57 protein-coding genes (1 of these 57 cut by a window edge) are annotated in these 54,356 nt (G+C 70.1%); 23 read left to right on the plus strand and 34 right to left on the minus strand.

Features of this window, described 5'->3' with window-relative positions:
• The 3 genes in view from ABD736_RS13720 to ABD736_RS13730 are tightly spaced (at most 37 nt apart) and all read left to right on the plus strand, a layout consistent with a single transcriptional unit that may run on beyond the window.
• Positions 1 to 679, plus strand: partial view of an ATP-binding cassette domain-containing protein gene (locus ABD736_RS13720; RefSeq protein WP_344792427.1) — the 3' portion only. The gene continues 269 nt to the left of window position 1, outside the view; the window shows 679 of its 948 coding nt (coding positions 270–948); its start codon lies beyond the left edge, outside the window; the stop codon is at positions 677 to 679.
• Complete coding sequence (locus tag ABD736_RS13725; protein WP_344792428.1) at positions 676 to 1,476, plus strand: ABC transporter permease; 801 nt, start codon at positions 676 to 678, stop codon at positions 1,474 to 1,476. Before ABD736_RS13720 ends, ABD736_RS13725 begins: the two co-directional genes overlap by 4 nt.
• A 37-nt stretch (positions 1,477 to 1,513) precedes the next feature.
• Entirely contained in the window at positions 1,514 to 2,452 is a 939-nt protein-coding gene (locus ABD736_RS13730; RefSeq protein ID WP_344792429.1) for a TetR/AcrR family transcriptional regulator C-terminal domain-containing protein, read from the plus strand.
• 93 nt (positions 2,453 to 2,545) lie between these two features.
• Here the strand turns inward: ABD736_RS13730 and prmC are convergent, their stop codons facing one another.
• Positions 2,546 to 3,424: a peptide chain release factor N(5)-glutamine methyltransferase gene (gene prmC / locus ABD736_RS13735; protein ID WP_344792430.1), complete on the minus strand. Its 879-nt coding sequence runs from the start codon at positions 3,422 to 3,424 to the stop codon at positions 2,546 to 2,548.
• Positions 3,425 to 3,450: 26 nt separating this feature from the next.
• On the opposite strand from prmC, the gene cysK reads away from it, so the two are divergent.
• Both cysK and cysE read left to right on the plus strand, forming a co-directional pair.
• Complete coding sequence (gene cysK / locus ABD736_RS13740; protein ID WP_344792431.1) at positions 3,451 to 4,395, plus strand: cysteine synthase A; 945 nt, start codon at positions 3,451 to 3,453, stop codon at positions 4,393 to 4,395.
• Complete coding sequence (gene cysE, locus ABD736_RS13745; protein ID WP_344792432.1) at positions 4,396 to 4,932, plus strand: serine O-acetyltransferase; 537 nt, start codon at positions 4,396 to 4,398, stop codon at positions 4,930 to 4,932.
• Between the two features lie 135 nt (positions 4,933 to 5,067).
• Here the strand turns inward: cysE and ABD736_RS13750 are convergent, their stop codons facing one another.
• Complete coding sequence (locus ABD736_RS13750; RefSeq protein WP_344792433.1) at positions 5,068 to 6,186, minus strand: Gfo/Idh/MocA family protein; 1,119 nt, start codon at positions 6,184 to 6,186, stop codon at positions 5,068 to 5,070.
• Positions 6,183 to 6,995 carry a sugar phosphate isomerase/epimerase family protein gene (locus tag ABD736_RS13755; RefSeq protein WP_344792435.1) on the minus strand — a complete coding sequence of 271 codons (813 nt, stop codon included), beginning with the start codon at positions 6,993 to 6,995 and terminating at the stop codon, positions 6,183 to 6,185. Before ABD736_RS13755 ends, ABD736_RS13750 begins: the two co-directional genes overlap by 4 nt.
• A 70-nt stretch (positions 6,996 to 7,065) precedes the next feature.
• On the opposite strand from ABD736_RS13755, the gene ABD736_RS13760 reads away from it, so the two are divergent.
• The gene (locus ABD736_RS13760; RefSeq protein ID WP_344792436.1) at positions 7,066 to 7,689 is read left to right on the plus strand and encodes a TetR/AcrR family transcriptional regulator; all 624 of its coding nucleotides are present in this window, start codon (positions 7,066 to 7,068) and stop codon (positions 7,687 to 7,689) included.
• 82 nt (positions 7,690 to 7,771) lie between these two features.
• Here the strand turns inward: ABD736_RS13760 and prfA are convergent, their stop codons facing one another.
• The 8 genes from prfA to argS form a co-directional block, all read right to left on the minus strand.
• Complete coding sequence (gene prfA, locus ABD736_RS13765) at positions 7,772 to 8,854, minus strand: peptide chain release factor 1 (RefSeq protein ID WP_344792437.1); 1,083 nt, start codon at positions 8,852 to 8,854, stop codon at positions 7,772 to 7,774.
• A complete protein-coding gene (gene rho, locus ABD736_RS13770; RefSeq protein ID WP_344792439.1) occupies positions 8,854 to 10,953 on the minus strand; it encodes a transcription termination factor Rho in 2,100 nt (699 codons plus the stop codon). The genes prfA and rho overlap by 1 nt, the downstream gene beginning before the upstream one ends.
• A 315-nt stretch (positions 10,954 to 11,268) precedes the next feature.
• Positions 11,269 to 12,231: a homoserine kinase gene (thrB, locus tag ABD736_RS13775; RefSeq protein WP_344792950.1), complete on the minus strand. Its 963-nt coding sequence runs from the start codon at positions 12,229 to 12,231 to the stop codon at positions 11,269 to 11,271.
• A gap of 41 nt (positions 12,232 to 12,272) precedes the next feature.
• Positions 12,273 to 13,367, minus strand: a complete 1,095-nt coding sequence (gene thrC / locus ABD736_RS13780; protein ID WP_344792440.1) for a threonine synthase — start codon at positions 13,365 to 13,367, stop codon at positions 12,273 to 12,275.
• A gap of 5 nt (positions 13,368 to 13,372) precedes the next feature.
• Positions 13,373 to 14,719, minus strand: coding sequence for a homoserine dehydrogenase (locus ABD736_RS13785; RefSeq protein ID WP_344792441.1), 1,347 nt, complete (start codon positions 14,717 to 14,719; stop codon positions 13,373 to 13,375).
• Complete coding sequence (gene lysA / locus ABD736_RS13790) at positions 14,716 to 16,116, minus strand: diaminopimelate decarboxylase (protein WP_344792442.1); 1,401 nt, start codon at positions 16,114 to 16,116, stop codon at positions 14,716 to 14,718. Before lysA ends, ABD736_RS13785 begins: the two co-directional genes overlap by 4 nt.
• Before the next feature lie 183 nt (positions 16,117 to 16,299).
• Positions 16,300 to 17,055 carry an LmeA family phospholipid-binding protein gene (locus tag ABD736_RS13795; protein WP_344792443.1) on the minus strand — a complete coding sequence of 252 codons (756 nt, stop codon included), beginning with the start codon at positions 17,053 to 17,055 and terminating at the stop codon, positions 16,300 to 16,302.
• 16 nt (positions 17,056 to 17,071) lie between these two features.
• Positions 17,072 to 18,742 (minus strand): arginine--tRNA ligase, encoded by a 1,671-nt coding sequence (argS, locus tag ABD736_RS13800; RefSeq protein ID WP_344792444.1) that lies wholly within the window; start codon positions 18,740 to 18,742, stop codon positions 17,072 to 17,074.
• A 124-nt stretch (positions 18,743 to 18,866) separates the two neighbouring features.
• Here argS and ABD736_RS13805 point away from each other — a divergent pair, with 124 nt between their 5' ends.
• On the plus strand, positions 18,867 to 19,499 hold the full coding sequence (locus ABD736_RS13805) for a hypothetical protein (RefSeq protein WP_344792445.1): 633 nt from the start codon (positions 18,867 to 18,869) through the stop codon (positions 19,497 to 19,499).
• A gap of 66 nt (positions 19,500 to 19,565) precedes the next feature.
• On the opposite strand, the gene ABD736_RS13810 is transcribed toward ABD736_RS13805, so the two are convergent.
• A complete protein-coding gene (locus ABD736_RS13810) occupies positions 19,566 to 20,387 on the minus strand; it encodes an SDR family NAD(P)-dependent oxidoreductase (protein WP_344792446.1) in 822 nt (273 codons plus the stop codon).
• A gap of 93 nt (positions 20,388 to 20,480) precedes the next feature.
• Here ABD736_RS13810 and ABD736_RS13815 point away from each other — a divergent pair, with 93 nt between their 5' ends.
• Complete coding sequence (locus ABD736_RS13815; RefSeq protein WP_344792447.1) at positions 20,481 to 21,170, plus strand: PadR family transcriptional regulator; 690 nt, start codon at positions 20,481 to 20,483, stop codon at positions 21,168 to 21,170.
• Positions 21,171 to 21,273: 103 nt separating this feature from the next.
• Here ABD736_RS13815 and ABD736_RS13820 read toward each other — a convergent pair whose 3' ends face one another.
• Together ABD736_RS13820 and ABD736_RS13825 are read right to left on the minus strand one after the other, a co-directional pair.
• Positions 21,274 to 21,570, minus strand: a complete 297-nt coding sequence (locus ABD736_RS13820) for a hypothetical protein (protein WP_344792448.1) — start codon at positions 21,568 to 21,570, stop codon at positions 21,274 to 21,276.
• Between the two features lie 68 nt (positions 21,571 to 21,638).
• A complete protein-coding gene (locus tag ABD736_RS13825) occupies positions 21,639 to 24,593 on the minus strand; it encodes a helix-turn-helix transcriptional regulator (protein WP_344792449.1) in 2,955 nt (984 codons plus the stop codon).
• Positions 24,594 to 24,733: 140 nt separating this feature from the next.
• Between ABD736_RS13825 and ABD736_RS13830 the strand changes: the two genes are divergently transcribed.
• A complete protein-coding gene (locus tag ABD736_RS13830) occupies positions 24,734 to 25,813 on the plus strand; it encodes a phosphotransferase family protein (protein ID WP_344792451.1) in 1,080 nt (359 codons plus the stop codon).
• Positions 25,810 to 26,649: a T3SS effector HopA1 family protein gene (locus ABD736_RS13835; RefSeq protein ID WP_344792452.1), complete on the plus strand. Its 840-nt coding sequence runs from the start codon at positions 25,810 to 25,812 to the stop codon at positions 26,647 to 26,649. Before ABD736_RS13830 ends, ABD736_RS13835 begins: the two co-directional genes overlap by 4 nt.
• 215 nt (positions 26,650 to 26,864) lie before the next feature.
• On the opposite strand, the gene ABD736_RS13840 is transcribed toward ABD736_RS13835, so the two are convergent.
• Complete coding sequence (locus tag ABD736_RS13840) at positions 26,865 to 27,497, minus strand: DedA family protein (protein WP_344792453.1); 633 nt, start codon at positions 27,495 to 27,497, stop codon at positions 26,865 to 26,867.
• A 147-nt stretch (positions 27,498 to 27,644) separates the two neighbouring features.
• On the opposite strand from ABD736_RS13840, the gene ABD736_RS13845 reads away from it, so the two are divergent.
• The 4 genes from ABD736_RS13845 (at position 27,645) to ABD736_RS13860 (ending at position 30,941) form a co-directional block, all read left to right on the plus strand.
• Positions 27,645 to 29,060: a sensor histidine kinase gene (locus ABD736_RS13845; RefSeq protein ID WP_344792454.1), complete on the plus strand. Its 1,416-nt coding sequence runs from the start codon at positions 27,645 to 27,647 to the stop codon at positions 29,058 to 29,060.
• A complete protein-coding gene (locus ABD736_RS13850; RefSeq protein ID WP_425555031.1) occupies positions 29,057 to 29,746 on the plus strand; it encodes a response regulator in 690 nt (229 codons plus the stop codon). The genes ABD736_RS13845 and ABD736_RS13850 overlap by 4 nt, the downstream gene beginning before the upstream one ends.
• A gap of 111 nt (positions 29,747 to 29,857) precedes the next feature.
• Positions 29,858 to 30,166 carry a hypothetical protein gene (locus ABD736_RS13855; RefSeq protein ID WP_344792455.1) on the plus strand — a complete coding sequence of 103 codons (309 nt, stop codon included), beginning with the start codon at positions 29,858 to 29,860 and terminating at the stop codon, positions 30,164 to 30,166.
• An 88-nt stretch (positions 30,167 to 30,254) separates the two neighbouring features.
• Positions 30,255 to 30,941, plus strand: a complete 687-nt coding sequence (locus tag ABD736_RS13860) for a TMEM175 family protein (RefSeq protein WP_344792456.1) — start codon at positions 30,255 to 30,257, stop codon at positions 30,939 to 30,941.
• A gap of 9 nt (positions 30,942 to 30,950) precedes the next feature.
• Here the strand turns inward: ABD736_RS13860 and ABD736_RS13865 are convergent, their stop codons facing one another.
• The 8 genes from ABD736_RS13865 to ABD736_RS13900 all read right to left on the minus strand — a co-directional run bounded on the left by ABD736_RS13865 (position 30,951) and on the right by ABD736_RS13900 (position 37,082).
• Positions 30,951 to 31,181, minus strand: a complete 231-nt coding sequence (locus ABD736_RS13865; RefSeq protein WP_344792457.1) for a hypothetical protein — start codon at positions 31,179 to 31,181, stop codon at positions 30,951 to 30,953.
• A 39-nt stretch (positions 31,182 to 31,220) separates the two neighbouring features.
• Positions 31,221 to 33,062, minus strand: coding sequence for a thiamine pyrophosphate-requiring protein (locus ABD736_RS13870; RefSeq protein WP_344792458.1), 1,842 nt, complete (start codon positions 33,060 to 33,062; stop codon positions 31,221 to 31,223).
• Between the two features lie 62 nt (positions 33,063 to 33,124).
• Positions 33,125 to 34,033 carry a Rieske (2Fe-2S) protein gene (locus ABD736_RS13875; protein ID WP_344792459.1) on the minus strand — a complete coding sequence of 303 codons (909 nt, stop codon included), beginning with the start codon at positions 34,031 to 34,033 and terminating at the stop codon, positions 33,125 to 33,127.
• 63 nt (positions 34,034 to 34,096) lie between these two features.
• Complete coding sequence (locus ABD736_RS13880) at positions 34,097 to 34,528, minus strand: iron chaperone (protein ID WP_344792460.1); 432 nt, start codon at positions 34,526 to 34,528, stop codon at positions 34,097 to 34,099.
• 105 nt (positions 34,529 to 34,633) lie between these two features.
• Positions 34,634 to 34,984, minus strand: coding sequence for a PRC-barrel domain containing protein (locus tag ABD736_RS13885; RefSeq protein WP_344792461.1), 351 nt, complete (start codon positions 34,982 to 34,984; stop codon positions 34,634 to 34,636).
• Complete coding sequence (locus ABD736_RS13890; RefSeq protein ID WP_344792463.1) at positions 34,971 to 35,378, minus strand: hypothetical protein; 408 nt, start codon at positions 35,376 to 35,378, stop codon at positions 34,971 to 34,973. Before ABD736_RS13890 ends, ABD736_RS13885 begins: the two co-directional genes overlap by 14 nt.
• Before the next feature lies 1 nt (position 35,379).
• Positions 35,380 to 36,606 (minus strand): NRAMP family divalent metal transporter, encoded by a 1,227-nt coding sequence (locus ABD736_RS13895; protein WP_344792464.1) that lies wholly within the window; start codon positions 36,604 to 36,606, stop codon positions 35,380 to 35,382.
• Positions 36,603 to 37,082, minus strand: coding sequence for a hypothetical protein (locus ABD736_RS13900; protein ID WP_344792465.1), 480 nt, complete (start codon positions 37,080 to 37,082; stop codon positions 36,603 to 36,605). Before ABD736_RS13900 ends, ABD736_RS13895 begins: the two co-directional genes overlap by 4 nt.
• A 31-nt stretch (positions 37,083 to 37,113) precedes the next feature.
• On the opposite strand from ABD736_RS13900, the gene ABD736_RS13905 reads away from it, so the two are divergent.
• Positions 37,114 to 38,067 carry a DNA topoisomerase IB gene (locus tag ABD736_RS13905; protein ID WP_344792466.1) on the plus strand — a complete coding sequence of 318 codons (954 nt, stop codon included), beginning with the start codon at positions 37,114 to 37,116 and terminating at the stop codon, positions 38,065 to 38,067.
• A 62-nt stretch (positions 38,068 to 38,129) separates the two neighbouring features.
• On the plus strand, positions 38,130 to 38,516 hold the full coding sequence (locus ABD736_RS13910; RefSeq protein ID WP_344792467.1) for a ChaB family protein: 387 nt from the start codon (positions 38,130 to 38,132) through the stop codon (positions 38,514 to 38,516).
• Positions 38,517 to 38,701: 185 nt separating this feature from the next.
• On the opposite strand, the gene ABD736_RS13915 is transcribed toward ABD736_RS13910, so the two are convergent.
• From ABD736_RS13915 to ABD736_RS13925, 3 genes are all read right to left on the minus strand, one after another.
• The gene (locus ABD736_RS13915) at positions 38,702 to 39,259 is read right to left on the minus strand and encodes a cysteine hydrolase family protein (protein WP_344792468.1); all 558 of its coding nucleotides are present in this window, start codon (positions 39,257 to 39,259) and stop codon (positions 38,702 to 38,704) included.
• A gap of 65 nt (positions 39,260 to 39,324) precedes the next feature.
• Positions 39,325 to 40,725, minus strand: coding sequence for an MFS transporter (locus tag ABD736_RS13920; protein ID WP_344792469.1), 1,401 nt, complete (start codon positions 40,723 to 40,725; stop codon positions 39,325 to 39,327).
• Positions 40,726 to 40,804: 79 nt separating this feature from the next.
• On the minus strand, positions 40,805 to 41,236 hold the full coding sequence (locus ABD736_RS13925) for a MarR family winged helix-turn-helix transcriptional regulator (protein ID WP_344792470.1): 432 nt from the start codon (positions 41,234 to 41,236) through the stop codon (positions 40,805 to 40,807).
• 102 nt (positions 41,237 to 41,338) lie between these two features.
• On the opposite strand from ABD736_RS13925, the gene ABD736_RS13930 reads away from it, so the two are divergent.
• Positions 41,339 to 41,803 carry a phage tail protein gene (locus ABD736_RS13930; protein WP_344792471.1) on the plus strand — a complete coding sequence of 155 codons (465 nt, stop codon included), beginning with the start codon at positions 41,339 to 41,341 and terminating at the stop codon, positions 41,801 to 41,803.
• Positions 41,804 to 41,886: 83 nt separating this feature from the next.
• Here the strand turns inward: ABD736_RS13930 and ABD736_RS13935 are convergent, their stop codons facing one another.
• Entirely contained in the window at positions 41,887 to 42,783 is an 897-nt protein-coding gene (locus ABD736_RS13935; protein ID WP_344792472.1) for an SDR family oxidoreductase, read from the minus strand.
• A 134-nt stretch (positions 42,784 to 42,917) separates the two neighbouring features.
• On the opposite strand from ABD736_RS13935, the gene ABD736_RS13940 reads away from it, so the two are divergent.
• The 3 genes from ABD736_RS13940 to ABD736_RS13950 all read left to right on the plus strand — a co-directional run bounded on the left by ABD736_RS13940 (position 42,918) and on the right by ABD736_RS13950 (position 45,488).
• Positions 42,918 to 43,739, plus strand: a complete 822-nt coding sequence (locus tag ABD736_RS13940) for a sigma-70 family RNA polymerase sigma factor (RefSeq protein WP_344792473.1) — start codon at positions 42,918 to 42,920, stop codon at positions 43,737 to 43,739.
• Between the two features lie 70 nt (positions 43,740 to 43,809).
• Positions 43,810 to 45,234 carry an aldehyde dehydrogenase family protein gene (locus tag ABD736_RS13945; protein ID WP_344792474.1) on the plus strand — a complete coding sequence of 475 codons (1,425 nt, stop codon included), beginning with the start codon at positions 43,810 to 43,812 and terminating at the stop codon, positions 45,232 to 45,234.
• A 44-nt stretch (positions 45,235 to 45,278) separates the two neighbouring features.
• Positions 45,279 to 45,488: a DUF2795 domain-containing protein gene (locus ABD736_RS13950; RefSeq protein WP_344792475.1), complete on the plus strand. Its 210-nt coding sequence runs from the start codon at positions 45,279 to 45,281 to the stop codon at positions 45,486 to 45,488.
• A gap of 39 nt (positions 45,489 to 45,527) precedes the next feature.
• Here the strand turns inward: ABD736_RS13950 and ABD736_RS13955 are convergent, their stop codons facing one another.
• The gene (locus tag ABD736_RS13955) at positions 45,528 to 46,238 is read right to left on the minus strand and encodes a GAF and ANTAR domain-containing protein (protein WP_344792476.1); all 711 of its coding nucleotides are present in this window, start codon (positions 46,236 to 46,238) and stop codon (positions 45,528 to 45,530) included.
• A 45-nt stretch (positions 46,239 to 46,283) separates the two neighbouring features.
• Positions 46,284 to 46,622 (minus strand): DUF7882 family protein, encoded by a 339-nt coding sequence (locus ABD736_RS13960; RefSeq protein WP_344792477.1) that lies wholly within the window; start codon positions 46,620 to 46,622, stop codon positions 46,284 to 46,286.
• A 151-nt stretch (positions 46,623 to 46,773) separates the two neighbouring features.
• On the opposite strand from ABD736_RS13960, the gene ABD736_RS13965 reads away from it, so the two are divergent.
• Both ABD736_RS13965 and ABD736_RS13970 read left to right on the plus strand, forming a co-directional pair.
• Entirely contained in the window at positions 46,774 to 47,913 is a 1,140-nt protein-coding gene (locus ABD736_RS13965; RefSeq protein WP_344792478.1) for a glutathione-independent formaldehyde dehydrogenase, read from the plus strand.
• A gap of 64 nt (positions 47,914 to 47,977) precedes the next feature.
• A complete protein-coding gene (locus tag ABD736_RS13970; protein WP_344792479.1) occupies positions 47,978 to 49,552 on the plus strand; it encodes an alpha-amylase family glycosyl hydrolase in 1,575 nt (524 codons plus the stop codon).
• On the opposite strand, the gene ABD736_RS13975 is transcribed toward ABD736_RS13970, so the two are convergent.
• The gene (locus tag ABD736_RS13975; protein ID WP_344792480.1) at positions 49,553 to 50,608 is read right to left on the minus strand and encodes an SDR family oxidoreductase; all 1,056 of its coding nucleotides are present in this window, start codon (positions 50,606 to 50,608) and stop codon (positions 49,553 to 49,555) included.
• Positions 50,605 to 51,045, minus strand: coding sequence for an SRPBCC family protein (locus tag ABD736_RS13980; RefSeq protein WP_344792481.1), 441 nt, complete (start codon positions 51,043 to 51,045; stop codon positions 50,605 to 50,607). Before ABD736_RS13980 ends, ABD736_RS13975 begins: the two co-directional genes overlap by 4 nt.
• Before the next feature lie 51 nt (positions 51,046 to 51,096).
• Between ABD736_RS13980 and ABD736_RS13985 the strand changes: the two genes are divergently transcribed.
• Positions 51,097 to 51,630 carry a YciE/YciF ferroxidase family protein gene (locus ABD736_RS13985; protein ID WP_344792482.1) on the plus strand — a complete coding sequence of 178 codons (534 nt, stop codon included), beginning with the start codon at positions 51,097 to 51,099 and terminating at the stop codon, positions 51,628 to 51,630.
• A 138-nt stretch (positions 51,631 to 51,768) separates the two neighbouring features.
• On the opposite strand, the gene ABD736_RS13990 is transcribed toward ABD736_RS13985, so the two are convergent.
• The 3 genes from ABD736_RS13990 to ABD736_RS14000 form a co-directional block, all read right to left on the minus strand.
• Positions 51,769 to 52,026 (minus strand): hypothetical protein, encoded by a 258-nt coding sequence (locus ABD736_RS13990; protein WP_344792483.1) that lies wholly within the window; start codon positions 52,024 to 52,026, stop codon positions 51,769 to 51,771.
• A gap of 50 nt (positions 52,027 to 52,076) precedes the next feature.
• Entirely contained in the window at positions 52,077 to 53,594 is a 1,518-nt protein-coding gene (locus tag ABD736_RS13995; protein ID WP_344792484.1) for a SulP family inorganic anion transporter, read from the minus strand.
• Positions 53,595 to 53,686: 92 nt separating this feature from the next.
• Positions 53,687 to 54,199 (minus strand): YesL family protein, encoded by a 513-nt coding sequence (locus ABD736_RS14000; RefSeq protein WP_344792485.1) that lies wholly within the window; start codon positions 54,197 to 54,199, stop codon positions 53,687 to 53,689.
• Positions 54,200 to 54,356 lie beyond the last annotated feature (157 nt).

Consider the following 54,356-nt stretch of genomic DNA (forward strand, 5'->3'; position numbering starts at 1 on the left):
CGGTTTCCTCACCGGTCGCGAGAACCTCGCGCTGATGGCCGGCATCGCCGGCTTGCGCGGGCGCGCCGCACGGGCTCGCGTCACGCAGCTGCTCACCGATTTCGAGCTGACGGATGCCGCGAGCCGCCGCGTCTCGACGTACTCCGGTGGCATGCGCCGACGGCTCGATCTCGCCATCAGCCTGCTGCCCCGACCGGAGGTGCTCGTGCTCGACGAGCCCACCACCGGCCTCGACCCGCGCAGCCGCACCCAGGTGTGGCAGGCGGTGCGCGACCTCGTGGCAGGCGGCACGACGGTGCTGCTGACGACGCAGTACCTCGACGAGGCCGATGCCCTCGCCGACGACGTCGTCGTGCTCGACCAGGGCGGCGTCATCGCGCACGGCTCCCCCGCCGCGCTGAAGCGCCGCGTCGACACCGACCGCGTGGTGGTCTCGTTCGCAGATCGGGCGTCGCTGGCTCTCGGGCAGGCTGCCTCGCCGCAGGCATCCGTCGACCCTGACTCACTCACGCTCGCGATCGCCACGGCGGACGCCGCGGCCACCCTGCGCACGCTGTTCGACGGCGCCCCTGGCGCGAACGTCGCCGACGTGCGCATCGAGCGCCCGACGCTCGACGACGTGTTCCTCACCCTCACCGGGCGCCGCTCGGAGACTTCAGAACAGGAGGCGGCGGCATGACCGCGCTCACCACGACCCTCGCGCCGGCACGCGCTGCGTCCGGCATCCGCCCACTGGGCGACACCACGCGCCTCATCGGGCGCGAGCTGCGGCGCACCCTGCGCAGCTTCGACAGCCTGTTCTCGAGCCTGCTGCTGCCGACGGTGATCATGCTCGTCTTCGTCGAGATCTTCGGCGGCGCCGTGGACCGCGACGGGCACTACGTGAACTACGTGGTTCCCGGCGTGCTGATCCTGTGCGTGGGAATGGGCGCGTCGTTCACGGCGATCAGCGTCGCGCAGGACATGACCTCCGGCGTCATCGACCGCTACAAGACGCTGCCCATGTTCGAGCCGGCCGTGCTGCTCGGCCACGTCGTCGCCGGAGTGCTGCGCAACCTCGTCGCGTGCATTCCGGTGGTGCTGGTCGCTGTCGCGCTGGGCTGGCGGCCCGCGGCGGACGCCGGCGGCTGGGTGCTCGCCTGGGCCTACCTCGCGCTCGCGGCGCTCTCGTTCACCTGGATCACCTGCTTCGCCGGCCTCGTGCTCTCCGTCGATGCGGCGCAGTCGGTGAACTTCGTGTTCCTGTTCGTGCCGTACATGTCGAGCGGGTTCGTGCCGGTCGACACCATGCCGCACTGGCTGCGCGGCTTCGCCGAGCATCAGCCATTCACACCGATCATCGAGACGGTGCGCGGCCTGTTCGCCGGCAGCGCGGACGGCGCCACCGTGGCGGCGGCGCTGGCGTGGCTGATCTCGCTGGGGGTCGCCGCGGTCGTGGCATCCGTCATCGTCTATCGCCGGCGCACGCTTGCCTGATCTCGTTCCCGAGTGGGTGCTTCCTAGACTGGCCGACATGGCCGACCAGTCAGAGCCCGCGCTGCCCCACGCCATCGCTCTGGCGTGGGGCGTCGCGGCCAACCCGCAGCGCGGACCCAAGCGCGAGCTGTCGATCGAGCGCATCGTCGAGACTGCGGTCGGCATCGCCGACGCGGAAGGCCTTGGGGCAGTTTCGATGGCGCGGGTGGCGCAGGAGCTCGGCTACACAACCATGTCGCTGTACCGCTATGTCACCGCGAAGGACGACCTGCTGAAGCTCATGCAGGATTCGGTGTCGGGCATCGAACTGCCTGCGGCGGGCGGCGAGGACTGGCGCGCCGAGCTGCGCCGGTGGACCCTTGCGACGATGACGCAGCTGGCGAAGCATCCGTGGATCACCGAGCTGCCGATCACCGGCATTCCCATGATGCCCGGCGAGCTCCGAACGCTCGAGGATGCACTCGCGGCCCTTGCTCGCACTCCGCTGAGCGGACTCGAGAAGATGGCGGCGATCCTCGTGCTGGCCAATCACGCGCGCGTCGCGGTCGCCATCCAGCACCAGCTGAGTTCCGCAGGCGTCTCGCCTGAGGAGGCGACGGGCGCGGCATATGAGACCGTGCTGCGCGAGCTGCTCGACCCGGCGGAGTTCCCCGAGCTGCGGAAGGTGCTGGATTCCGGCCAGCTCACCGACCAGGAGTTCGACGACGCCGCCTTCGGGCTCGAGAGGATTCTCGACGGCCTCTCGGCATACGTCGCGGCGAAGGGTTCAGGGGCCGAAGCGCCCGCGCCGCCGAAGCCCGACTCAGATCTGGAGCATTACGCGAAAGATCCCAAGGTGAAAGAGGCGGCGCAGCGCCGCCGCGAAGCCGAGAAGGCGCTGCGCGAGGCGCAGAAGCGCGAACTCGAAGCGCTCAAGAACGCGCGTGAGCGGGCGAAGGCCGCGGCAGAGCGCGAGGCGGCGCGGCGGCGCGACTGACGCGGGCGCGCGTCAGCAACGCACGATTTGGCACGCAGCGGGGGCCTTTTCGGGTGACGGATCGTGCATTGTGTGCCGAAACGTGCGCGCGGCTCAGGGGCGCAGCGCCGTCGTGGCGCGGTCGCGACCGGTGAGGTCCGGGTGGGTGGATGCCGCGCGCCAGCCGTCCGCGGCGAGGATGCCGCGGATCTCCTCGCCTTGCAGCTCTCCGTGCTCGATGACCAGCAGGGCACCGGGGTGCGCGAGCCGCAGCGCGGTGTGCGACAGCGCGCGCACGAGGTCGAGGCCGTCGGGTCCGCCGTAGAGCGCCATCGCGGGGTCGAACAGCCGCACCTCGGGGTCGCGCGGGACCGCATCGGCCGGGACATAGGGCGGGTTCGAGATCACGACGTCGACCGTGCCGTCGAGCTCGGCGAGCAGTGCAGGGTCGACGAGATCACCCTCGACGAGCGTCGCGTTGGCGGCGCCGGATGCCTCGAAGTTGCGCCGGGTCCACGGGAGCGCGTCGGCCGATTTCTCGACGCCGAACACCCGGGCGTGCGGCACCTCGACGGCGAGCGACAGGGCGATCGCACCGCTGCCGGAGCCCAGGTCGACGGCGATCGGCTCGGGTCTCGCGGCCTGCCGCAGTGCATCGATCGCGAACTGCACGACGTGCTCGGTCTCGGGCCGTGGCACGAAGACGCCGGGGCCGACGGCGAGCTCGAGCGACCGGAAGGCGGCGGTGCCGGTGATGTGCTGCAGGGGCTCGCGCGCGGCGCGCCTCGAGGCGAGCTCACGCACCTTCTCGACGACGGATGCGTCGGCCGAGGCATCCGTCAACGCCATCGCCTGCACGCGCCCACGCGACGCATCCGTCACAAACCCGATCAGCAAAGCGGCGTCGACGGCGGGAGTGGGCACTCCTGCGTCGGAAAGCTGCTGCGTGACCTCGCTGAGCAAGCCTCGGATCGTAACGGGCGTCGTGTTCATAACCTCAGCAACAATAGGCTTTCGCTATGGCCGAGATTCTTCCTGACATCACCAAGGCGGTGGGCGGAACGCCCCTCGTCACGCTGAACCGCGTCACCGACGACGCGGGCGCCACCGTGCTCGCGAAGCTCGAGTTCTTCAACCCCGCGTCCAGCGTCAAGGACCGCATCGCGGTCGCCATCATCGACGCAGCCGAGGCCGATGGCGTCCTCACCGAGGGCGGCACGATCGTCGAGGCGACGAGCGGCAACACGGGCATCGGCCTCGCGATGGCTGCGGCCGCGCGCGGCTACAAGGCGATCATCGTCATGCCGGACACTATGAGCCTCGAGCGCCGCGCCATTCTGCGCGCGTTCGGCGCCGAGCTCGTGCTCACCCCGGGCGCAGACGGCATCAAGGCCTCGATCGCCAAGGTGCAGGAGATCGTGGCGAACACAGAGGGCGCCATCTGGGCGCGCCAGTTCGAGAACCAGGCGAACCCGACCATCCACTACACGACCACTGGCCCCGAGATCTGGGAAGCGACCGGCGGCAAGGTCGACGTCTTCGTCTCGGGCATCGGCACCGGCGGCACCATCACCGGCGCCGGCCGCTACCTCAAAGAGCAGAACCCCGAGGTCAAGGTCGTCGCCGTCGAGCCGGCCGAGACCGAGGTGCTGCGCGGCGGCGCCCACGGGCCCCACAAGATCCAGGGCATCGGCGCCGGCTTCATTCCCGAGGTGCTCGACACCGAGATCTACGACGAGGTCTTCCCCGTGCCGAGCGACGACGCCATCGCGACCGCGCGCCGCCTCGCCGCCGAGGAGGGCGTGTTCGCGGGCATCTCGTCGGGCGCCGCAGTGTTCGCGGCGGTGCAGCTCGCGAAGCGCCCCGAGAACGCCGGAAAGACGATCGTCGCCGTCGTTCCCGACACCGGTGAGCGCTACTTCTCGACGGCGCTCTACAAGCACCTCGCCGAGGCCGACGCGTAGGTGCCTGCCCACCCCCTGCGCGCCCTGCGCGAGGACATCGCCGCGGTCAAGCGCCGCGACCCGGCCGCCCGTTCGGCGGTCGAGATCGTCCTCGCGTACTCCGGCATGCACGCGATCTGGGCGTACCGCATCGCGCACCGGTGGTGGCGCTCCCCCGGTCTGAGCCTGGCCGCGCGGCTGCTCTCGCAGGCCGCGCGGTCGGCAACCGGCGTCGAGATCCACCCCGGTGCGACGATCGGCCGCCGCCTCGTCATCGACCACGGCATGGGCGTCGTGATCGGCGAGACTGCGGTCGTCGGTGACGACGTGCTGATCTACCACGGCGTCACCCTCGGCGGGAACCGTCGCGGGCACAGCTCGAAGCGTCACCCGACGGTCGGCGACGACGTCGTGATCGGCGCCGGTGCAAAGCTCATCGGCGACATCTCGATCGGCTCGCACAGCCAGATCGGCGCGAACGCCGTCGTGACGCACGACTTCCCCGAACATTCGGTGCTCACGGGAATCCCTGCAACGAACCGCAACGCGCACGTCTAGCGCGTTCAGCCACACGCAGTGCCACCTTCATGCGGCGACACTAGATGCCGTTACCCCCTCGCGCGGCGACACTAGATGCCGTTTCGAGGCGCCGATTCCGACGTCTATTGTCGCCGCGCGAAGGCGTGGGGGCGGTTACTGCGCGACGCTCGGGTCCCACTCCTCGGGAAGCGGCGCGATCGGCGCCACGCGTGAGGTGATCTCGACCGCCGAGCCGCTGGCCGCGGCATCCCGGATCCCCAGCAGCACGTCGAGAACGTGCGACGCCAGGGCTCCGGACGCGCGCTCGGGAACTCCCGCGCGAATCGCCCGCAGCAGCTCGACGATGCCCGTGCCGCGGCCGAACGCGGCGCCGGTCGCCGGAATCACGGTCGGCTCGCTCTGCCCATACCGCCAGAGAGTGCTGTCGCCGTCGAAGTTGTTCGGGTCGGGCAGGCTGATCGTGCCCTCTGTGCCGTTGATCTCGACGAAGCCGGCCCGCGGCAGCGCGTGCTGGAACGAGAACGTCGACTGTGCAGAGGCGCCGCTGGCGAACTCGATCAGCGCCGCGTGATGCGTGGGCACCTCGACCGGGAAGGTCTGGCCCGCGCGCGGCCCGCTTCCGATCGTGCGGCTGTCACGCGACTTCGACGACACCGCCTGCACGCGCGAGGCGGACCCGAAGGCGTGCACGAGCGTCGTGACGTAGTACGGCCCCATGTCGAACAGCGGCCCGGCGCCCGTCGCGAACAGGAAGTCGGGGTTGGGATGCCACGACTCGGGCCCCGGCACGTGGAACATCGTGGTCGCCGTCAGCGGCTCGCCGATGTCGCCGCGGGCGATCGCACGCAGTGCGGTCTGGATGCCTGCCCCGAGCACCGTGTCGGGGGCGCACGCCACGCGCAGGCCGGCCTTCTCAGCCGCGGCGAGCAGCTCCGCCGCCGAGTCGTGGTCGAGCGCGACGGGCTTCTCGCTCCACACGTGCTTGCCCGCCGCGATGATGCGGTGGCCGACCTCGGTGTGCGCCGCCGGGATCGTGAGGTTCACGACCAGCTCGATGTCGTCGCGCGCGAGCAGGTCGTCGACCGTGCCGAAGGCGGGCACGCCGTACTCTTCGGCCTGCGCCTGCGCACGCTCCAGGTCGATGTCGGCGACCATGCGCACCTCGACCTCTTCGAACGTCGTGAGGTTCTTCAGGTACTGGGTCGAGATGTTGCCCGCGCCGATGATGCCGATTCCGGTGCGGCCCGCCGCACCGCCGGTCGCCCCGCTCACGCGGCGGCCTCGCTGTCGTTCTCGGCGAGCCACGCGAACGACTCGGCGATGCCGGCGAACACGTCGCCCTTGTAGGCGTCGAACTCCACGACGCGCAGCGCGGCGGGCGCAGCAGCGAGGATCGCCTTGACATCGACGTCACCCTGGCCGGCGGGGGTCTGGTTCTCGAACGCGGCCTTGAGCGCCTCGGGCACGATCAGAGCGCTCTCGCTGCTCGGCAGCACGTCGCGAATGGCCTCGTCGATGCGGCCGTCCTTCACGTGGATCGCGCGCACACGCTCCCCCAGCGAGCGCAGCACGGCCGGGGCATCCGCACCGCCCACGGTCGCCCAGAACGTGTCGACCTCGAGCACGACGCCCGGCTCGAGCTGCTCGGCGAACAGCTCGAAGACCGGACGCCCGTCGAGCTTGTTCGTGAACTCCCACTGGTGGTTGTGATAGCCGAACTCGAGGCCGCGAGCGGCGGCCTGCTGGGCCAGTTCGTTGACGCGCTCGGCGAGGCCCTTGACCTGGTCGGCGGTCTGCCAGCGCTCGGTCGGGATGAACGGGTCGATCACCGTGTGGATGCCGAGCTCGGCCGCCGCGTCGAAGATGACCGCAGGGTCCTCCGCGTCGATCACGGGCGCGTGCCCGGAGGGCGCCTCGACGCCGGCTGCGGTGAGCGCGCGCTTCAGGTCGGCGGTGCGCAGGTGGAAGGCATACGGCTCGGCCTTCGTGAAGCCGATCTCGGCGAGCCGCGCGATCGCGTCGTCGACGTTCGCATCGACGGCGTCGCGCACGGAGTAGAGCTGGACGGAGGGGGACGACATAGGGCACTCCTTTGTTGCAGACGTCTGACCACGACGATGCTATAACGAAACCCGTACAGTGGAAGATATTGTGACCGAGACGGGGGCGAGTGTGACAGGCGAACCGGATGCTTCAGGCCGCGGCCCCTATGCCAAGGGGGTCGCCCGCCGCCGCCAGATCATCGAGAGCGCGATCGCCGAGTTCGCTGAACGCGGCGTCGACGGCACCTCGCTGCGCACTCTCGGCGAGGCGATCGGCGTCTCGCACGCCACCCTGCGGCACTACTTCGCCTCACGAGACGAGCTGCTCGTCGAGGTCTACCGCGCGCACGAGGAGCGCGACCCGGCCGACAGCCCGAGCGATCGCGGCGCGGTAGAGGTCATGACCGCCAGTGCGGACATCAACCGGGCGATTCCGGGGCTGGTGCGGCTGTACGCAACGCTCACGACGGATGCTCTGCAGGAGGACCACCCCGCCTCGCGGGAGTTCATCCGGGAGCGGTTCCGAGCGGTTCGCGAGGACCTCGCCCGACGGATCCGTGACGGTCAGGCATCCGGTCGCATCGCCTCAGACATCGACGCGACGGACGCGGCCGCGCTCGTCATCGCCGCCTCAGACGGCCTGCAGGTGCAGTGGCTGCTCGACCCCGACGAGGTCGACGTGCGCCGCGCGCTCACCCTGCTCGAGCGGCTTCTTCCTGGGTCCGCCGGCTAGCCGCCGCGCTGCCGACGCCGAGAAGTGCCGAAAAGGGGCTCCCGCGAACGGGAACCCCCTTTTCGGCACTTCTCGATGAGGCTTAACCCTCGTTGTCGCCGAGGGCTGCGAGCCGCGCCTCTTCGTCAGCCTGAATGGCCGAGTCGATGACGGGGTCCAGCGCGCCGTTCAGCACCTGGTCGAGGTTGTAGGCCTTGAAACCGGTGCGGTGGTCGGCGATGCGGTTCTCGGGGAAGTTATAGGTGCGGATGCGCTCGGAGCGATCCATGGAGCGCACCTGCGACTTGCGGGCGTCGGATGCCGCGGCATCCAGCTCCTCCTGCTGCTTCGCGAGCAGGCGGGCGCGCAGCACGCGCATGGCGGCCTCGCGGTTCTGGATCTGCGACTTCTCGTTCTGCATCGACACGACGATGCCGGTCGGCAGGTGCGTGATGCGCACGGCGGAGTCGGTCGTGTTCACCGACTGGCCGCCGGGGCCCGACGAGCGGAAGACGTCGACGCGGATGTCGTTCGCCGCGATCTCGATCTCTTCGGGCTCGTCGACCTCGGGGAACACCAGCACGCCGGCCGTCGAGGTCTGGATGCGCCCCTGCGACTCGGTCGCCGGCACGCGCTGGACGCGGTGCACGCCGCCCTCGTACTTGAGGTGCGCCCAGACGCCCTCTGCCGGGTCGGTCGCGTTCGACTTGATCGCAACCTGCACGTTCGTGTAGCCGCCGAGGTCGGTGGCATCCGCCTCGAGGATCTCGGTCTTCCACCCGCGCGAGTCGGCGTAGTGCACGTACATGCGCAGCAGGTCGGCGGCGAACAGCGCCGCCTCTTCCCCGCCGGCGCCGCCCTTGATCTCGAGGATCACGTCGCGGCCGTCGTCGGGGTCTCGCGGGATCAGCAGGCGGCGCAGCTTCTCTTGCGCGGCGGTCTGCTTCTCTTCGAGCGATGGAACCTCTTCGGCGAACGCCTCGTCCTCGCGGGCGAGCTCACGCGCGGCATCCAGGTCGTCGACCGACTGCTGCCAGTCCTCGTAGGCCTTCTTGATCTGCGAGAGCTCGGCGTAGCGGCGGTTGACCTTCTTCGCGCGTGCCGCGTCTGCGTGCAGCGCAGGATCGGCGAGCTGCTGCTCGAGATCCGTGAATTCGTCGAGCAGCCCTGAGACGGACTCGAACATCAGCGGTGGTTGTTCTCGTTGCCGTGCGAGTGCCCGTTGCCGCCAGAGGTCGGGATCGACTTCTGCATCTGCACGAGGAACTCCACGTTCGACGAGGTCTCCTTCAGCTTCCCGAGCACGACCTCGAGCGCCTGCTGCGGGTCGAGACCCGCGAGGGCGCGACGCAGCTTCCAGGTGATCTTGACCTCGTCGGGCGAGAGCAGCATCTCTTCGCGGCGGGTGGACGACGCGTTGACGTCGACGGCCGGGAAGATGCGCTTGTCGGCGAGCTGGCGCGAGAGGCGCAGCTCGCTGTTGCCGGTGCCCTTGAACTCCTCGAAGATGACCTCGTCCATCTTGGAGCCGGTCTCGACGAGCGCGGTCGCGAGGATCGTCAGCGAGCCGCCGTGCTCGATGTTGCGAGCGGCGCCGAAGAAGCGCTTGGGCGGGTAGAGAGCGGAGGCGTCGACACCGCCGGAGAGAATGCGACCGGATGCCGGCGCGGAGACGTTGTACGCACGGCCGAGGCGCGTGATCGAGTCGAGCAGCACGACGACGTCGTGGCCCAGCTCGACCAGGCGCTTCGCGCGCTCGATGGCGAGCTCGGCGACCGTGGTGTGGTCCTCTGCGGGGCGGTCGAAGGTCGAGGCGATGACCTCGCCCTTCACCGTGCGCTGCATGTCGGTGACCTCTTCCGGGCGCTCGTCGACGAGAACGACCATGAGGTGCACCTCGGGGTTGTTCGTCGTGATCGCGTTGGCGATCTGCTGCAGCACGATCGTCTTGCCGGCCTTCGGCGGGGCGACGATGAGGCCGCGCTGGCCCTTCCCGATCGGGGCGATCAGGTCGATGATGCGCTGGGTCAGCTTCTCGGGCACCGTCTCGAGGCGCAGGCGCTCCTGCGGGTAGAGCGGGGTGAGCTTGCCGAACTCAACGCGGGTCGACGCCTCTTCCACGGTCTGGCCGTTGATCGAGTCGACGCGCACGAGTGCGTTGTACTTCTGGCGGGAGTTGGCGCCCGGGTTCTCACCCTCGCGCGGCTGGCGGATCGCGCCGACGACGGCGTCACCCTTGCGCAGGCCGTACTTCTTGACCTGGCCGAGCGAGACGTACACGTCGCTCGCGCCCGCCAGGTAGCCCGTGGTGCGCACGAAGGCGTAGTTGTCGAGCACATCGAGGATGCCGGCGACGGGGATCAGCACGTCGTCTTCGGTCAGCTCGATCTCGGCGTCGTCGCCTGCGCCGCCGCCGCGGCGCTTGCGGTCGCGGTAGCGGCTGCGACGGCCGCCCTCGCCCTGCTCGCCGTCCTGGCCGTTGCGGTTGTTCTGGTTCTGCTGGCTGCCCTGGCCCTGCTCGGGCTTCTCGCTCTCCTTGGACTGCTGCTCGCCGCCCTGCTGGCCGCCGTTCTGGCCGTTGTTCTCGCGGTCGGCGCGATTGCGGTTGCGGTTGCGGCGGTTGCGACGGCTGCGGCCGCCCTCGCCCTGCTGCTCGCCGTTGTCGTCGGAGGACTCGTGGGATGCCTCACCCTCGGCACCCTCGCCGCGAGCGGCGCCCTCGTTCTGCGCGTTGCCGCCGTGCTGCGCGTTCTGGCCCTGCTGCGCCTGGCGCTGCTCGGCGACGGCATCGAGTGCCGAGATGAGCGACTCGACACCGGTCTGGCCGGCGTTCACGTGGCCGGCGGCCGCCGTGACGGTGCCGCCGGTGGAGGCACGGCGCGAGCGGCGGCTGCGGCCGGTGGCGGGCTGCTCGGCGGCCACGGCCTCGGCCTCTGCCGAGACGGGCGAGTCCGCTGCGGGAAGGTCGAGCGGGAGTGCGGCGTCGGCAGGAGCGTCGCTCTGGGGCGCATGGGCGGTCACAGGCTCGGCCTGCTCGACAGGAGTCTCGGTCGCAGGCGCTTCGGCCGGCACAGTGGGCGCTTCGGTCGAGGCATCCGTCTCGATGGCCTCGACGACCTGCCCATCGGACGCGCCGCGCGCGGCCTCGATGGCCGCGATCAGCTCGCCCTTGCGGAGCTTGGCGCCGCCGGCGATGCCGAGCTGGGTGGCGAGGGCCTGGAGCTGCGGGACGCGCAGCGAGTTGAGGTCGATGTCAGCGGATTCGGCGCTGATCAGATCAGTCACTTTCAGTGATTCCTTATCTCCGAAGGGCGCATGAGGGCCACATCGGGAGTGCGCTCGCAACGTCAATGGTGCGCGGCGGACCGTTCCGCCGCTGGTTGGTACTCGGGTTGGATCAACTCGATTGCGAGGCGTACGTGCTTCTGATTCACCCGTCAGATTCCGATCGCCGGCGAGCCGGGAGTTCGGTGGGTGATGCCCTTCATCCTAACACCCGCTCACGAATGCTCCGCTCCCCCGAACCGGGGCCCGCGCGCGCCACCGTGCAGGCACCCTGGTCGCCCGGCGGGCGGTCGCACCGCGTGCGGGGCTAGGCCGTCAGCTGACGACCGCGACCGTCGCGCCCTTGAAGTCGACCGCCAGCATCAGGGGCTGCCATTCGACCGGCGACTTCGCGGCGACGAGCTCGGCGGCGCGCAGGCGATCGGCCGGGCGCTCGCAGAGCACGAGCACACTCGGGCCCGCTCCGGACACCACGGCGGGGAATCCCTCGGCGCGCAGCAGCCGCACGAGCTCGCTCGTGTCGGGCATCGCGGCGGCGCGGTAGTCCTGGTGCAGCTTGTCCTCGGTGGCCGACAGCAGCAGCTCGGGGCTCTGAATCAGCGCCGCGATCAAGAGCGCCGAGCGCGAGAGGTTGAAGACAGCGTCCTCGTGCGGCACCTGCGCCGGCTGCAGCGAACGGGCGAGCTTGGTCGGCACGGTGTGCGCGGGCACGAACACCACGGGTGAGACCCCGCGGTGCACGTTGAGCTTCTTGTGCTGCGGGCCGCCCGGCTCGACCCACGCGATCGTCAGGCCGCCGAACAAGGCAGGGGCGACGTTGTCAGGGTGCCCCTCGAGCTCGGTCGCGATCGCGAGCAGCTCGGCCGAGTCGAGCTCGACGATTCCGTCGAGCAGGCCCTTCGCCGCCATGATTCCGCCGACGATCGCAGCCCCAGACGACCCGAGGCCGCGGCCATGCGGGATCGCGTTGCGCGCGACGATGTCGAGGCCGGGAACCAGCGCGCCCTTCCGGCCGAGGACGTCGAGGATGACGGCGGCGACCAGGTTCGAGGCATCCGTCGCCACCGATCCGTCAGACCCGACGCCGTGCACCTCGACGCGCACGCCGGGCGTAGCCGAGACCGTGACGTCAACCTCGTCGTAGAGCGCGAGCGCGAGGCCGAGCGTGTCGAAGCCGGGGCCGAGGTTGGCCGTGGTCGCCGGCACGCGCACGTGCACGCTGCGGCCGACGGGGATCGATGCTGAGGCGCCGGCGGCGGCTGCCGCCGGCCCGGGCATCGGACCGTCAGAACCCGACGCGCCTGCGCCCGCTGCCGAGCTCATGCACCGGCCCCGACGGATGCCTTCTCGAGTCCGATCGCGCCGGCGACGGCATCCGCCGACACCTCGACGACCGTGGGCTGCACCTCAGAGCCGTCAGCCTGGCGCAGCGCCCACTGCGGGTCCTTGAGGCCGTGGCCGGTGACGGTGATCGTGACGACCGAGCCCTCGGGGATCGCACCGGCCGCGGCGCGCTCGAGCAGCCCGGCGACGCCGATCGCGCTGGCCGGCTCGACGAAGACGCCGACCTCGGCCGCGAGCAGCTTCTGTGCGGCGAGGATCGTCTCGTCGTCGATGGCGCCGAAGTAGCCCTGGGTCTTGTCGCGCGCCTCGAGCGCGAGGTTCCACGACGCGGGATTGCCGATGCGGATCGCCGAGGCGATGGTGTCGGGGTCCTTCACGGGGTGGCCGAGCACGATGGGCGCGGAGCCCGCGGCCTGGAAGCCGAACATGCGGGGCAGCTTGGTGGTCGCGCCGCGCTCGAGCTCTTCGACGAAGCCGCGCGTGTACGCGGTGTAGTTGCCCGCGTTCCCGACCGGGATGAAGTGGAAGTCCGGGGCGTCGCCGAGGCGCTCGACGATCTCGAACGCGGCCGTCTTCTGGCCCTCGATGCGGTCGTTGTTGACCGAGTTCACGAGGTGCACGGGGTACTCGGCGGCGAGCTCGCGCGCGACATCCAGGCAGTCGTCGAAGTTGCCCTTGAGCTGAACGATCTCAGCGTTGTGCACGATCGCTTGGCTGAGCTTGCCGAGCGCGATCTTCCCCTCGGGGATCAGCACGACGGCCTTGATGCCGGCGTGCGCCGCGTAGGCCGCGGCGGAGGCCGAGGTGTTGCCGGTCGAGGCGCAGATGACCGCCTTCGCGCCGGCCTCGACGGCCTTCGAAATCGCCATGGTCATGCCGCGGTCCTTGAAGGAGCCCGTCGGGTTCATGCCCTCGTACTTGATGTAGACGCGCGCAGCCGTGCGGCGCGAGAGCGCGGGGGCCTCGATGAGCGGAGTGCCGCCCTCCCCCAGGGTGACGATCGGCGTGGCATCCGTCACATCAAGGCGGTCGCGGTACTCGTGCAGGACTCCCTGCCACTGGTGGGCCACTTGCTTTACGCTCCTTCGATCCGCAGCACGTGGGCGATCGAGGTGACCGCCGCGCTGGCGCGCAGGGCCTCGACGGTCGCCGCGAGCGACGCCTCGAGGGCTGCATGGGTTCCGATGACCAGGGTAGCCGTCGGGGTCTCTTCGCCTGAGGCGCCCGGGGCGCCCGAGGCGCCTGCACCGCCGGCCGACGACTGCACGACGGTCTCGATCGACGCGCCGTTCTCGGCGAACAGGCGGGCGATCTCGGCGAGGACGCCGGGCTGGTCGGCGACGTGCAGCGTCACGTGATAGCGCGTGACGGCCGCCGCGACCGGCAGCACGGGCAGCTCGGCGTGCGTCGACTCTGCGACGCCCGGGCCGCCCGCGACGTGGCGGCGCGCGGCTGACACGACGTCGCCGAGCACGGCCGATGCCGTCTGGATGCCGCCCGCACCGGCGCCGTAGAACATCAGGTCTCCCGCGGCTTCCGCCTGCACGAAGACTGCGTTGTGCGCGCCATGGACAGCGGCGAGCGGATGCCTGCGCGGCACGAGCGCCGGGTAGACGCGGGCCGACACCGCGGCCTTCCCGGTCTCGGGGTCGGCGATGCGCTCGCAGATCGCGAGCAGCTTGACGACGTAGCCCATCTCGCGGGCCAGGTCGACCTGCTCTTTCGTGATGTCTTCGATGCCCTCGCGATACACGGACTCGAGCGGCACGTCGGTGTGGAACGCGAGGCTCGCGAGCAGGGCGGCTTTGGCCGCGGCGTCGTAGCCGCCGATGTCGGCGGTCGGGTCGGCTTCTGCATAGCCGAGCTCGGTCGCGACGGCCAGAGCCTCGTTGAACTCTCCGCCGTCGATGTCCATGCGGTCGAGCACGAAGTTCGTCGTGCCGTTGACGATGCCGAGGATGCGCGTGACGCGGTCGCCCGCGAGGCTGTCGCGCAGCGGCCGGATGATCGGGATCGCCCCGCCGACCGCCGCCTCGTAGTACAGCTGCGCGCCGACCTGGCCCGCCAGGTCGAACAGCTCAGTGCCGTGCGTCGCGAGCAGCTGCTTGTTGCCCGTGACGACGTCGGCGCCCGAATTCAGCGCCTTCAGAATCAGCTCGCGCGCCGGCTCGATGCCGCCCATCAGCTCGACGACGATGTCGGCGCCCAGGATCAGCTGCTCGGCGTCGGTGGTGAACAGCTCGCGCGGCAGGCCGGCATCGCGCGGCTTGTCGAGATCGCGCACGGCGATGCCGGCCAGCTCGATGCGGGCGCCGATGCGGCTCGAGAGCTCGTCGCCGTTCTCGAGCAGCAGGCGCGCGACCTGCGAGCCGACCGTGCCGCCGCCGAGCAGTGCGATCTTGAGGGTGCGGTATTCGATCAAGCTCGTACTCCAGCGTCGTGAGAGAGAAGGTCTTCCTCGGTCTCGCCGCGCACGATTACACGTGCCTGACCGTCGCGCACGGCGACGACCGCGGGGCGGGGAAGGTAGTTGTAGCGGCTCGACAGCGAGAAGCAGTAGGCGCCGGTGGCCGGCACCACGAGCAGGTCGCCTGGGGCGATATCGCCCGGCAGGTACTCGGCGTCGACCACGATGTCGCCGGACTCGCAGTGCTTGCCCGCGATGCGCACGAGTGCGGGCGAGGCATCCGATCGCCTCGACGCCAGCCGCGCGCTGAACTGCGCCTGATACAGCGCGTAGCGCGCGTTGTCGCTCATGCCCCCGTCGACGCTCGCGTACAGGCGGGTCGCGGTCGCGCCGCCCTCTGCCTCGACGGTGACCGGCTTGGTCGTGCCGAGCTCGTAGAGCGTGACGCCCGGCGTGCCGATGATCGCGCGGCCGGGCTCGAAGGCGAGGTGCGGCACGGGGATGCCGAGCGCGGCGCAGTGCGCGGCGACCGAGTCGATGATCGGCGCGGCGAGCTCCCAGGCGTCGGTCGCCTCGTCGCCCGTGTTGTAGGCGATGCCGAAGCCGCCGCCGAGGTTCAGCTCGGGCACCGGCCCGTCCTCGAGCAGGCGCGCGTGCACCGCGAGCAGGCGGCGCGCGGATTCCGCGATGCCGGCAGACCCGAAGACCTGCGTGCCGTTGTGGCAGTGCAGCCCCACGAAGTCGAGGGATTCATGCGAGCGGATGCCGGCGACCAGACGCTCGACCTCGTCGAGCGAGACCCCGAACTTCTGGTCTTCGTGCGCGGTCGCGAGGTAGGCGTGGGTCTCGGCGTGGACTCCCGACTTCACGCGCAGGCGCACCCGCTGGCGGCGGCCGTGGCGGCTCGCCGCGGCGGCGACCCGCTCGATCTCCTGCTCGGAGTCGATGACGATCGTGCCGAGCCCCACCGAGACGGCGCGGTCGATCTCGGCGAGCGACTTGTTGTTGCCGTGCAGCCCGAGGCGCGCGGGGTCGACGCCCGCGGCCAGCGCCACGGCGAGCTCGCCGGCGCTGCAGGTGTCGAGGTTGAGCCCCGCCTCGATGACCCAACGGGCGACCTCGGTCGAGAGGAAGGCCTTGCCCGCGTAGTAGACCGTCACGGTGGTACCCACGGCTTCGGCCGCTGCGGTGAAGGCGTCGTGGATGCGGGCGGCTCTGGCGCGGGCATCCGCTTCATCGATCACATAAAGAGGTGAGCCGAACTGCTCTTTGAGGGCGGTGACGGGCACTCCACCGATCTCGATCACTCCGTCGGCGTTGCGCGTCGCGCTCGCGGGCCAGACGTTCACGGGCAGGGCGTTCACGTCAGCGGGAACGGTCAGCCAGCTCGGCGCCAGGGGGTTGGTGACCACGGGTGTCCTCGGGGTAGGTGGGGATTGCGCGCCAGTTTACCGGGCGGCGGGTCATGGCCCGAAACTCGTGACGTCGAGCGTCAGCCCCCACACTCCGCCCGCCCCGGATCGGTTCCCGAGGGGTGCCGCGATGGGGTTCTGCCGGAGTATTCGCCCATCACCGCACCCCTCGGCGAAGCATCCCTAGCTCGCCGGGCAGGCGCCGTGCGTTTGGAAGGTCTTCGGGTCGAGCGAGAAGTCGTCCGCCTGGAAGTCGATCGAGGCCTTGCTGCGCTCGATCGTGATCTCGCCGACGTTGAGGCCCGCCGGCAGGTACGGCGCGATGCATACGTTGATGGGCTTGCCGTCGAAGACACCGCCGAGCAACGACTTCACGTCGAAGTGCACCGGGCCCGAGGTCACGTTGACCGACTGCGGGTACAGGCGCACCACCTTGCCGTCGGCCACGGGCCGCACCGCCGCCGAATAGCTCAGCGGCAGCCCGAGCACCTGCGTCGTCGCCTTGTACGTGATGGTCTTCGAGCTGAGCCCGATCGCCGCCGTCGGGTCCGGCAGCGAGACCAGGCTGTTGACCGCGTCCTGAGAGACGTGCAGGGTGCCGCGCGCCGAGCCGAGCACGGGCGCGGTGCGGAACGAGCGATCGATGCGCACGTCGTTGGCGGTGGCGGATGCCGAGACCGATCCGCGCTCGGTGGTGATGCTCGGGGCATCCACCTGCACCTCGCTGAAGCGCCCCGCGAGGTACTGCACGATGAACGAGAAGCCGTGGATGTCGACCGAGAGGCCCGGCGCGGTCACTCCGTCGGGAAGCGACTGGGCGATCTCGGCTTCCATGCGCTTCTCGGCATATGCCCGCAGCGCCGCATCGGCACCGAAGGCCAGCGCCGCCACGGCGAGCAGGGCGACGACGGTCCAGGCGAGGCGACGCGCACTGTTCATCGAAAACCCCAGATGGCTACATCTTCTCCGGAGCGGAGACCCCGAGCAGGTCCAGGCCGTTGCGGATGGTCTGGCCGACGGCCAGGTTCAGCGTGAGGCGGGTGCGGTGCACGTCTTCCACCGGCTCCTCGCCCTGCGGAATCACGCGGCAGTTGTCGTACCACCGGTGGTACAGCCCGGCCACCTCTTCGAGGTAGCGCGCCACGCGGTGCGGCTCGCGCAGCTCGGCGGCGTGCGCGACGACGCGCGGGAACTCCTGCAGTGCGCCGAGCAGGGCCGACTCGGTCTCGTGCACAAGCAGCCCGGGCTCGAAGACGCTCGTGTCGACACCAGCAGCCTGCGCGTTCCGGGTCACCGAGCAGATGCGCGCATGGGCATACTGCACGTAGAACACCGGGTTGTCGTTGGTGCGGCTGCGCAGCTGGTTCGGGTCGAGCGCGAGCGGCGAGTCGGCCGGGTAGCGCCCGAGCGAGTAGCGCAGGGCGTCGGTGCCGAGCCACTCGATCAGGTCGTCCATCTCGATGATGTTGCCCGCGCGCTTCGACAGGCGTGCGCCGTTCACCGACACGAGCTGCCCGATGAGCACCTCGATGTCCTTCTCGGGGTCATCGCCTGCCGCGCCCGCGAGCGCCTTGAGGCGGTGCACGTAGCCATGGTGGTCGGCGCCCAGCAGGTAGATCTTGTGCTCGAAGCCGCGCTCGGACTTGCTGAGGTAATAGGCCGCGTCGGCGGCGAAGTACGTGTAGATCTCGTTCGAGCGACGGATGACCCGGTCTTTGTCATCGCCGAAGTCGGTCGTGCGCACCCACACGGCGTCGTCGGCGTCGAAGACGTGCCCGAGCTTGCGCAGTTCGGCGACCGCGTCGTCGATCGCGCTCGTGCCGGTCTCGGGATTCACCGCGTGCAGCGTGCGCTCGGAGAAGTACACGTCGAAGGTGACGTTGAAGTTCGCGAGCGACTGCTTGATCTCGCTCAGCTGCTGCGCGTACGCCACCTCGCGCGCCGCCGCGAGCGCCTCATCGGCCGGAAGCTCGAGGAGGTTCGGCACCTGCTCGAGCACGTGCGCCGCGAGGTCGGCGATGTACTGCCCGGGGTAGCCGCCCTCCGGCGTGGGCTCGCCCTTGGCCGCGGCGAGCACGCTCGCCCCGAACTTGTCCATCTGGGCGCCGGCGTCGTTGATGTAGTACTCGCTGGCGACCTCGGCCCCGGAGGCCTTCAGAACCCGCGCGATCGAGTCGCCAAGCGCCGCCCAGCGGGTGTGCCCGATGTGCAGGGGGCCGGTGGGGTTCGCGCTGACGAACTCGAGGTTGATGGCGCGCCCCGCCTGCGTGGTGTTGCGGCCCCAGGCATCCCCCGCGTCCACGATCGTCTTCGCGAGCTGCCCTGCGGCGGCCGCGTCGAGGCGCAGGTTGATGAAGCCCGGCCCGGCGACCTCGGCGGAAGACACGCCCGGCAGCGTGGCCGCCGCCTCGGCGATCTCGGTCGCGAGCTCACGCGGGTTCGTGGCGAGCGGCTTCGCCAGCCTGAGGGCGACGTTGGTCGCCCAGTCGCCGTGCTCGCGGTTCTTCGGGCGCTCGAGCGTGACGTCTGCCTCAGAGAATTCGACGCCCTCGTTGTCGCCGCGGCGTCGCGCCACGATCGGCGAGACGAGGGCGAAAAGGGCGTGGGAAAGCTCGGCAGGAGTCACGAATAACGATTCTATGGGAGCGCCTTCTGCGCGCCCTGAGAGACCCCGCGCCCTTGATAGGCTCGCGGCGTTTACGTGCCATTCCCTTGTCAGGCACGGATGCCTGGACCGAAAGCGCCCCCACATGCCCTTCGCTCGCCCCGCCCTTCGCGTCACGACCGCCCTCGTCGCCGGCTTCGCCGCCGCGGCTCTGCTCGCCGGCTGTTCTGGCCCGGGGTTGAGCTCAGCGCAGGACACGCCGAAGGCCCACGACACCTCGAGTGCTGCGCCGAGCGATACCGCCGCAACCGATGACGCGACGCCGACCCCCACGCCCACGCCGACCCCGACGCCGGTCACGCTGCAGCAGGGCCAGGTGTGGACGGCGCAGCAGGTCTACACGTTCAACCCGAACTTCTCGCCCGACCCGAACTACGCCGTGGCGCCCGGCAGCGCCGCCGAGCAGCTGACGAAGCTCGCGGGCGTGAGCTTCGGCTGGGTCAACCAGACGAGCAACGACAAGATCGAGATCGCCGTCGCTCACCCCAGCGCGCAGAACTTCGACCAGTTCAGCGGCCAGGTCGCCGGCAAGTCGCAGGTGGTGCCGATCGACGGCGCGCCCGCAGGCACCGTGAGTTACTTCAACGTCGACGGCGGCGTCGGCACGCTGCAGGTCTTCACCAACAACGGCTACTGGATCGTCATCGACTCGAAGACCTTCCTCGAGCCGGGCGACAGCTATCAGATCGCCACCGACGTGATGGGGAACCTGAAGTAACTAGCGCCCTCGCGAGCACAGCTCGCTCGGCGTCGGCCGCGCGACGACCCACCGGGTCGTCGCCGCTTAGCGGCCGACGCGCGCGACGCGCTCCGCGAGGGCGTCCGGCGTGAGCTTCGCCGCGGCGACGATGAGCTTGTAGCGCAGGCTGGGAATCGACACCGCCCGGCCGCGGGCGGTGTCGATGAGCGCTGCACGCACGACATCGGGCGCCGACAGCCACAGGAAGTCGGGGATCGCACGCTCGAGCTGAGCGGGCTCGCGCGGCTCGCCCTGAGGCGCCGCAGCGTGGGCATCCGTCGACAGTCGTGAGTGGAACTCGGTGCGCACGAAACCCGGCGCGATCGCCGTGACGCGCACGCCGCGACGCTTGTATGCGATGTTCGCCCACCGGCTGAACGAGAGCAGCCACGCCTTGGCGGCGCCGTACGTGCCGCGCGGGCTGTAGCCCGCCACCGACGCGATGTTGATGATCGTGCCGCTGCCCGCGGGCAGCATGTGCGCGAGCGCCGCGTGCGTGAGCCGCAGCGGCACCTCGACGAGGATCGACAGCAGCTCGAGCTCGTCGTCGACGCTGTTCGCGTCGAAGTCCTTGGCGAGCCCGAAGCCCGCGTTGTTGACGAGCACATCGATGCGATTCACGGATGCCGCGACTCGAGCTTCCGCCGCCTTGACGCCCGCCTTCGTCAGCAGGTCCGCCGGCAGCACCTCGACCTCGATGTCGTGAGCGGCGCGCAGTTCTTCCGCGAAGGCCTCGAGGCGCTCCCGGCTGCGGGCCACGAGCACGAGATCGAGCCCGTCGGCGGCCAGCTGGCGCGCGAACTCGGCGCCGATGCCGCTCGATGCACCCGTGATCAGGGCGCGTGTACCGATCGCTCGCTGGGCCATGCCCTCACGATAAACCACTTGACATTGTGAGTTAGCGATATATCGTTGATTTGTCTTTGAAGGTCAAAGACCTGTTTACAGAAAGGTCGACCGATGCGATACGACAACACCTCACATCACGACTTCGACGGCCACAACGGCCACCATGACGGCCACGAGCGCGGCGGGTTCCGCGGCGCACGCGGCTTCCACCCGCGCCCCGGTTTCGACGGCGCGCGCTTCCACCACGACGGCCCCGGCTTCGGTGGCCCATTCGGCGGTCGCGGCATGCGCGGCGGCTTCGGGGGTTTCGGCCCAAGCTTCGACCCCGCCGACTTCGCTCGGGGCGGCCGCGGTCGTCGCCGGGCGTCGCGCGGCGACATCCGTGCCGCCCTGCTCTCACTGCTCGCCGAGGCACCGGCCAGCGGCTACGCGCTCATCAAGGCGATCGGTGAGAAGACCGACGGCCTCTGGGTGCCGAGCCCCGGCTCGGTCTACCCGACGCTGCAGCAGCTCGTCGACGAAGAGCTCATCGCCCCGTCGGGCGAAGGCCGCAAGACCGAGTACACGCTGACGGATGCCGGCCGCGCCTACGTCGACGAGCACGCCGACGAGCTGGCCGCGGCGTGGCAGGCGGCGCCCTCGCGCTCCGGTGCGGACGCCGAGCTGTTCACCTCGATCGGCAAGCTGATGGGAGCCATCCACCAGCTGCGCTTCGTCGCGACCGACGAGCAGCGCACGGCTGCCGCCGGGAAGATCGACGAGCTGCGCAAGGCGCTCTACGAGATCCTCGCCGAGAGCTGAGGTCGGCGGGTTCGCCCGTCGCCACTCCCCGACGCCGGTCGTCACTCCAACGGCTCGATCGAACCTTCGAGCCAAGGTGACGGCCGGCGTCGGCGTTCGCGCGTCAGAGCGCCGTCGTGGCCGACTTCAGCAAGGATGAGCGCTGCGCGAGGAAGTCGGCCCAGCAGGTGGCGCAGATCACGAAGTTCGGCACGATGACCGCGCCGTCGACGGTCATCTGCGGACCGCACAGAGCGTGGGTCGACTCGCCGGGCGCGGGCACCGGTTCGCCCTCGCTGTAGCCCTGGCTGATGTGGATCAGCTTGTCGCTGGGCGTCGGAATGCAGGGGCGGAACTTGGTCGGCAGCGCACCGGTGAGCGCGGCGATCAGCTGGGCCATAGAGGTGGGAGTAGCAGTCATGAGGATTTCTCTACTCACGCCGCCTTCGCGCGTCTACCTCCCCAAACGAGGGCACACCGCGCGGTCGACTAGTCGGAGTGCTCCGGAACGCCGAGGTTCAGCGCCCCTGCAGCACGAGCCGCCTCGGTGCGATTCCGCACGCCGAGCTTGCCCAGAATGCGGCTCACGTGCACACCGACCGTGCGCTCGCTGATGAACAGCCGCTGAGCGATGTCGCGGTTCGACAGGCCTTCGGCGATCAGCTCGAGCACCTGCACCTCGCGATCGCTCAGGCCGGCCACCGCCTCGCGACGCTCGGACTTCTGCAGGGTCGCGCCGAGCTTTACTCCGCCAGCGTGCACGGTTCCCAGAATGCGATCGGCAAGCGGGCGCGCGCCGAGCTGCGCCGCGATCTCATGCGCACGCGAGAGCAGATCGGATGCCTCGCCGGAGGCTCGCCCCGCGAGCGCACGCACTCCCCCGCGATATCGCGCGTACGCCTCTTCGAAGAGGTGCCCCGTCGCGTGCGACGACTCGGCGATCGCTCGCCACTGCTCCGCGGTGTCGCCCTCGTGTAACCGGGCGTATTCCGCCTCGCAGACGCGCACCAGATTGAGGCCGAGGGCTGAGAGCGACTCCTGCGCGGCAGTGTCCCGCACCAACTCGATGACCGCGTCGGCGATCGCGTCGCTGGCGGCGTTGCGCGCGCGCGGAAAGCGGCTCTCGAAGGCATCCGCGTGCGCCTGCAGCGCCACCACCGCGGCCTGCAACACGATGTCAGGGTCGTCCTGAGACCTGAGGTCATCAAGGATGCCCGCGATGATGCCGAGCGACCTGTCCGTGCGCCCGCGCCACAGTTCGAAAGCTGCCTCGTTCACCACGAACTGCAACGCGTAGACACTGTCGCCGATTTGCCCTCGCGCCGACTCGAGGTGAGCCTCGACATCGGCCCACTCGCCGCGCAGCGTCTGCACTTCCACAATTTCGGAGTGCAGATAGAGACCCATGCTCGGCGAGACGCTCTCCTCGAGCGCCGCACGCGCCACCGCGAGCGCCTCGTCCCACTCCCCTACGAGTGCAAGCGATGAAACGTAGTTCGAGGTGACGCTCGAGGCGATCGAGAGCACGGGACCGTAGCGTGCGCACTTCTCGAGGGCCTCGCGCGCCACCGCGATGACATCGGCGTCTCGCTCCGCGACCCCGAGCACGTACGTCAGATTTCCGTAGGCGCGGATCGCCGTCTCGAGGTCGTCGGCGTCGAGGGCGAGACGGGCACACTCGCGCAGCTCGCGCTCGGCGAAGCCGCTCGCGTCCGGCGCTGGGTCGGGCACCAGCGTGCCGGCCACCGCCCGGGTGACCCGGGCGTCGATCTGCGCCTGGCGCTCCCCTGCCGCCGCGGCGTCCGACATCGCCTGCCCGGCAGTGCGCACGCTCGCGGCCATGTCGCCCTGGTTCATCAGGTCGCGGGCGAGCGCGGCGAGGGTGCGCGCGCGCAGGCCGACGCTCGCGGGTTCGGCCGTGTCGGCCGCGTCGGCCGCCTCGAGCAGGTCGAGCACCGCGCGGAAGCTCGCGGCGGACTCCGCCACCCGCCCCTCGGCCGACAGCAGCCGCCCGCGCTCATAGGCGACCCGCGCCTCGTCTGCGCCCGGGGCCTGGGATGCCTCGTCGAGCAGCTCGAGAGCCACCGCCACGTCGCCCGACCAGTGGTACGCGGGCACCGCCTCGAGCAGCAGGGTGGTGCGATCAGGGAAAGGCGCATCGGCCGAGGCATCCGTGCCCGCATCGCTCAACGGCGGAAGCGCGAGCAACTCGGCGTACGCGTCGCGAGCGCGCGCGAACGAGCGCGTCTCGAGCGCATACCGTGCGCCGCGCAGCAGCTGGCCCCGTGCCGCCTCGATCTGGCCCGCGCCGCGAAGGTGCCGGCCGAGTTCCAGAGCGTGCTCGCCGTCGACGGGTCCGCGGGCCGCGATCAGTTGGGCGGCCGCGGCGTGCACCGCGCGGCGCTGCAGCGGCGTCGTCGCGGCGCCCAGCACCTCGCCGAAGAGCGCGTGGCGCAGCCGCAGGTCGTCGCCGGCCTCGGTGAGGATGTCGCGCTCGAGCAGCTCCTCGACGGCGGCGCCGGCACCGGGCAGCGCGTCGAGGTCGTCGAAGCCGACCCGGCCGCCGACGGCCGCGACGACCGTGGCGGCATGGCGCGCCTCTGGCGAGAGTCCGCGCAGCTCGAAGCGCAGCAGCTGGTCGAGGTCGCTGGGTAGGCCGGGGCGGTCACCGTGCCGCGCGAGGCGCGAGGCGAAGAACGGGCTTCCGGCCGCGCGCACGGTGAGGGCCTCGACGACCGCGCCGTCGAGGCCAGGCGCCGTCTCAGTGATGATCTCGGCGATCGCCCCCTCGGGCAACGGCTCGAGCTCGATCGTCTGGGCGACCTCGAGACGGGCGAACTCGAAGACGAAGTCGGCCAGGTGCTCGGTCTGTTTCGGAGGGCGGCTGGTCGCCAGCAACAGGATGTTCTGGTCCGCGAGCTTGCGCGCCACGAAACCGAGCAGATCGAGACTCGCGGGGTCCGCCCAGTGCAGGTCTTCGATGATGACGACGAGGGGCTGCTTCACGGCGACGGCCGTCAAGGTGACGATGACCGCCGCGAACAGGCGCGCGTGCGAAAGCGCAGGGTCGGAGGCGGCGGCAGGCGAAGCATCCGGCACGCCGTCGCCCCACCCCGCCGCGATCGGCGCGAGGCCCGCCCACACCTCGTCGGTGACGGCATCGCGCAGTTCGGGGTGCTGCTCGCGCAGGTCGCGCATCAGGTCGGCGATCGGGCCGAACGGCAGCCGGGTCGCGCTCGACGGCGTGCAGTTGCCGCGCACCACGGTGTGACCGCGCGCGGCGGCGGTGCGGGCGACCTCGTCGACGAGCCGCGTCTTGCCCGTGCCTGCGTCGGCCGTGATGAGCACAGCGGTGGGTACACCGGCCTCGCTTGCGTCGAGGTAGGCCAAGAGCCGCGCGTACTCGGGTTCGCGGCCGATCATTCGGGGGGCGGGGCGGGCCATGCTGCGTTCAGGCTAGCCGTCGGCGAAAGTTTCACGAAGCGTGCCGTACGACATGCGCCGACACAAATACGTAGTGCGGCCGGCGATGAATACGTACTTACACGGATTCGGCGCGGCCACCGCCCGAGCAGAGTCGACTCATGCTCATCTCGGACCCGTTCGCGATCGACACGGTCGCCCGCCTCGAAGCCCGCGGCTTCTTCGCCGGCACCGCCGTCAGCGCCGTCGAGCCGCTTCACCGCCGCAGCCTCTGCTACCGCGTGCGCCTCGCCGACGGCCGCTCGCTCTTCGTCAAGCGCCGCTCGCGCCAGGCCGCCGAGAGCCTGGCCGCGAGCTTCGACTTCGAGCGCCGGCTGACCGATGCTCTGGCCGACCGCCGCATCCGCATCCCCGCCGAGTTCCTTATCCTTTCTGCCGACGACGACGAGATCCTCGTCACCGAAGACCTGGTCGGCTACGCGCCCCTCGCCGAGCGCCTCGCAGAGGCCGGCGGCACGAGCGAGCCATGGGCGCGCGAGGCCGGGCGCCGGCTGGCGATGCTGCACCGGGCCACTGCGGGCGAGGCATCCGTCGACCTCATTGACAGCGGCGCCGCCGACGTGAGCCGCGCGCGCCTGCCCGAGCGCCTGCTCAGCGCGCTCGCCGTCGTCACGCCGTGGTCAGCCAACAGCGGGTCGGATGCCTGGGTCGAGCTGCTCGCGCTCGTGCGCCACGCCGGCCTGCTGCGCGGTGTCGAGACCGCGGTCGCGCACTGGTCGCCCGCCTGCGTGATCCACGGTGACGTGACCGACGACAACGTGCAGTGCACCGAGAGCACCGAGGCGCGCGAGCCTGTCGTCTTCGTCGATTGGGAGTCCGCCGGCTACGGCGACCCCCGCTGGGATTTCGGATGCCTCGTCGGCGAGTTCCTCGGCAGCTGGCTGCACGGGCTCGACTTCCGCGACGGCACCACGCTGACCGAGTGGATCGAGAACTCCGCGATCCCGTTCACCGACGTGCTCGGCGAGATCCGCGCCGCGATCGACGGCTACGAATCCGTCTTGCCCCAAACGCCCGAAGACCGCAGGCAGTGGGCGCGGTTCGCCGCACTCAGCCTGCTGTCCAGAATCGTCGGCCTTGCCGCCGGCGCCTCCGCCCTACCCCCGAACGCCCTCGCCTGCCTTCAGGCAGCCGAACAACTCGCGCTGCGACCCGACGCCGCGCTGGAACTGCTCTCATGACTCTTGACACCATCACCCCTGCCCCTGTTTCGTTCGGCGCGACCCGACGCGCCAACATGCGCTGGTACCCGCTGCTGCGGCGCGTCGCCCGCGAGGTCGAGTCCAGCGCCGTGCCGCAGCACTCGGCGTATGAGCTCGACCTGCTGACCCGCCGGCTGTACGCCGCGTACTTCCACGGCCACGCGAACGAGGCGGCCTGGCCGCCGCCCGACGATCGGGGAACGCTGCACCCGGTCGGCGACCCCGACGACGCCTTCGTAGCGCGGCTGCACGCCGAGTTCGGCGGGCGGCACCCGCTGCGCTCGCGCCTGCTCGGCTACCTGACGGTGCACGGCTCGCGCCACGTGGGCGAGCCGGTGCCGCCGACCGTGCGCTGCTATCTCAACGTCGTTCCGGATGCTGCGCCGCGGGTTTTCGCCAAGGTGGTCTCCGGCCTCGAGTCGGCCGGAGTCGTGTTCGCGGCCAAGCTGCTCGACAACCCCGCCAACTTCGGCCGCCCCGACGCCGCGGTGTTCTACACGACCCGCGCCGACGTGGCCGTACTGGCACGCTGCGCGGTCGCCGCGTGGCACCCCTCGGCGTTCGGCAGCGAGGTTCCGGCCTTCACCCGCGAAGTCGTGCCCGGCATCGCGCTGGCCGACGACCCGGGCGACGGCGTCAGCTTCGGCTACCACCGCTGCAGCCTGATCGCGCAGGGGCTCAGCGCCTCGGTGTCGGCCGACCCTCACGAACGACTCGGCGCGATCATCGACGCGTTCCTGCGCGCCGGCATCGACCCGGCCCGGCCGCACCTCGGCCCCGGCCGCTCGGAGTTCGTCCTCGACGGGGTCGCCTGACCCCGCGTTCCTCACAACTGAATACCCCTGTTCCACTGACTACCCAACCCGACAACTTCACATGGACCCGGGAGCGCCGACGCCCCCAACCCACCCCCTTCTCCTACTGTCGGCGCCACCCGACGGCCGCTCGCGGCCGGCACTGCGCGAACCCCCGGCGATCCCAGTCCGCCGGGGGTTCGTGCAGGTTCAGGGGGCCGGGCTAGAGCTCCGGGTCAGGCGGCGACGGCGGCGACCACGGGGCGGCGAAATCGGGCGCGCACCGCCCTGACGAGCAGGTCGATGGCGACGCCGGTGAGCAGCCCCGCCGCGATGGATGCGGCGAGCGCGATCACCGGGTTGCCGAGCAGCGCGAAGGCGGCCGACCCGACGAGCACGCCGATGGCGACGTGGAGCCCGGTGTAGAGCGTCACCGAGGTCGCGGCAAGCGGAAGGTAGCGGCGCATCGGCATCCGCCCAGCCCCCGCCGTCATCGAGACGGCGACGCGCGCGAACGGCACGAACTTGGCGGTGAGCAGGATCGACGCCGGGCTCACCTCGAGCCGTCGCTGCGCGTAGTGGAAGGCGCGAGCGAGGCGGGGGCGCTTCGGGGTGATCCAGCGCTCGATGCCGAGGCGGCGACCGAGGTGGAAGGCGATGAGATCGCCAGCGAGTGCCGCGGGCACCGCCACGGCGAGCACGAGCCACGGGCTGCCGCCGGCGGCGGCCATCGCGGCGGAGGTTGCGACGACGAGCGTCTCGCCCGGGACGAAGGGGAAGAACCCGTCGATGACGAGGGCGAGCGCAACTAGCGCGAGTGCCCACGGCGAGGCCGCGGCGAGGGTGATGAGGTGCCCGATCGTGTCCATGCCTTTGAAGTTACGGATGCCTCGGGCCGCGGTCGTCACCCTGGAGTTGGCCGCCACCCCCTACTGCGGTATCGCTTTTCGCGCGGCGGCCGCCTCACGCGCGAGGGGTGTGGCACGGTAGCGGTGAAAGGGGACGTGATGCGTTTCATGCCGCGATGGCGCCGCCGCAGTGAGAAGGCGGCTACCTCGTCGACGGCACCGGCCGCGGGCGGCGGCAGGCTCCCGAGCACTCGCGTGCCATGGTCGCCGCGCGCCCGCCGGGTGACGTTCTGGGTGGTGCTCGGCGTGATCGCCGCCTCGCTCTATGCGGTGCAGGTGCCGGTCGCGGTGGCCGTGTACAACGTGCCCGTCGAGGTGGTCTTCGTGATCGTCGCCGCGCACGTGGGGTCGTTGCCGCTCGCGGTGTGGCGCCCCCGCGAGGCATCCGGTCTGGCCGTCATCTCGTTCTTCATCCTGGCGCTCATCTCGACGGGCGGCTCGACGACGGCGCCGTGGCCGTGGGCGGTTCCTGCGCTGATCACGCAGGTGCTGACGCTCGCGGTCGTCGCGTGGAAGGACACGTGGTGGTGGGCACTCGTGGCGTGGGCGGGCAGCGCGCTGGCATCCGTCATCGCAGCGCTCATTCTGCTGGTGCGCATGCCGCTCGCCTCAAGCCTGACCAGCATCGTCGTGTTCGCGAACATCGCGATCTTCGCGATCGCCGCAGCGATCGTCGTGCGGCAGCTGCAGCGCACGCGCGTGCAGCTCGCCGAGGAGCGCGAGACCAGCGAGAGCGAGCGCACGCGGCGGCAGGTCGCCGACGAGCGCACCCGGATCGCCCGCGAGCTGCATGACGTGGTCGCGCACGGCATGTCGATCTTGAACGTGCAGGCGACGAGCGCGCCGTATCGGCACCCCGGGCTGCCGCCCGAGGTCGTCACGGAGTTCGAAGAGATCGCGGCGCAGACCCGCACGACGCTGGCCGAGATGCGGCGGCTGCTCGGCGTGCTGCGGGCGGATGACTCCGAGAGCGGCGTCGCAGCGAGCGGTGCGGCCGCTTCGGCGGGCGACCGCACTGGTGCCGACGTGGCGCGTGGGCGCGGAGGTGCGCCCCGGCCTCCCGGTGGCGGCCCCACGACCGGCACGAACCCCACCGTCGTGCTCGAACCGCAGCCCGGCCTGCCGCAGCTGCCGGCGCTGATCGACCAGGCGCGCAAGGCGGGCGCCGAGATCCTCTACCAGCCGGGAACCGCGCTCGACCAGCGCGTCGACGATGTGGTGGGGCTCGCGGCATACCGAATCGTGCAGGAATCCCTGAGCAATGCGCTGCGCCATGCACCGGGCGCGACCGTGACGGTGACGGCGACCCGCGACCCGCAGGTGCTCGAACTCGTGATCGCGAACGGGCCGAGGCCGGGTGGCGCACGCCGCGAGACCGGCCAGCTCACCGGGGCGGGCTTCGGACTGCGCGGCATGCAGGAGCGCGCCGGCGCCGTCGGCGGCACGGTCGAGCACGGGGCCACGCCCGATGGCGGCTGGCGGGTGTCGGCCGTGCTGCCGGTGCATCCAGGAGGGTCATCGTGACACGCGTCGTGATCGCCGACGACCAGGCGATGGTGCGCGCGGGCTTCGCCGCGCTGCTCGCCGCGCAGCCCGATCTCGAGGTGGTCGGGCAGGCCGCGGACGGCGCGGAAGCCGTGTCGCTTGCGCTCGAGCTCACACCCGACGTCGTGCTGATGGACGTGCGGATGCCGGTGATGAACGGCATCGAGGCAACCGCGCGCATCGCGGCGGCCGGCGTGCCGACGCGCGTGCTGATGCTGACCACGTTCGACATCGACGATTACGTGTTCCAGGCGCTGCAGGCGGGGGCGAGCGGATTCCTGCTGAAGGACGCTTTGCCCGCCGAACTCGTCGAGGCGGTGCGGGTCGTGGCCGCGGGCGAGGGGCTGCTCTCGCCGCGGCTCACGAGGCTCGTGATCGAGCACTTCGCGCAGGGGGTGGGTGCTGAGCAGGCATCCCCCGCCCCTGCCGGCCCGTCACCCACGCCCGCGCGACCGGAACTCGCTGAGCTGACGCAGCGCGAGAACGAGATCCTCGTGCTGGTGGCGCAGGGGCTGTCGAACAGCGAGATCGCGCGCGCCCTGTTCCTCGCCGAGCAGACGGTGAAGACGCACGTGTCGCGCATCTTCACGAAGCTCGGGCTGCGCGATCGGGCGCAGGCGGTGATCCTCGCCTACGAGCGCGGGCTCGTCACCCCGGGAGCCTAACCTTCAACCTGACCTTTGCTCGCATCACTCGGCGACGGTGTCAAGGCCTGTTTTACAGGAAGCGCGTTCCTGCACTCTCGTCGTGGGAGAGATCAGCCGAGGGGGAATCTCATGAGCCTTGTTGCCACGCTTCACCGACTTTCGAAGGTCGGTCACGCCACGCCCGCGCCCACACTCGCCGAGGTCGAGGTCGTCTCCGCGGGCGACGGCGACTGGCGGGTCAGCCTGCCGGGCGGCAGCCCGTTCGCGCTGCTGGGCTACGTCACGCTGAGCGACGGCCGATATCGCGTGCAGTCGATCGCGCGCCCGTTCGCCGAGCTCGAGGCCGACACCCTCGAGGCCGCGATCGATCTTCTGCGCCCGCGCCTCGCGGACGCGGCGGCGATCAGCGCGGGCATCCGGCCCGCTCGCGCTGCCTGAATCGCGCAACGTGAACTGACCCGGTTGCGCACGCCGACGAGGCTGCGCAACCTGCCCGCCGACGAGTCGCGAGTGGCATTGTGAGCGCATGACCGACGACGACGAGCGCGGCGCGCCGGAACGCGGCGTGCCGGAGCACCCCGGCATGGGACCGACCCGGCGCCTTGAGGCGCTGATCGACGGCGTCTTCGCGATCGTCATGACGATCATCGTCATCGAGATCGAACTGCCCAAGCATGCCGGCGACGACCTGCTCTCCGCCCTGGGCGGGAACGTGCCGACGCTGCTCGGCTACGCACTGGTGTTCATCACGCTCGGCACGGTCTGGTTCGGCAACCGCACGCAGAACGACTTCGCGCGCTATGCCGATCATCCCTTCGTGTGGCTCAACCTGCTGATGCTGATGCTGGTCGCGTTCGTGCCGTACACCGCCAACATGCTCGCCCACTACCCCACCGAGCGCGTGGCGGTCGTGACCTACGGGGTGCATCTGACCGCGATCGCCGCGGTGCACGGATCGCTGTGGTGGTACCTGACCGCGCACCCGTGGCTGCTTTACGCCGGGCTCACCGACTCGTACCGCTCGCGATCGCGGTTGCCCGCGTTCACGCTCGCGATCTCATTCGCGATCGCGACGCTCGTGGGGCTCGCCCTTCCGATCGCGGGACTGGTCGCTTACCTGCTCGTGCCGGTTCCGTTCGTTTCCGGGCTGTACTACCGGTGGCTGACCTCGCTCGCACAGTCGGAGACCGACAAGGAAGAAGCAGCCGAGTAGGGCGCCCCGCTACAGCGGCTCGTCGAGTTCCTCGTCGGGTGGCACGACGTCGCCCGTGTCATCCGGGCCGCCCGTTCCCGGCAGGTTCCCGACCCGCGCGCGATCGACGTCGTCGGTCGCCGGAGACTCGTCGGGGTCGCCCTGCAGCTCCTGAGTCTCGCGGTCACTGCCCGGGCTGTAGTTCGTGTCCTTGCGGGTGAGCTCTTCATCGCTCAACCCGCGCGGCTGGTCGTCGCTCATGCTGTCACGCTCCTTCTTGCGGTATCGGCTTCGAACGGATCATTCGCGCTGGCCCGGGTCGTCGTCACCCAGGTGCAGCACGTTCTTGGCGCGCTGCAGCGCCTCGGCGCCCATCGCCTCGGCGGAGTCGACGACCGCACCGACGCGCAGCGGGTCGTGCTTGGCCAGCGCCTTGAGCGTGTTATTGCGGTATTCCTTCGAGATTTTCGGCGGCAGCGGCGGCGCGTTCCGCGTGACGTAGGCGTCGATCAGCGTCACGCCGTCGTGGCGCAGCGCCTGCTCCCAGGCATCCCCGGCTTCATCATCGTGACGAACCCGGATGCCACGGAAGCCGAGCAGCTCTGCATAGCCTGCGTAGTCGATCGACTCGACGTCCTGCGAGCCGCGCCAGACCGGGTCTGCGTCCTGCGTGCGCTGCTCCCACGACACCTGGGCGAGGTCGTCGTTGTGCATCACTGCGATGACGAGCTGCTTGTTCGGCCAGCGTTCGAGGTACTTCTTCACCGTGATCAGCTCGTTCATGCCGAGCATCTGGAACGCCCCGTCACCGATCGTGCAGATCACGGGCCGGTCGGGGAACGCGAACTTCGCCGCAGTCGCGTACGGCATCGCGCCGAGCATGCTCGCCAGGCGCCCAGAGAGGTCGCCCTTCATGCCGCGGCGCAGGCGGATGTGGTGCGCGTACCAGTCCGCCGTCGTTCCGGCATCCGCCGTCACGATCGCGTTCTCGGGAAGCCGCTCGTTCAACTCGAAGAAGACGCGGCGTGGGTTCGCTCCGTCCGGGTACTTGACCATTGCCTCGGTGCGCATCTCCTTCTCCCAGTTCAGGAACCCCTCGGCGATGCCCTGCTGCCAACTGAGGTCGCTCTTCTGCTCGATCAGCGGCAGCAGCGCGTCGAGGGTCGTACGCACGTCGCCCCAGAGGTTCGCCTCCGTCGGGTACCGCACGCCGAGCTGCTCGGGCTTCAGGTCGACCTGCACCGCGCGGCACTGGCCGGTCGCCGGCAGGAACTCGCCGTACGGGTAGTTCGTGCCGAGCAGCACGAGCGTGTCGCACTCTTTCATCTGGGTGAGGCTCGGCATCGTGCCGAGCAGCCCCAGCTGCTGGGTGTGGAACGGGATGTCGCTCGGAATCACGTCCTTCCCCCGCAGGGCCGTCACGATGCCCGCGCCCGACTTGCGCGCGAGCTCGAGCACCTGATCGGTTGCGCCCCGCGCCCCGGCGCCCACGAGCAGGGTCACCTTGCTGCCCGCATTGATGACGGATGCCGCAGCCTGCAGTGCCTCGTCATCGGGGCGGATCCTCGTCGTGGCGGGCGCCGAGCTCGAGCGCGACACCCAGTGGGCGGCGCTCGGCTCTGCGGCATCCAGTGCCTGCACGTCGTGCGGCAGCACGATCACCGCCGGCTGCAGGCGCGCCTGCGCCGTGCGGAAGGCGGTGTCGACGACGGCCTGCGCCTGCTGCGGCGACACGATCGTCTTGACGTAGCAGGCGACGTCGGCGAAGACCCGCTCCAGGTTGCTCTCCTGTTGGGTGAAGGTTCCCAGGGCATCCAGGCCCTGCTGGCCGACGATGGCGACGACGGGCACGTTGTCCATCTGCGCGTCGTAGAGCCCGTTGAGCATATGGAAGGCGCCCGGGCTCGAGGTGGCCACGCACACGCCCACCTCCCCCGTGAACTTCGCGTGCGCGGTCGCCATGAAGGCACAGATCTCCTCGTGCGTGGGCCGGACGTATTCGAGCCCGTCGCCCTTCACGTCGAGCTCGCCCAGCGCGCCGTCGAAGGCGCCGATGCCGTCGCCGGGGAAGCCGAAGACACGCGTGACGCCCCATTCCTTCACGCGGTCGATGATGAATTCGCTCACGGTCTTGGCTGCCATGAGTGATCCGTACCCCGGTCGTGCGAGTGCTACCCCGCTGCTGGCCTGCCGCCCGCGCGCGGCTACCCCGCGCCGGGCAGCATGACCTCGACCCTGCCACCGGTGACTCGCGCGACGAACTGAGGCTGCGGGGCGGTCGCCGGGCCGTGCACCACCGCGCCGTCTTCGAGGGCGAAGGTGCTGCCGTGCCACGGGCAGGTCACGCAGGCGCCGATGCCGGGCTCATCGACCAGCTCGCCCTCGTGCAGCGGACCGGACAGGTGCGAGCAGGCATCGGCCAGCGCGAGCACACGGTCGCCGTCGCGGTAGAGCACCACGGGGGTGTTGCCGACCAGCCGCTGCCGCAGCTGGTGCTCCGGCAGCTCGGTGAGCAGCCCGAGGTCGTGCCAGCCGCCGGGCGTCAGGTTGGGCACGGGTTCGGTGTGGTTCGCGCCGAGCGCCTGGTGATAGGCGATATGGCCGCCGAGATATCCGCCGACTGATGCCGCGGCCAGGCCCGCCAGGGCGAGGCGCTTCCCCGCCTTGCGGTTGCCGCTGAGTCGCGCGACGAACGAGGCACCGTAGAGCGCGCCGGCCGTCGCGACCGAAGCCCAGTGGATGAGCCCTACACGCTGATGCTCGCGATTCGCGGCAGAGAAGTCAGTGGCGCCGGTCGCGGCGGCGGGAATCGCGGCCGCGGTGCCGACTCCGACGAGCGCCGTTGCGGGAATCCAGCCGCCGGGCAGCAGGTCGAGCACGTTCGCCGACATCCACGCGCCCAGCGGAACCTGCACGAGGAACGGGTGCGCCGGGTGGCCGAGAGGCGTGCCGTGCAGCAGATCGCGCACAGGTCCGGGCGGAATGAGCTTCTGCAGGAAGTCCGAGACCGGGGCCGCGATCTTGTCGAGCCGCTCGTCGCCCTCGATGGTCTTGATCAGCCGGCCGACCGCTCGGCCTGCCTCCGTCAGCGTCTTCGTCGTGAGCTCAACCATGAGCGCGACGTTAGGCGCGAGCGCGGTCGGCCGCCACTGCTTGACGGTGCGCCGACACTGCGGCTAGGCGACCCCTGCGGCCTTCTTCACCACTTCGGCGATGCGCTTCTCGTCTTCCGGCGTGATCTCGGTGATCGCGAACGCCGTCGGCCACATGGTGCCGTCGTCGAGCTGCGCCGCGTCGAAGAAAGCGAAGTTGCCGTAGCGCACCTTGAACTTCGCGCGCTCCTGATAGAAGCAGATCACCTTGCCGTCGGCGTTCGCGTAGGCCGGGCTGCCGTAGAAGGTGCGCGGCTTCAGGTGCGGCGCGACCTCGGTGATGATCGCGTGGATGCGCTCGGCGTTCGTCTTGTCGGGCTCGTCGAGGCTCGCGATCTTGTCGAGCACGGCCTGCAGTGCCTGCGCCTCGGATTCCTGCGCCTTCAGCTCTTTCGCGCGCTGGCGCATCGCCGCGCGCTCTTCTGCGGTGAATCCAGTGGTCTTCGTCTCTGTCATGCCGAACATTGTGGCCGCGCGGTCACCGGGGATGCTTCTTCAGAACTGCTCGTTTCGAGACGCGCGCTCCGCAAGCCCCGCGTGCTCCGGGGCGAACGGGCAAGATCAGCGCGAGCCGGGCAGCGCCGGCGAATAGAGCGTCGCGCCCGAGCGCAGCTGCAGCTCCTCCCCCACGGTCGCCACATCGGCCCAGCGCACCAGCACGTCGTGCCGCTCACGCCAGGCCAGGAAGTGGGCGATGAGCCACGGCCGGTTCACACCGGTGCGCTCGTAGCCGAGAAACGACCCGCTGCGGCGCGGGCTCACGATCAGCCCGTGAAGCCGCGCGTCCGAGAGCGCGCCCGCGCCGTTCCCCGACGGAGCCCCGTCCAGCACGAAGCGGGCATCGATCACGCGGCCGAGCAGCGCCCCGGTCGCGTCGCGCACCGGCCGGTCCAACAGGTCAGTCAGGCGCATGGCGTCCCCCGGGAATCCGGCCGATCACGCGTTCGCGCACCCAGCGCTCGGTCCAGCTGGCCTCGTACGAGTCGGCGGGCTTGTCGACGCGGATCACCACGCCGAGTTCGCCCACGTCGCTCCACGGCAGCTCGTCATACCGGTGCTCAGGCGCCCGGCCGCCGAAGATACGGGTCCACAGCACGGGGCCGGTGACGAGCCCGCGCACCGTCACCCGCACGGCGCCGCTCGCGTCCTGCGGGCCGTCCTCCACACCGTCGAGCTCCAGGTCGTCGACGACCGCGATGGGCATGCCGTTGGGGTCGACGATCTGCCGGTCGAGCAGGTGCAGGTGCGCGTCGAGCACGGTGCCCCGAGGTGAATCATCCACGGGCAGCCGCGAAGCATCCGTCATCTCATGCCCCCATCCCCGAGACGATCATGAGCGGTATCGCCGCGATCGACGCGACCAGGATCAAGAAGAGGAAGACGAGCGCGATGCCGTTCGTGTATCTGCCGTTGACCTGGTCGCCCATGTACTGCGGGTCGTTGGCGACGAGCAGGATCGGCAGGTAGGTGAGCGGCAGGGCGAGTGCAGAGAACACGACGGATGCCTCCGTCACCTGCACCGGGTCGACTCCGGTCGCCAAGATGCCGAGCCCGATGAGCAGCGACACGATCATCACCAGGTGGAAGCGTGACGCCTGCGCCGGGCGGCGGAACTTGCCCCACGGCCAGCCGAAGTACTGCGCGATCGTGTAGCCGCTCGACAGCGCCGTCTCGAGTGCGGCGCCGAAGGTCGCGGCGACCATGCCCAGGATCACGATGATGAGCAGCAGCTTGCCGCCCGCCTGGGCGACGGGCATCGCGACCTGCGAGAGCGAGTCGACCTGGATGCCGCGCGGCAGCATCACGAGCGTGGCGCACACCGCGATCGACAGCGACAGCAGGCCGCCGAGCGGGAAACCGATCAGCACGTTGGCGCGCGACTCGGAGAGGTCGCTCTTGGTCCAGCCCTCCTCACGAGCGCCCGACGAGAAGAAGAACACCTCATAGGGCGTCATCGCGGCGCCGAACAGCGCGACGGCGTAGTACCAGTAGGTCGACGGGTGCTCGCTCGACGGCATCACCGGGATCGCCTTGTGAGCGAGCGCGCTCCAGTCTGGGTGCAGCAGGAAGACGGCGACGGCGAACGCGATGAGGCACAGCCCGAGCAGCCCCACCACGTTCTCCATGATCGAGAACTTGACCCGCCACAGCACGATCCACACCGCGACGACCGCGACAGGAATCCACAGACCTGGCTGAATGTCGCTGGCCAGCTGCATCGCGAGCGCGATGCCGCCGATCTCTGCCGTGAGCGTCAGCAGGTTGATCAGGAACGACGCGCCGAGATTCGCCATGCCGAGCCGCGGCCCGAGCCGCTCGCGAATGATCTCGAACGTCGCCCGGCCGCTGACGGCCGCCACGCGCCCGGACATCTGCGCGAACACGATGATGCCGATGACGCCGACGGGGAGCACCCAGGCGAGCGAGAGCCCGAAGCGCGAGCCGACGACGGCGTTGGTGACGAGGTCGCCGATGTCGACGAACCCGCCGATCGCCGTCAGGATCCCGAGGAAGATGCCGAGGACCTTCTTCACTCGGCCTCCCCCGCCTGCTTCACGATGTCGCGCTTGGCTTTGGTGATCGCGTCGCTCGCGTCCTGCACTTCCCGGCTCGCCTGAGACCAGCGGATGCCTGCCTCTCCGGCCGCCGCAGAGCGAGCGTCCTTGAGCGCCGGGTCGAGGGACGAGATCGCGTCGTCGGCGCTGCGCCGCCAGCGTCGCTCTTCGGGCGTCTGCGGCTCCAGGCTCGCGAGGGTGGTCTGCTCGTCGCCGAGCTTCGTCAGCGCGTCGTCGATCGCGGTGTGAGCGTGCTGTGGTGTCGTCTTCCCCGCCTGCAGCTGCTGCAGCGCGAGCAACGCCGTCTGCGCGCTGCTGTCCGCCGAGGCGAGGCCCCGCTCGAGCTGCCCGGGCACGCCGCCCGAGTCCGGCACGCAGCCTGTCAGCCCTGCGACGAGAGCGGCGGCGAGGCATCCGCTGATGCCCATCGCAACAGCGCGCCGGGTCGTGGTCATGCCCGAGTGGTCCCCTGGGCATTAGGAAACCATGCGCATTCGCCGCAGTGACCCCACCGGGCCGGGCATCACCCGTCTGCCCGGCAAGCGGCCGCGCTATGTCGACGCCGCCGGCAGACCCGTTGAAGATGCCGAAGTGATCGCCCGCATCGAGGCGCTCGTCATTCCGCCCGCGTGGCTCGACGTGTGGATCTCGCCGTACCCCGACGGGCACATCCAGGCCGTCGGAACGGATGCGGCAGGCCGGCGCCAGTACCTCTACCACGAGGAGTGGCGACGCAAGCGCGACGCCGTGAAGTTCGATCGGATGCTTGAGCTGGCCGAAGCCCTGCCGAGCGCGCGCCGCACCGTGACCCGCGATCTGCGGCTGCCGGGGATGCCCCGCGAGCGCACCCTCGCCGCCGCGTTCCGCATCGTCGACCGGGCCGCACTGCGCATCGGCGAGGAGCGCTACCGCAAGGTCTACGGCACCCGGGGGCTCACCACCCTGCTGTGCCGCGACGTGACGATCGAGCCGCCCGAGATCGAGCTGCGCTTCCCGTCGAAGAGCGGGCAGGGGTGGGATTCGTCGTTCCGCGACCCCGAGCTCGCCGACTATCTGATCGAGCTCGCCGAGCGGCGCCGGCCCGGCTCGCGGCTTCTGGCGTGGCGCGATCAGCGCTGGCATTCGCTGCGCCCGGTCGACGTCAACGAAGACATCCGCCTGCGCACCGGCGTCGAGGGCAGCGCGAAGGACTTCCGCACCCTGCGCGGCACGATCGTCGCGGCAGACACGCTCGCCCGGGCGGGTGTCGCCGAGACGCGGCGGGCGCGAGACGCCGCCGAGCGCGAAGCGGTGAAGCGCGCGGCATCCGCCCTCGGCAACACGCCGGCTGTCGCTCGCGCGAGCTACATCGACCCGCGGGTGTTCGACAGATACCGGAACGGGGAACTACTCGACGTGAAGCGCTCGCCGGAGGCGGCGCTGGTCACGTTGCTCAGCTGAGCCGCCGGTCGTTTCGCCGGTCGACTCGGCGGAGCCGAATGGAGACCAAGGAGGAACAGACAATGCCCGGAGCGAAGGACATGCCCAGCACGATCGAACGCTCGCCGAAGCACGCGCAGGCGATCTGGGTGAAGGCGCACGATTCTGCGATCAAGGAGTACGGGCGCGGCCGCCGTGCGCAGCAGACCGCGTATGCCGCCCTCAAGCACGAGTACGAGAAGGTCGGCGACCACTGGGTCGAGAAAGGGCACAAGGGCCCCTCGGATGCCGGCGCAGCGCAGCGAGGGAAGAAGACGGCGGGCGGCGTCGACGCGAACGCCTCGAAGTCGCACCTGCTCGACGTCGCGAAGCAGCTCGACATCAAGGGGCGCTCGTCGATGAAGAAGGACGAGCTGGTCGAGGCGATCCAGAAGGCCAACAACAAGGCGTCGCGTAAGGCGCGGAAGTAGCCGGAGAAGTCCGCTGGCGGGTGCAGAGCCCACGCGGATCGGCGCAGAGCCCACGCGAAACCGGTGCAGGACCTGGTCCACGCGGCGCCAGCGGGCAACGCGCGCCGCTCTTGCCCGCGGCGACAGTGGATGCCACTCTGCCCGCCGAGCAGAGGCATCTACTGTCGCCGCGTGGAGGTTGAGGCTCAGGCGCCCAGCGCGGCGATGATCTCGGCGATCGTGCCCGTCTCGGCGAGGCGCGGGAACGTGTGCGCGACGGCGTGCTCGTGCGCTGCCTCGTCGGTGTCGGTGATGCCGTCGATCGCGATGGTCACGTGGAAGCCGTGGTCGTAGGCCGCACGCGCGGTCGATTCCACGGCCTGGCTGGTCGACACACCGGTCAGCACCACCTGGGTGATGCCTTCAGCCGTGAGGTGCTCGAGCAGACCGCTGCGGCCGAGAGCACCCCAGCTGCTCTTCGTCACCAGGTGGTCGCGCTCGTCTGCGCGCACCTCCGGCAGCAGTGCCGTCCACTCGTCGGGCAGCGTCATGCCGGCCGGGTCGCCCGCGTCGGTACGGCCGGGTGCCGTTCCGGTGACGCGGACGAAGATCACGCGGCGCGAGTGGGCGCGGAATGCGTCAGCGAGATCCGCGACGCGGGCGGCAACCTCAGGCACCGGTTCGATCGCCGGCGCGGCCGCCGCAGCAGTCTGCAGGTCGAGAACGATCAGGGCGGCAGTGTCGTCGATGGCGGTGATGGCCATGGTGGTCTCCTTGCTTTTCGGTCGGGACGTGGGTCCGTGGTTTGGGGTTTTGGCTTCGCCCGAGCTCAGGCGGTGGAGCCCGCCGTGCGCCGCAGGGTGCGATCGAAGACCGAGATGGCGAGCAGCACCACACTGGCGCCGACCATGATCCAGGCGATGGTCATCACGCCCGAGTCGGTCACCGAGGTGCGGTAGACGATGCCGGTGACAGCCGACGAGGCGATCGATCCGAGGTAGCCGAACGAACGCATCAGCCCCGACGCGGTGCCCAGCTGCTCGGCGGGCGCCTGGCTGTAGAGCGCGAGCTGGTTGCTGCTGGCCGCGCCCTGAGCGAAGCCGAGCAGGATCGTCACCGCGAGGGTCATGACAAGCCACGCGGCGGTCGGCAGGAACAGGGCACTGACCGCGGCGACGATACAGGCGACGGCCGCGCCGATGATCGGGCCGCGAACGAGGTTGCGGCGCGAGAACGGCACGATGACGACACCCGAGACGACGGTCATCGGGATGAGCAGCAGACCGGATGCGGCTTCGGACATGCCCTGCGATGCCTCCAGCCACTGGGTGATGCCGTACAGCACCACATAGCCGCAGAGCATGACGAGACCGAAGCGGATCAGGGTGCGCGTCAGCGCGGCGTTGCGACCGAGCAGTCGGATGTCGAAGAAGGGCGACTTGGCCCGCAACTCCCAGCTGGTCTCAAGTGCCCAGAGCACGACCGTGACGCCGAGAAGCGCCCAGTTCGCGGTCGGCAGGCTGAACAGGAAGAGCAGCAGGCTGGTCATCGCCACGGCGAAGCCGATGATTCCGATGAGGTCGAGATCGGAGGCGATCTGCCGCGCACCGCGGCGCGGGGTGGCATCGTCACGCGGCACCCACATCAGCGTGGCCACGAGCGCGATCAGCGCAACCGGAACGTTGATGAGGAACACGGAGCGCCACCCGAGGAACTGCACCAGCAGACCGCCGATCGGCAAGCCGAGCGACGCGGTGGCGACGCCCGAGATCATGAGACCGCCGAGCACACCGCCCGGCGGCTTCTCGAGGCCGGCCGCCCGGGCACGGCGCCGGATCAGCACCATCGCCGTGGGGTACGCGCACGACGTGCCGAGCCCGATCAGCACTCGGCTGATCAGCAGCGTGAGCAGGCCGGGTGCGATCCCACCCACGAGGCCGCCCGCAAGCACGAGCAGGATGCCGACCAGGAAGACGCGCCGCGGCCCGAAGACCTCGGCGGCCTTCCCTGCGGTCGGCTGGGCGATCGCGCTGGCCAGGTAGAGCGCCGAGACCAGCGTGGCCGTCTGCCCGATCGACACGTGCACGCCCGTCGCGATGGGCACCAGCGCCGTCGCGATGAGAGAGCTGTTGATCGGGTTGAGAGCCGACCCGATGAAGAGCGGTGTGGTGAACCGCCAGTTGAACGGCTTGCTCGCCGTGGCGGCCGACGCCGTCGCTGAATCTGACATGTGCATGCTCCAGGGCGCCCGCGGGCGCGCTCGTGGGCGAACGGGCGAACCGCTCGCTGATCAAAAGAGGGAGTGTGGGCTAGAGGAACTGGGCGACGCGCTCGATCACTGGCGCCGCGTCGTGGATGAGCCTGATCTCGTCAGGGCTCAGGTGCTCGCGCAGCGCGGCGGCGATGTCGGCCGTCGCCGCATCGCGGATGTCGCGTACCTTTGCCGAGCCGGACGCGGTCAGCGACAACAGGAAGCGGCGACCGTCGTGCGGATCGGGATGACGCTCGATATAGCCCTGCGACTCGAGCGCGGCGACCGTCGCGCCCATGGTCTGCGGCGTGACCTGGTCCCACCGGGCAAGACCGGCGATGCTGTCGGGGCCGTTGCGGTCGAGCCGCGACAGCACAGACGACTCGGGCGCGCTGAGATCGGAGGCGCGATTGCGCAGTCGCCTCTTGACCTGGCCGACCGCCTGGCGCAGCCCTGCCGCCGTCGCCTGGACATCGATCTCGTCGGTCATATTAGGAAGGTTACCCTTGCAAGACTAATCTTGCAAGTTTTCCTTGCTAATTCCGGTCGCGCCGTCGCACAGACCGAAACCGCACACCGCTACGGTGGGCTCATGCCGCACACCGTCGACTTCGTCAACGTCTCAACAACGGGCCTCGAGTCCTCGCCGGTCGCCGAGGCGCTGGCAGGGCTCCGAGCCAACGAGGCGCGCTACTTCAAGAACAAGTACGACCACGCCTTCACGACGGTGCCCGCCGCCGAGGCATCCGATGATCTCGCACGCGTCGAGAAGGTGCTCGCCGACGAGCGCGACATCGTCATCGCCTCGCCCGCGCTCGAGGTGAGCCGCTTCCGGGTCGAGGACATCGACTGGACCTACGTCTTCTACGAGTCCGGCCTGTCGGTGAACGTGCTCTACACGCTCGGCGACGCGGGCAAGCGCGCGGTCGGCTTCAAGCTGTCCCAGGGCATGGAAGTGCCCGCGGAACTCGCCGACAAGTTCAAGTTCGCGAGGCAGCGCTCGAAGCTGGCCGGCGAGATCCGCGGGTCGTATTTCGTCATCAAGGGCGAGTACTGACGCAAGACCGCGCTGAACGGTCACCGCTGCGCCAGGCATCCAGTCGCCCGGCGCAGTGGTGACCGTCTGGCGCAGTTGAACGCTTACGGCGTCGGCATGCCACCCGTCACCGCGAGCGTCTCGCCGATGACGTAGCTCGATTCGGGCGAGGCGAGGAAGACGTACGCGGGGGCGAGCTCAGCGGGCTGCCCCGCGCGGCCGATCGGCGTCTGCGTGCCGAACTTCGGCAGCTTCTCGGCCGGCTGGCCCTTGCTCGGCTGCAGCGGGGTCCAGATCGGACCGGGCGCGACGGCGTTGACCCGGATGCCCTTCGGCGCCAGCTGCCCCGCGAGCGCCTTCGTGAAGGCGTTGATCGCGGCCTTGGTCGTCGCGTAGTCGACGAGTTCGGGGCCCGGCAGGTATGCCTGCACCGAGGTCGTGTTGATGATGGTCGACCCCGCCGGCAGGTGCGGTAGCGCGGCCTTCGTCAGGTAGAACATGGCGAAGATGTTCGTGCGCATCGTCTGCTCGAACTGCTCGTCGTCGAGCTGCGTCAGATCGGGGCAGGTGATCTGCTTGCCGGCGTTGTTCACGAGGATGTCGAGGCCACCGAGCCCGTCGATCGCCTGCTCGATCGCAACCTTGCAGAAGTCCCGGTCGGTCAGGTCGCCCGGGATCAGCACCGCCTTCCGGCCGGCCTTCTCGATCTGCTCGGCGATGTAGCTCGCGTCGACCTGCTCCGCAGGCAGATAGACCAGCGCGACATCCGCTCCCTCCCGGGCGAACGCGATCGCGGCGGCGGCGCCGATTCCGGAATCACCCCCGGTCACGAGCGCTTTCCGCCCCTCGAGCCTGCCGCTGCCGACGTACGTCTCTTCGCCGTGGTCAGCAGGCGGGTCGAGCTCGCTGTCACGCCCCGGCTCCGGCACGTGATCCTCGGGCGGCTCGACCTTCGGGTAGCGCGTAACGGGGTTGTCGAAGGTGTTCTGCGTCCACGTCATTGCCCCACGAAAAGCAGAACCGCCCATGATCCGCAAGGGGGTTTCAGCCTTCCGCCGTGCTTGATCAGATCGAAAGCAAGTAGTCGAACAGCGCGCTACGCCACTCGTTCCCGGAAGTTCGGAGTGACAGCAAGATGAACGGCAACAAAGCCACCAACAGCAGTAAGGTCGCCACCCTCGAGGCACGTCGCCGCCGCAGCGAAGAGACGACAGCGGCTTTCGAGCAGGTCGGCACCTGCACCCCTCAGGAGCGGATGCGCATCGAGAACCAGGTCGTCGTCGCACACATCCCGCTCGCGGAATCCCTTGCCCGCCGCTACTGGCGCGGCGACGACGATTACGGCGACCTGCGTCAGGTCGCCCTGCTCGGTCTCGTGAAGGCCGCACGCCACTACGACCCGGAGCGCGGCACGCCGTTCGTTCCGTATGCGGTGCCCACGATCGACGGTGAGCTGAAGCGCCACATCCGCGACCACGGGTGGCTCGTGCGCCCCGGCCGCCGCATGCAGGAACTCTGCTCGGCGCTGATGCGCGCCCGCCCGCGCCTGGCGCAGAGCCTGGGGCGCGAAGCATCCGATCTGGAACTCGCAGAGGAATTGCACGTGACCGAACAGGATGTCCGTGCCGCGCGCGCCTGCCTCGACGCGCAGTCCCCCATCACCGTCGCCTCGGCCGGTGACGACGACGAGACGCCGTCGCTGATCCCGTCATATGTCGACCCCGACTTCGACCGCGCGGAGCTGCGCGCGATGCTGCAGCACGCCCTCGTGCACTTGAGCGAGCGGGAGGGCCTGATTCTGCAGCGCCGGTTCGCCGAAGAGAAGACACAGGCCGAGATCGGCGAAGAGCTCGGCGTCAGCCAGATGCAGGTCTCGCGGCTGCTGGCGAAGATCCTCGACCGGCTGCGCAGCGAGCTCGGCGCCACGTTCCCGCAGGGTCTGCAGGACGCGGCCTGACGCCTGGCAAGTGGCCTGCTGAGGCCGGATGCCACGTGTGGTCGCCATGCCGAGGGGGTACCCCCACGGCATGGCGACACTGGCATTCCCCGACTTCGGCCGCCGCGGCGATGCGGTCGACCGCCTGACCATCACCGACCCGCGCAACGGCGAGCCGGTGGGCACTCTGGACGGCGCCACGGACGGCGAGGTGAGGCAGGTCGTCGACAGCTCGCGCATCGCGCAGGTGCTCTGGGAGCAGATGCCGGCTGAGGCGCGCGGCCGCCTGTTGCGCGAGGCGGCGGACGCCATCGAGGCGCACGCCGGGGAGCTCGCCGAGTTGAATACGCGCGAGACCGGCCGCCGGCAATCGGATGCCATCGCGGGCGTCGTGGCCGGAATCGACACCCTGCGCCAGTACGCGGAGCTCGGCCCCATGCATCGCGGCCACAGCCTGGCAGGGGTCAGCACCGCGAGCGACTACACGCGCTACGAGCCCCGCGGAGTCGCCGTCGTGCTGAGCCCGTGGGACGACCCCGTGGCGATCTCGTGCCGGTTGATCGGCGCGGCCCTCGTGACAGGGAACACCGTGGTGCACAAGCCGAGCGAGCGCTGCCCGCACCTCGGGCTGCGCCTCGGCAGCCTGATCGCGAGCGTGCTGCCGCCCGACGTGCTGCAGACGGTCATCGGCGGCCCGCATGTCGGCGGGAAGCTCGCCGCGGACCCGCTCATCGACGTCGTGGCGCACGTGGGGTCGTCCGCCGCCGGGCGGGAGGTCTCGCGGCTCGCAGGCGTAGGCGGCGCGCACGTCGTGCGTGAGAACGGCGGCAACGATGCCCTCATCGTCGACGCGGGAGTCGACGCGGGCTGGGCCGCGCGCGAGGCCGGGCGCGGTGCGTTCGCGAACGGAGGCCAGCTGTGCACCGCGGTCGAGCGCATCTACGTGCACCGCGCCGTCGCCCACGAGTTCATCGCTGAGCTGGTGGCGGTGGCGACGCGGATGAATGACGACGACGAGCTTGCGCCGCTCGTCGACGAGCGCATGTGCGAGCAGGTCCATGAGCAGGTGAAGGATGCCGTCGAGCGCGGTGCCCGCGCCCTGGTCGGCGGCGCTCCCGATGACCGCCCGGGCTGCTACTACCCCGCGACGGTGCTCGTGGACTGCACCCCGGAGATGGCGGTCATGCGCGAAGAGACGTGCGGGCCCGTCGCCCCCGTGCAGGTCGTCGACGACTTCGACGAGGCGCTGATCGCGGCGGGGAACGACCGCTACGGCCTGTCGGCGACGGTGCTCACGCCGCAGATCGCGCACGCAGAGCTCGCCATCGCCGAGCTTCCGGTGGGCACGGTGAAGATCAACAACGTCTTCGGCGGAGCACCGGGCGGGTCCGCACACCCGCGGCGCGAGAGCGGGATCGGCTACGGCTCGGGCCCCGAGCTGCTCGACGAGATGACGGTGGCGAAGGTCGTGCACCTGGCAGCCCCCGGTGGGCGCGGCGACCGAGCCATGGGGTGACGCCGTGTGCTGCGGCGCCGCCCCTCACGACGGAAGGACTGGCCATGGCTGAGACGCCGGACCCCGACGAGGTCCTCGGCTACGTCGCCGGGCAGCTGTACCCGGCGAACCTGCCCGCGCTGATCGATCGCGCGGGCATCAACGGCGCCCCCGATGAGGTTCTCGACCTCCTGCGTCGGCTGCCTGATCTCGACTACAACGGCCCGACGGCCGTGCGCCGGGTTCTGATCGAGCTCGACGCGCCCGATGACTGAGGCGCACGCGGAGCCTGCGCGGCGCGCGTCTCGAACCGGCTAGGAAGCCGACACCGCGAGATCGAGGCCCGGAAGCGACCGTTCGCGCACGACCGTCTGGGCGACGTCGTGCAGCTTGAGGTTGCCCTGCTGGGAGTGCCGACGCAGCACGGAGAACGCAGTGTCGGCGTCGAGGTTGTAGCGCTCCATGAGGATGCCCTCTGCCTGGCCGATCACGGTGCGGGCATCCACCGCCTTCTTCAAATGGTCCGTGCGCCGCACCGCAGCCAGCGCGAGCGACGAGCGGCGCGCGAGTCGGCGCGCGAGCGAGATCTTGGCGGCATCGAAGGTTCCCGGGTGCTCCGAGTACAGGTGCAGCACGGCGAACACCCGGCCGCCTTCGTGCAACGGCACGGCGAGCGAGCTGCGCACACCGAGGTCCGCAGCGGCACTCGCCCACAGCGGCCACCGGCTCTCTTTGCCGAGGTCGTCGCTGCCCTCGGTCGAGCAGCTGTGCACCGCGGTGCGCCCTGGCCCTTCGCCCAGCGCGCCCTGCAGCTCGACCGCGCGGAACGCCTCGCGCGAGGTCCCCGCCGCGGGCTGCAGACGCCGCCCCGAGGCCACGAAGCTCACCACGGCCATGTCGCACCCGACCGCCTCGCGCCCGATGCGGGCGATGGCCTCTGCCACCCGGGCGGCATCGCCCAGCGCATAGAGCTCGTCGGCCACGTCTGCGAAGCTGTCGTCGAAACTGTCGTCGTCGAGGGTCACCTCGTCAGACTAGGAAGGCATGCAACCCTCGGATAAGGGGGTTGACTACGGTGCGACCGCGGCGCCGGCGGCGTTCAGGTAGTCCGCCACCTCGTTCTCGTGCAGCAGCACCATGCCGCGGATGCCGTGCGATGAGCGCTCGAGCGCCTCGAGCCACGGGCGGCTCAGCTCGGGCGGCTTCGGCGCCGAGAAGATGAACTGCAGCGGGATCGCCGGCGACAGCCAGATGCTCACGCGGCCGGAGCCCTGGTCTGCCGGAACCGTCCAGTTCAGCAGGAAGCTCTCTTGCCGACGCAGCTTCGTCGTGATGGCGATCTTCACGTGGGCGAGCGTGCGGTCGTCGATTTCGTATCGACCGGCGTCCCCATAAATCAGCGTTCCCATTGTTCTCCCCAGCCGGCCAGCGAGGGGTTGGGCGCTCTGGGCAGCGCCAACGCGGCCGATCATCTGAAAGTTAGCACGTGCGAAACGCGCAATGCGGCGTGGCCTTCTCGATGCGCGGGTATCGACCCCGCAGCGAGCAGAAGGAGAAGCGATGAAAGCCGTCGTCTACCACGGGCCGTTCGATGTCTCGGTCGAAACCGTCGAGGACCCCAAGATCGAAGCCGCGAATGACGCGATCGTCCGCATCACCAGCGCGAACATCTGCGGGTCCGACCTGCACCCCTACGAAGGTCGCGTCGAGTTCGAGCCGGGCTCCGTCTTCGGCCACGAGAACATGGGCGTCGTCGAAGAGGTCGGCCCGGGCGTCAACCGCGTCCAGGTGGGCGACCGCGTGTCGGTGCCCTTCAACCTGGCCTGCGGCACCTGCCGGAACTGCACGGAGGGGTTCACCTCGGCGTGCCTGCGGGCGAACCCGTCAGGGCAGCCGGGCGCGGGCTACGGCTACCCGATGATGGGCCCGTACCGCGGCGGTCAGGCCGAATACCTGCGTGTGCCGTGGGCCGACTTCAATCTGCTCGAGCTACCGAAGGGCGGCGAGCACGAGCTCGATTTCACGATGCTCTCGGACATCTTCCCCACGGGGTTCCACGGCACCGAGCTCGCCCAGGTCTCCGCAGGGAACACCGTCGCGATCTGGGGCGCGGGCCCCGTCGGCCTGATGGCCGCGCACAGTGCGGCGATCCGCGGCGCATCCCAGGTGTTCGTGGTCGACTTCGAGCCGGACCGCCTGAAGCTCGTCGAGCGCTTCGGCGCGACGCCCGTCGACGCTTCGAACTCGGACCCCGTCGAGGCCATCATCGAGCTGACCGACGGATTCGGCGTCGACTGCGGCGTGGAGGCGGTGGGCTACCAGGCGCATGACCCCGCGGGAGAGGAGCATCCGGCCATGGTCATGGACGGGTTGATCGCCGCCGTTCGCGCGACCGGCCGCATCGGTGTCGTCGGCGTCTATGAGCCGCAGGACCCGGGCGCCGCCACGGACGCCGCGAAAGAGGGCCGCTACGCGTTCGACTTCGGCACGGCATTCACCAAGGGCCTGTCGATCGGCACCGGGCAGTGCCCGGTGAAGAAGTACAACCGCCAGCTGCGCGATCTCATCATCCGCGACATCGCCACGCCGGGCCTGATCGTCTCGCACGAGCTCGGGCTGGATGAGGCCCCGCGCGCCTACGACCAGTTCGACAAGCGCGTCGACGGCTGGACGAAGGTGGTGCTGCACCCAGCCGGGTGAGCGCGGGCGGGCACCCCGGAGGGTAGGCGACGGCAGCGCTGGGTAACGGCCCCTTGTGAGCCATGTGACAGCACAGCCCAAGGGTCGTGCCTGGCCGCCTGCCGGTCTGGTCTACGGCGTCGACCCCTCCCGCTTTCAGGATTCGGACGGCGACGGCATCGGCGACCTGCCGGGAATCACCAAGCGCCTCGATCACGTCGCAGCCCTCGGAGCCGACTGGCTCTGGCTGCTGCCGATCTACCCGAGCCTGCGGCGCGACAACGGCTATGACGTCGACGACCACGAGAGCGTCGACCCCAGGTTCGGCACGCTGGACGATTTCCAGCAGCTGGTCGAGGGATGCCACGAGCGGGGCATCCGCGTCATGCTCGACCTCGTCCTGCACCACACCTCCGAACGCCACCCGTGGTTCCAGGCCGCGCGCCGCGACCGCACCTCTCGCGAAGGCGCCTACTACATCTGGGCGGACGAACCGATCGACGCGCCCGGCGATGAGCCGGTGTTCCCGGGTGAAGAGAGCGGCGTCTGGAGCTTCGACGACGAGGCGGGTGGCTGGTACCACCACCAGTTCTACGGCTTCCAGCCGGACCTCAACGTCGCCAACGACGACGTGTTCGAAGAGATCGTGCGCATCGCGACGCTGTGGCTGGAGCGCGGCGTCGACGGATTCCGCATCGATGCGGCCATGCCGGCGATGCGCGCCAAGCCGACCGAGGGCACGGGTGCGGACGCCGCCCGGTTCTACGACCGACTTCGCGGCCGCCTGACGGAGGTGCGCGACGACGTCGTGCTGGTCGCCGAAGCTGACGTGCCGCCCGCAGAGCTGGCCGTGCTCGCCGACCATCGCCGGGTCGACGCCATCCTCGACTTCTCGCTCAACAACTCGCTCTTCCTCGCGCTCGCCCGCGAGAGCGCCGAGCCCCTGCACGAGACGCTCGACGGACTGGATCGCACGGTGCAGGCATCCGCTCGCCTCAATTTCGTGCGCAACGTCGACGAGCTCGACCTCGAGCAGCTGAGCGAGGACGAACGGCAGGAGGTGTTCCGGGTCTTCGCCGGCGGCCGCGCCGGGTTCCTGTATGGGCGCGGGCTGCGGCGCGGCTGGGCCCCGATGATGGGCGACGCGCGCCGCTTCCGCATGTCGCTCAGCCTGCTGTTCGCACTGCCGGGAGCCCCGCTCATCATGTACGGGCAGGAGCTCGGCATCGGCGACGACCTGAGTGTCGAGGGGCGCGACGCGTGCCGCCCGGTCATGCAGTGGTCTGCCGCCGGTGGCGGTGGGTTCACGAAGGCGGCGGATGCCCCGCTGATCCTGCCCGCGCAGCGCAGCGGCCCCTACGATTTCGGCCACGTGAACGCCCGTTCGCAGGCCACCGACGACAGCTCGAACCTCGTGCTCACGCGACGGCTCGCCCAGGTGCGCAGCCGGCTCGGCCTCGCGACCCAGCCGATGCGGCGGCACACACTCCCCCACTCGCCGTCGGTCATCGCGCTGAGTGCGCCCGGCCTGCTGACTCTGCACAATCTCGCCGCCACGCCCGCTGAGGTATTCGAGGCCTACGGCGCGAAGCCGCTGCTCACCGAGCGCTGGGACGGCCACCGGCTCGGCCCGTTCGGCTTCGCCTGGCTGCGCAGGTGACTAGGACCGGCGCGCCGCCCGGGCGACCAACGCAGCGGCGCCGGCGACCGCCGCGGCGACGGCCGCCGCGGTCAGCGTGCGCTCATGCCGCAGCGCCCACAGCTGCGGCGAGTCGTCCATCGCCCGATCGTCGAACACGCCGCGCGCGCCGTGGTCGCCGGGAACCGGCTCGTAGAGGTTGCTCGGCAGCGACAGCCCCTTGCCCTTGTCGGGCGCCTGCTGCCCCCTGAACCCCGTGCGGGCGAGGTACACGTCGAGGAACCGGCTGGCCGCGCGGTTGCCCAGCACCGTCGCGACCGTCGGCCCGCCGACCCAGGTGCGGCGCCGCGGCCGGTCGGCGACGTCGGCGACGGCGCGCGCCCCGGCCTCGGGCTGATAGACCGGCGGCACCGGCTGCGGGTGCTCGGGCAGCGACGACTTCACCCAGTCGAACTGGATCGTATTGAGCGCAGGCATGTCGACCTGAGAGATCTTGACCTGCGAGCCGTCGTGCAGCAGCTCGGTGAGCACCGACTCGGTGAAGCCGGTGATGGCGTGCTTGGCGCCGCAGTACGCGGACTGCAGTGGAATGCCCCGATGTGCGAGCGCCGAGCCGATCTGGATGATGTGGCCCCGGTCGCGCGGCTTCATGCGCGACAGCGCCGCGCGCGTCCCGTTCACGGTGCCGAGGTAGACGACACGGGTCACGCGCTCGTAGTCCTCGGGCTCCGCATCGAGGAACTCGCCGAAGACACCGGTCATGGCGTTGTTGACCCACAGCTCGATCGGCCCGAGCTCGGACTCGATGCGCTCGGCGGCCGCCTCGACCTGCGCGTTATCGGCCACATCGGTCTCGACCGCGAGGGCGCGCCGACCGGCCAGCTCGACGTCGTGTGCGGCTCCCGCCAGACCGTCGAGGCCTCGGGCCAGGATCGCGACGTCCCACCCGCGTGCCGCGAGCTCGCGCACGATGGCGCGCCCGAGGCCCGCTGAGCCGCCCGTCACGACCGCGACGCCGCGAGGCCGGGGATGCTGCTGAAGCCTCAGTGCTCGGTCGCCGGTCGGGTTCCGCGTCATGGTCGATCCCTCTTCTCTGCCAGGAAGGCCAGTCGTTTGAGCGCCTCGACCGTGCGGGGGAAGCCGAGGACGTCGCGGGCGAGCTTCGGCACCAGCATCCCCGGCCCCGAAATCGCGTCTTCGTACATGCGCACGACGCATCCGTCGCGGCGCGGCTTCACGTCGAACTGCACGATCGCCGTGCCGATGATGCCGCCGTGCGCCTCGAGCACGGCGTGGCGCGGCGAATCCCATTCGCGCACCAGCGTCAGGTCGTCGATGACGGCGGGCCAGAGGCCGAACGAGTGGTGCAGTGCAGCACCGGGCTGCGGCCACTGGCCCTCGACAGCGCGGGCGCGCGAAGCGCCGACGACCCACGACGGGTAGGTCCAGGGGTCTTCGAGCACACGGAATACGGCCTCGGGCGTGGCGTGCACGAGCCGGTGGGCGACGGTCATGTCCTTTCGAATACCCAGATGAAGCGGTGGGCACCACTGATGAGGCGGACGATGCCGACCGAAACGGCACTGCCGCAGGAAGGAGCGGACATGTTCGAGCACTTCAAGACCCCGCGTGAGCTGTTCGAGTACCAGCTCGGCGCGGCGCTCACCATGGAAGACGACTCGCTCGCGATGCTGCGCGAGCTCGAGGTCGCGGCGCAGAGCGTCGAGGTGAAGCAGCTGCTGTTACACCACCAGCAGGAGACCGAGCAGCAGATCAGATCGCTGGAGCAGGCGTTCCAGCTGCTGGGCAAGGAGCCCTCCCGGTCGCCGTCTGCGACGACGAAGGGGCTTATGAAAGAAGGAAACGCGCTCGTTGCGAAGACCGACAAGAGCCTCGTCGACAGCGTCGTGCTCTCGGCAGCGCTCAGCACGGAGCACTACGAGACGGCGTCGTACGAGTCCCTGTGCATCGCTGCCGAGGCGCTGGGCGTCGCGGGCGTCGTCGACCTGCTGAAGCAGAACCTGCAGCAGGAGCAGCACACCAGCGACGAACTGAACCAGGCAGCCAGGAAGCTCGCGACGGCGACCGCGGCTGCCTGAGCACGAGCGGATGCCTGAACCCGGGCACCACGCAAGGAGGGGCGGCCCAGCGGCCGCCCCTCCTCACGCGTCAGGCAGGTCGGGCCTCGAGAAGGACGGGCCTCAGGCAGCACGGGCCTCGGGCAGGACGGGCCTCGGTCAGAGCCCGTCGTCGCCGAGGCCGGGCTCTTCGCCGCCCTCGAGGTCCTGCGGCGCATCGTTGCGGTCTTCGTGCTCGTCGTGCTCGTGGTAGTCCGGTTCGAACTCGCGCGGCGATCCGCCGGTCGGTCCCTCGTTGCCCTCACCTGCGCCGGGCTCGACGGTCTCGCCGGCGACCGCATCGTTCGTCGCGGTCGTGCTGCGCTCGATGAAGTCGAGGATGTCGTCGTTGCTCTGGTTCTCACGCTCGTCAGTCATGACAGGGCGGTACCCAGGTGCCCCATGCGGCCCTCAGCCCGGGCGCCGCGTTACGACTGCAGCTGCCCGCTCAGCCGGCCGTGGAAGCGCCGGCTGATCTCATCGAGGCCGACGATCTCGACATCGACGCCGTGCTCGCGGAATCGCGTCTCGACCGCGTCGAGCGCGGCGACGCTCGAGGCATCCCACACCCGCGACTCCCCCAGGTCGATCGTGACCTCCGTCGGGTCCTCGACGTAGCTGAACTGCTCGACGAGGTCATTGCTCGAGGCGAAGAACAGCGGCCCGAGCACGCGGTAGTGCGCCCGCGAGCCGTCGGCCGAGACCGACCGCTCGACCCGCACCACCCGCGCGACGCGCCGGGCGAAGAAGATCACGGCAAGCACCACCCCGACGCCCACGCCGATGGCGAGGTTGTTCGTCACGACCACCACGGCGACGGTGGCGAGCATGACGAGGGTCTCCGGCACAGGCATCCGCCTCAAGGTCGACGGCCGCACGCTGTGCCAGTCGATCGTCTGAATGGCGACCACCATCATGACCGCGGCGAGCGCCGCCATCGGGATGAGCGCCATCACGTGCGACAGCCCCACAACGAGCACGAGCAGGAACAGCCCGGCGACGAGCGTCGACAGCCGCGTGCGCGCCCGACCGATCTTCACGTTGACGATGGTCTGGCCGATCATCGCGCAGCCGGCGATGCCGCCGTAGAGCCCGGCGAGGATGTTGGCGACGCCGAGCCCCCACGATTCGCGGCCCTTGGCCGAGCGGCTGTCGGTGAGATCGTCCGTCAGCTTCGCCGTCAGCAACGTCTCGAGCAGGCCGACGAACGCGACGGCGATCGCCGTCGGCGCGACGAGCCGCAGGGTCGAGAGCGTCAGCGGCACGTGCAGGGCGGTCAGCCCCGGCAGCCCTCCGCTGACGCGACCCTCGTCGCCGACATCCGGCACGTTCAGATGAAGTACGACGGCCGCCAGCGTGACCAGCACGACCGCGACGAGCGGCGCGGGCACGGCCGTCGTGAGCCGCGGCAGCAGCAGCACGATCAGTACTGTCGCGGCAGCCAGCGGGTAGACCGCCCACGGTACGTCGATGACGTGCCGCAGCTGTGCGACGAAGATCATCACGCCGAGCGCGTTGACGAAGCCGACCATCACGGAGCGCGGAATGTAGCGCACGAGCCGGGCGAGGCCCGCGGCACCGAACGCGATCTGGATGGCTCCCGCGAGCACCACCGTCGGCAGCACGTACTGCGTTCCGTGCTCTTTCACGAGCGGCGCGATCACGAGCGCCACCGAGCCCGCCGCGGCTGTCACCATCGCGGGCCGGCCGCCCAGGAACGACATGGCGACGGCGAGCACGACGGAGGCGATCAGCGCCACGTCGGGCCCGACACCCGAGATCAGCGAGAACGAGATCACTTCGGGAATGAGCGCGAGCGTGGTCACCATTCCGGCGAGCACCTCGGTGGTGATGAACCGGGGATGCTTCAGCAGAGCCCGCACCGGAACCTGGCCGCTGGCGTCGCGGGCGCTGTCGAGCGGGGACGCGTGAGGGCGAGGGGGCATGGCTCCAGAAGGAAGGTGAGAGAGGTGAGCGTGAAGTGGGCCGCTCTAAGACCCCATTCTCTCCTGAGATTCCGCGGGTGCCCGGCAGAGCCTTAGACCTCCGCCTCCTCTGGCTGCACGTAGCCCCGCGAGACAAAGAACCGCTCGAGCAGATAGCACCACCACAGCAGGATCAGGCCGGGTGCCACGAACACCACGGGCATGAATTTCCATACCGCTACGCCCGCGAGGACCAGCGCGATCGCGAGCAGGAAGGTCAGGCTCGGCGTCGTCAACCCGAGGGTGAGCCCGTTGCGCACCTGCCGCCAGGTGGGGTTGGTGAAGCGGGCCACGAGCGGAAGGCACCAGAAGAGCAGCAGCAGGAGGAAGAGTGCGACGACGAGAAGTGGCACGATGACCTCGCCGAGTCCGAGCGTGGGCACGGCGGCGAGCGCGAAGATGCCTGCGGCTGCGACGGGGATGGCGAGCAGACCGACGAGGGTCGCCTGCCTCCAGCTCTGCCGCCACGCCTTTGAGCCAACGGCCCAGAAGCCGGCGTCCTTGCCGAGCACGTGCCGGCGGCACAGCTCGTATGCGACGACCGTTCCCGCTCCGGCCGTCACCACGAGCCCGAGGCTCAGGAGCCAGAACAGGCTGATGAGGATGGCGGAGCCGACAAAGTCGATAGCGCGCCACAGTCGTGACTCGAGATTGAAGCGAAAGATGACCGGGGCCTCTCCGAGAGCGAACGTGCGGAACCTGCCGAGGGGTCGGCCTCCCGCG

It is taken from the genome of Gryllotalpicola daejeonensis, assembly GCF_039538145.1.
Classification (GTDB): Bacteria; Actinomycetota; Actinomycetes; order Actinomycetales; family Microbacteriaceae; genus Gryllotalpicola; species Gryllotalpicola daejeonensis.

What these genes read in the sequence shown, in the direction of transcription:
- ABD736_RS13835 (WP_344792452.1), top strand. Translation starts at nt 25,810, where the DNA reads ATGACTCTTGACACCATCACCCCTGCCCCTGTTTCGTTCGGCGCGACC.
- ABD736_RS13945 (WP_344792474.1), top strand. Translation starts at nt 43,810, where the DNA reads ATGGCGACACTGGCATTCCCCGACTTCGGCCGCCGCGGCGATGCGGTC.
- ABD736_RS13805 (WP_344792445.1), top strand. Translation starts at nt 18,867, where the DNA reads ATGCCCTTCGCTCGCCCCGCCCTTCGCGTCACGACCGCCCTCGTCGCC.
- ABD736_RS13940 (WP_344792473.1), top strand. Translation starts at nt 42,918, where the DNA reads ATGAACGGCAACAAAGCCACCAACAGCAGTAAGGTCGCCACCCTCGAG.
- ABD736_RS13985 (WP_344792482.1), top strand. Translation starts at nt 51,097, where the DNA reads ATGCCGACCGAAACGGCACTGCCGCAGGAAGGAGCGGACATGTTCGAG.
- ABD736_RS13795 (WP_344792443.1), bottom strand. Translation starts at nt 17,055, where the DNA reads ATGAACAGTGCGCGTCGCCTCGCCTGGACCGTCGTCGCCCTGCTCGCC.
- ABD736_RS13860 (WP_344792456.1), top strand. Translation starts at nt 30,255, where the DNA reads ATGACCGACGACGACGAGCGCGGCGCGCCGGAACGCGGCGTGCCGGAG.
- ABD736_RS13885 (WP_344792461.1), bottom strand. Translation starts at nt 34,984, where the DNA reads ATGCGCCTGACTGACCTGTTGGACCGGCCGGTGCGCGACGCGACCGGG.
- ABD736_RS13725 (WP_344792428.1), top strand. Translation starts at nt 676, where the DNA reads ATGACCGCGCTCACCACGACCCTCGCGCCGGCACGCGCTGCGTCCGGC.
- ABD736_RS13905 (WP_344792466.1), top strand. Translation starts at nt 37,114, where the DNA reads ATGCGCATTCGCCGCAGTGACCCCACCGGGCCGGGCATCACCCGTCTG.
- ABD736_RS13855 (WP_344792455.1), top strand. Translation starts at nt 29,858, where the DNA reads ATGAGCCTTGTTGCCACGCTTCACCGACTTTCGAAGGTCGGTCACGCC.
- ABD736_RS13900 (WP_344792465.1), bottom strand. Translation starts at nt 37,082, where the DNA reads ATGACCACGACCCGGCGCGCTGTTGCGATGGGCATCAGCGGATGCCTC.
- ABD736_RS13825 (WP_344792449.1), bottom strand. Translation starts at nt 24,593, where the DNA reads ATGGCCCGCCCCGCCCCCCGAATGATCGGCCGCGAACCCGAGTACGCG.
- ABD736_RS13840 (WP_344792453.1), bottom strand. Translation starts at nt 27,497, where the DNA reads ATGGACACGATCGGGCACCTCATCACCCTCGCCGCGGCCTCGCCGTGG.
- ABD736_RS13890 (WP_344792463.1), bottom strand. Translation starts at nt 35,378, where the DNA reads ATGACGGATGCTTCGCGGCTGCCCGTGGATGATTCACCTCGGGGCACC.
- ABD736_RS13820 (WP_344792448.1), bottom strand. Translation starts at nt 21,570, where the DNA reads ATGACTGCTACTCCCACCTCTATGGCCCAGCTGATCGCCGCGCTCACC.
- ABD736_RS13815 (WP_344792447.1), top strand. Translation starts at nt 20,481, where the DNA reads ATGCGATACGACAACACCTCACATCACGACTTCGACGGCCACAACGGC.
- ABD736_RS13845 (WP_344792454.1), top strand. Translation starts at nt 27,645, where the DNA reads ATGCCGCGATGGCGCCGCCGCAGTGAGAAGGCGGCTACCTCGTCGACG.
- prmC (WP_344792430.1), bottom strand. Translation starts at nt 3,424, where the DNA reads ATGAACACGACGCCCGTTACGATCCGAGGCTTGCTCAGCGAGGTCACG.
- ABD736_RS13920 (WP_344792469.1), bottom strand. Translation starts at nt 40,725, where the DNA reads ATGTCAGATTCAGCGACGGCGTCGGCCGCCACGGCGAGCAAGCCGTTC.
- ABD736_RS13925 (WP_344792470.1), bottom strand. Translation starts at nt 41,236, where the DNA reads ATGACCGACGAGATCGATGTCCAGGCGACGGCGGCAGGGCTGCGCCAG.
- ABD736_RS13915 (WP_344792468.1), bottom strand. Translation starts at nt 39,259, where the DNA reads ATGGCCATCACCGCCATCGACGACACTGCCGCCCTGATCGTTCTCGAC.
- ABD736_RS13960 (WP_344792477.1), bottom strand. Translation starts at nt 46,622, where the DNA reads ATGGGAACGCTGATTTATGGGGACGCCGGTCGATACGAAATCGACGAC.
- prfA (WP_344792437.1), bottom strand. Translation starts at nt 8,854, where the DNA reads ATGTTCGAGTCCGTCTCAGGGCTGCTCGACGAATTCACGGATCTCGAG.
- ABD736_RS13730 (WP_344792429.1), top strand. Translation starts at nt 1,514, where the DNA reads ATGGCCGACCAGTCAGAGCCCGCGCTGCCCCACGCCATCGCTCTGGCG.
- ABD736_RS13880 (WP_344792460.1), bottom strand. Translation starts at nt 34,528, where the DNA reads ATGACAGAGACGAAGACCACTGGATTCACCGCAGAAGAGCGCGCGGCG.
- ABD736_RS13870 (WP_344792458.1), bottom strand. Translation starts at nt 33,062, where the DNA reads ATGGCAGCCAAGACCGTGAGCGAATTCATCATCGACCGCGTGAAGGAA.
- ABD736_RS13875 (WP_344792459.1), bottom strand. Translation starts at nt 34,033, where the DNA reads ATGGTTGAGCTCACGACGAAGACGCTGACGGAGGCAGGCCGAGCGGTC.
- ABD736_RS13810 (WP_344792446.1), bottom strand. Translation starts at nt 20,387, where the DNA reads ATGGCCCAGCGAGCGATCGGTACACGCGCCCTGATCACGGGTGCATCG.
- ABD736_RS13980 (WP_344792481.1), bottom strand. Translation starts at nt 51,045, where the DNA reads ATGACCGTCGCCCACCGGCTCGTGCACGCCACGCCCGAGGCCGTATTC.
- ABD736_RS13950 (WP_344792475.1), top strand. Translation starts at nt 45,279, where the DNA reads ATGGCTGAGACGCCGGACCCCGACGAGGTCCTCGGCTACGTCGCCGGG.
- ABD736_RS13965 (WP_344792478.1), top strand. Translation starts at nt 46,774, where the DNA reads ATGAAAGCCGTCGTCTACCACGGGCCGTTCGATGTCTCGGTCGAAACC.
- ABD736_RS13975 (WP_344792480.1), bottom strand. Translation starts at nt 50,608, where the DNA reads ATGACGCGGAACCCGACCGGCGACCGAGCACTGAGGCTTCAGCAGCAT.
- ABD736_RS13865 (WP_344792457.1), bottom strand. Translation starts at nt 31,181, where the DNA reads ATGAGCGACGACCAGCCGCGCGGGTTGAGCGATGAAGAGCTCACCCGC.
- ABD736_RS13755 (WP_344792435.1), bottom strand. Translation starts at nt 6,995, where the DNA reads ATGTCGTCCCCCTCCGTCCAGCTCTACTCCGTGCGCGACGCCGTCGAT.
- ABD736_RS13910 (WP_344792467.1), top strand. Translation starts at nt 38,130, where the DNA reads ATGCCCGGAGCGAAGGACATGCCCAGCACGATCGAACGCTCGCCGAAG.
- ABD736_RS13935 (WP_344792472.1), bottom strand. Translation starts at nt 42,783, where the DNA reads ATGACGTGGACGCAGAACACCTTCGACAACCCCGTTACGCGCTACCCG.
- thrB (WP_344792950.1), bottom strand. Translation starts at nt 12,231, where the DNA reads ATGCCCGGGCCGGCGGCAGCCGCCGCCGGCGCCTCAGCATCGATCCCC.
- cysK (WP_344792431.1), top strand. Translation starts at nt 3,451, where the DNA reads ATGGCCGAGATTCTTCCTGACATCACCAAGGCGGTGGGCGGAACGCCC.
- ABD736_RS13830 (WP_344792451.1), top strand. Translation starts at nt 24,734, where the DNA reads ATGCTCATCTCGGACCCGTTCGCGATCGACACGGTCGCCCGCCTCGAA.
- ABD736_RS13990 (WP_344792483.1), bottom strand. Translation starts at nt 52,026, where the DNA reads ATGACTGACGAGCGTGAGAACCAGAGCAACGACGACATCCTCGACTTC.
- ABD736_RS13995 (WP_344792484.1), bottom strand. Translation starts at nt 53,594, where the DNA reads ATGCCCCCTCGCCCTCACGCGTCCCCGCTCGACAGCGCCCGCGACGCC.
- ABD736_RS13930 (WP_344792471.1), top strand. Translation starts at nt 41,339, where the DNA reads ATGCCGCACACCGTCGACTTCGTCAACGTCTCAACAACGGGCCTCGAG.